Origin of the sequence: Paenibacillus sp. FSL K6-1330 (genome assembly GCF_037976825.1) — a bacterium.
Lineage (GTDB): Bacteria > Bacillota > Bacilli > Paenibacillales > Paenibacillaceae > Paenibacillus_AQ.
Window position 1 is genome coordinate 7198872 of sequence record NZ_CP150269.1, and the last position, 56497, is coordinate 7255368.

Annotated in this window: 63 protein-coding genes and 1 pseudogene (2 of these 64 only partly in view); 32 read left to right on the plus strand and 32 right to left on the minus strand. The window is 48.2% G+C overall.

The annotated features are described in order from the left end of the window. A protein-coding gene (locus NYE54_RS32775) for an amino acid deaminase/aldolase (protein WP_339268865.1) crosses the window boundary here: on the minus strand, positions 1–767 show its 5' portion. 421 nt of this gene lie to the left of the window's left edge; the window shows 767 of its 1188 coding nt (coding positions 1–767); it begins with the start codon at positions 765–767; the stop codon falls past the left edge of the window. A gap of 220 nt (positions 768–987) precedes the next feature. Then, positions 988–1761 carry an HAD family hydrolase gene (locus NYE54_RS32780; protein ID WP_339268867.1) on the minus strand — a complete coding sequence of 258 codons (774 nt, stop codon included), beginning with the start codon at positions 1759–1761 and terminating at the stop codon, positions 988–990. 102 nt (positions 1762–1863) lie between these two features. Here NYE54_RS32780 and NYE54_RS32785 point away from each other — a divergent pair, with 102 nt between their 5' ends. From NYE54_RS32785 to NYE54_RS32795, 3 genes are all read left to right on the plus strand, one after another. Beyond that, positions 1864–2562: a cyclic nucleotide-binding domain-containing protein gene (locus NYE54_RS32785; RefSeq protein WP_339268869.1), complete on the plus strand. Its 699-nt coding sequence runs from the start codon at positions 1864–1866 to the stop codon at positions 2560–2562. Between the two features lie 80 nt (positions 2563–2642). Beyond that, positions 2643–3131 carry an RNA polymerase sigma factor gene (locus tag NYE54_RS32790; RefSeq protein WP_339268870.1) on the plus strand — a complete coding sequence of 163 codons (489 nt, stop codon included), beginning with the start codon at positions 2643–2645 and terminating at the stop codon, positions 3129–3131. Then, positions 3128–3856, plus strand: a complete 729-nt coding sequence (locus NYE54_RS32795) for a zf-HC2 domain-containing protein (RefSeq protein WP_339268872.1) — start codon at positions 3128–3130, stop codon at positions 3854–3856. Before NYE54_RS32790 ends, NYE54_RS32795 begins: the two co-directional genes overlap by 4 nt. A gap of 33 nt (positions 3857–3889) precedes the next feature. Here NYE54_RS32795 and NYE54_RS32800 read toward each other — a convergent pair whose 3' ends face one another. The 5 genes from NYE54_RS32800 to NYE54_RS32820 form a co-directional block, all read right to left on the minus strand. After that, the gene (locus NYE54_RS32800) at positions 3890–4324 is read right to left on the minus strand and encodes a hypothetical protein (protein ID WP_339268873.1); all 435 of its coding nucleotides are present in this window, start codon (positions 4322–4324) and stop codon (positions 3890–3892) included. Between the two features lie 96 nt (positions 4325–4420). Next, entirely contained in the window at positions 4421–5482 is a 1062-nt protein-coding gene (locus tag NYE54_RS32805; RefSeq protein WP_339273743.1) for an LLM class flavin-dependent oxidoreductase, read from the minus strand. 262 nt (positions 5483–5744) lie between these two features. Next, a complete protein-coding gene (locus tag NYE54_RS32810) occupies positions 5745–6254 on the minus strand; it encodes an SRPBCC domain-containing protein (protein WP_339268875.1) in 510 nt (169 codons plus the stop codon). Between the two features lie 25 nt (positions 6255–6279). Continuing rightward, on the minus strand, positions 6280–6615 hold the full coding sequence (locus tag NYE54_RS32815) for a metalloregulator ArsR/SmtB family transcription factor (RefSeq protein WP_339268877.1): 336 nt from the start codon (positions 6613–6615) through the stop codon (positions 6280–6282). A 269-nt stretch (positions 6616–6884) separates the two neighbouring features. Beyond that, the gene (locus NYE54_RS32820; protein WP_339268879.1) at positions 6885–7241 is read right to left on the minus strand and encodes a nucleotide excision repair endonuclease; all 357 of its coding nucleotides are present in this window, start codon (positions 7239–7241) and stop codon (positions 6885–6887) included. 154 nt (positions 7242–7395) lie between these two features. Here NYE54_RS32820 and NYE54_RS32825 point away from each other — a divergent pair, with 154 nt between their 5' ends. Both NYE54_RS32825 and NYE54_RS32830 read left to right on the plus strand, forming a co-directional pair. Further along, positions 7396–7707, plus strand: a complete 312-nt coding sequence (locus NYE54_RS32825) for a hypothetical protein (protein ID WP_339268881.1) — start codon at positions 7396–7398, stop codon at positions 7705–7707. Positions 7708–8362: 655 nt separating this feature from the next. After that, positions 8363–9568: an MFS transporter gene (locus NYE54_RS32830; RefSeq protein ID WP_339268883.1), complete on the plus strand. Its 1206-nt coding sequence runs from the start codon at positions 8363–8365 to the stop codon at positions 9566–9568. Positions 9569–9690: 122 nt separating this feature from the next. Here NYE54_RS32830 and greA read toward each other — a convergent pair whose 3' ends face one another. After that, the gene (gene greA / locus NYE54_RS32835; protein ID WP_076323724.1) at positions 9691–10167 is read right to left on the minus strand and encodes a transcription elongation factor GreA; all 477 of its coding nucleotides are present in this window, start codon (positions 10165–10167) and stop codon (positions 9691–9693) included. A gap of 93 nt (positions 10168–10260) precedes the next feature. Between greA and NYE54_RS32840 the strand changes: the two genes are divergently transcribed. Beyond that, positions 10261–10455, plus strand: coding sequence for a hypothetical protein (locus NYE54_RS32840; RefSeq protein ID WP_339268885.1), 195 nt, complete (start codon positions 10261–10263; stop codon positions 10453–10455). 135 nt (positions 10456–10590) lie between these two features. On the opposite strand, the gene NYE54_RS32845 is transcribed toward NYE54_RS32840, so the two are convergent. The 5 genes from NYE54_RS32845 to NYE54_RS32865 form a co-directional block, all read right to left on the minus strand. After that, positions 10591–11760, minus strand: coding sequence for a mannitol-1-phosphate 5-dehydrogenase (locus tag NYE54_RS32845; protein WP_339268887.1), 1170 nt, complete (start codon positions 11758–11760; stop codon positions 10591–10593). Further along, positions 11757–12197: a PTS sugar transporter subunit IIA gene (locus tag NYE54_RS32850; RefSeq protein WP_339268889.1), complete on the minus strand. Its 441-nt coding sequence runs from the start codon at positions 12195–12197 to the stop codon at positions 11757–11759. Before NYE54_RS32850 ends, NYE54_RS32845 begins: the two co-directional genes overlap by 4 nt. Positions 12198–12213: 16 nt before the next feature. Continuing rightward, a complete protein-coding gene (locus NYE54_RS32855; RefSeq protein ID WP_339273745.1) occupies positions 12214–14283 on the minus strand; it encodes a BglG family transcription antiterminator in 2070 nt (689 codons plus the stop codon). 74 nt (positions 14284–14357) lie between these two features. Continuing rightward, positions 14358–15791, minus strand: coding sequence for a PTS mannitol transporter subunit IICB (locus NYE54_RS32860; RefSeq protein ID WP_339268891.1), 1434 nt, complete (start codon positions 15789–15791; stop codon positions 14358–14360). A 365-nt stretch (positions 15792–16156) separates the two neighbouring features. After that, entirely contained in the window at positions 16157–16849 is a 693-nt protein-coding gene (locus NYE54_RS32865; RefSeq protein WP_339268893.1) for an FHA domain-containing protein, read from the minus strand. Positions 16850–17055: 206 nt separating this feature from the next. Here NYE54_RS32865 and NYE54_RS32870 point away from each other — a divergent pair, with 206 nt between their 5' ends. The 4 genes from NYE54_RS32870 to NYE54_RS32885 all read left to right on the plus strand — a co-directional run bounded on the left by NYE54_RS32870 (position 17056) and on the right by NYE54_RS32885 (position 21711). Next, positions 17056–18042 (plus strand): glycerophosphodiester phosphodiesterase family protein, encoded by a 987-nt coding sequence (locus NYE54_RS32870; RefSeq protein WP_339268895.1) that lies wholly within the window; start codon positions 17056–17058, stop codon positions 18040–18042. Between the two features lie 226 nt (positions 18043–18268). Beyond that, positions 18269–19009, plus strand: a complete 741-nt coding sequence (locus NYE54_RS32875) for a hypothetical protein (RefSeq protein ID WP_339268896.1) — start codon at positions 18269–18271, stop codon at positions 19007–19009. A 38-nt stretch (positions 19010–19047) separates the two neighbouring features. Further along, positions 19048–20325 carry a polysaccharide deacetylase family protein gene (locus NYE54_RS32880; protein WP_339268898.1) on the plus strand — a complete coding sequence of 426 codons (1278 nt, stop codon included), beginning with the start codon at positions 19048–19050 and terminating at the stop codon, positions 20323–20325. A gap of 273 nt (positions 20326–20598) precedes the next feature. After that, the gene (locus NYE54_RS32885) at positions 20599–21711 is read left to right on the plus strand and encodes a glycosyl hydrolase family 8 (protein ID WP_339268900.1); all 1113 of its coding nucleotides are present in this window, start codon (positions 20599–20601) and stop codon (positions 21709–21711) included. 27 nt (positions 21712–21738) lie between these two features. On the opposite strand, the pseudogene NYE54_RS32890 reads toward NYE54_RS32885, so the two are convergent. From NYE54_RS32890 to NYE54_RS32900, 3 genes and pseudogenes are all read right to left on the minus strand, one after another. Next, positions 21739–22196 (minus strand): annotated as a pseudogene (locus NYE54_RS32890) (sulfite exporter TauE/SafE family protein); the annotation flags it as partial. A 136-nt stretch (positions 22197–22332) separates the two neighbouring features. Continuing rightward, the gene (locus NYE54_RS32895; protein ID WP_339268902.1) at positions 22333–22674 is read right to left on the minus strand and encodes a zinc ribbon domain-containing protein YjdM; all 342 of its coding nucleotides are present in this window, start codon (positions 22672–22674) and stop codon (positions 22333–22335) included. An 88-nt stretch (positions 22675–22762) separates the two neighbouring features. After that, on the minus strand, positions 22763–23356 hold the full coding sequence (locus NYE54_RS32900; RefSeq protein ID WP_339268903.1) for a TetR/AcrR family transcriptional regulator: 594 nt from the start codon (positions 23354–23356) through the stop codon (positions 22763–22765). A gap of 162 nt (positions 23357–23518) precedes the next feature. Between NYE54_RS32900 and NYE54_RS32905 the strand changes: the two genes are divergently transcribed. Then, positions 23519–24406, plus strand: a complete 888-nt coding sequence (locus NYE54_RS32905) for an ABC transporter ATP-binding protein (RefSeq protein WP_339268905.1) — start codon at positions 23519–23521, stop codon at positions 24404–24406. Continuing rightward, complete coding sequence (locus tag NYE54_RS32910) at positions 24403–25212, plus strand: ABC transporter permease subunit (RefSeq protein ID WP_339268907.1); 810 nt, start codon at positions 24403–24405, stop codon at positions 25210–25212. Before NYE54_RS32905 ends, NYE54_RS32910 begins: the two co-directional genes overlap by 4 nt. 112 nt (positions 25213–25324) lie before the next feature. On the opposite strand, the gene NYE54_RS32915 is transcribed toward NYE54_RS32910, so the two are convergent. The 6 genes from NYE54_RS32915 to NYE54_RS32940 all read right to left on the minus strand — a co-directional run bounded on the left by NYE54_RS32915 (position 25325) and on the right by NYE54_RS32940 (position 29689). Continuing rightward, positions 25325–25825: a cupin domain-containing protein gene (locus NYE54_RS32915; RefSeq protein ID WP_083397623.1), complete on the minus strand. Its 501-nt coding sequence runs from the start codon at positions 25823–25825 to the stop codon at positions 25325–25327. 103 nt (positions 25826–25928) lie between these two features. Continuing rightward, the gene (locus NYE54_RS32920; protein ID WP_076324065.1) at positions 25929–26435 is read right to left on the minus strand and encodes an EVE domain-containing protein; all 507 of its coding nucleotides are present in this window, start codon (positions 26433–26435) and stop codon (positions 25929–25931) included. Continuing rightward, on the minus strand, positions 26435–26977 hold the full coding sequence (locus NYE54_RS32925) for a DinB family protein (RefSeq protein ID WP_213647507.1): 543 nt from the start codon (positions 26975–26977) through the stop codon (positions 26435–26437). The genes NYE54_RS32920 and NYE54_RS32925 overlap by 1 nt, the downstream gene beginning before the upstream one ends. 63 nt (positions 26978–27040) lie before the next feature. After that, a complete protein-coding gene (locus tag NYE54_RS32930; RefSeq protein ID WP_339268909.1) occupies positions 27041–27988 on the minus strand; it encodes a YafY family protein in 948 nt (315 codons plus the stop codon). A 79-nt stretch (positions 27989–28067) separates the two neighbouring features. Beyond that, positions 28068–28817, minus strand: coding sequence for a class I SAM-dependent methyltransferase (locus tag NYE54_RS32935; protein ID WP_339268911.1), 750 nt, complete (start codon positions 28815–28817; stop codon positions 28068–28070). Between the two features lie 335 nt (positions 28818–29152). Further along, complete coding sequence (locus NYE54_RS32940; protein ID WP_339268913.1) at positions 29153–29689, minus strand: hypothetical protein; 537 nt, start codon at positions 29687–29689, stop codon at positions 29153–29155. 106 nt (positions 29690–29795) lie between these two features. Here NYE54_RS32940 and NYE54_RS32945 point away from each other — a divergent pair, with 106 nt between their 5' ends. The 4 genes from NYE54_RS32945 (at position 29796) to NYE54_RS32960 (ending at position 34768) form a co-directional block, all read left to right on the plus strand. After that, positions 29796–30710, plus strand: a complete 915-nt coding sequence (locus NYE54_RS32945) for a phosphatidate cytidylyltransferase (RefSeq protein ID WP_076323704.1) — start codon at positions 29796–29798, stop codon at positions 30708–30710. Between the two features lie 413 nt (positions 30711–31123). Then, complete coding sequence (locus tag NYE54_RS32950) at positions 31124–32476, plus strand: glycosyltransferase (protein WP_339268915.1); 1353 nt, start codon at positions 31124–31126, stop codon at positions 32474–32476. A 30-nt stretch (positions 32477–32506) separates the two neighbouring features. Continuing rightward, positions 32507–33598 (plus strand): acyltransferase family protein, encoded by a 1092-nt coding sequence (locus NYE54_RS32955; RefSeq protein ID WP_076323702.1) that lies wholly within the window; start codon positions 32507–32509, stop codon positions 33596–33598. A 6-nt stretch (positions 33599–33604) separates the two neighbouring features. Then, on the plus strand, positions 33605–34768 hold the full coding sequence (locus NYE54_RS32960) for a glycosyl hydrolase family 18 protein (RefSeq protein ID WP_339268916.1): 1164 nt from the start codon (positions 33605–33607) through the stop codon (positions 34766–34768). A gap of 139 nt (positions 34769–34907) precedes the next feature. Here the strand turns inward: NYE54_RS32960 and NYE54_RS32965 are convergent, their stop codons facing one another. After that, on the minus strand, positions 34908–36113 hold the full coding sequence (locus NYE54_RS32965; protein WP_339268918.1) for a VanZ family protein: 1206 nt from the start codon (positions 36111–36113) through the stop codon (positions 34908–34910). Between the two features lie 198 nt (positions 36114–36311). After that, on the minus strand, positions 36312–37166 hold the full coding sequence (locus NYE54_RS32970) for a LysR family transcriptional regulator (RefSeq protein ID WP_339268920.1): 855 nt from the start codon (positions 37164–37166) through the stop codon (positions 36312–36314). A gap of 155 nt (positions 37167–37321) precedes the next feature. Between NYE54_RS32970 and NYE54_RS32975 the strand changes: the two genes are divergently transcribed. From NYE54_RS32975 to NYE54_RS32985, 3 genes are all read left to right on the plus strand, one after another. Next, positions 37322–38311 carry a DMT family transporter gene (locus NYE54_RS32975; protein WP_339268922.1) on the plus strand — a complete coding sequence of 330 codons (990 nt, stop codon included), beginning with the start codon at positions 37322–37324 and terminating at the stop codon, positions 38309–38311. A 216-nt stretch (positions 38312–38527) separates the two neighbouring features. Further along, positions 38528–38923: a MerR family transcriptional regulator gene (locus NYE54_RS32980; protein ID WP_339268924.1), complete on the plus strand. Its 396-nt coding sequence runs from the start codon at positions 38528–38530 to the stop codon at positions 38921–38923. A 17-nt stretch (positions 38924–38940) separates the two neighbouring features. Further along, the gene (locus NYE54_RS32985) at positions 38941–39789 is read left to right on the plus strand and encodes an SDR family NAD(P)-dependent oxidoreductase (protein ID WP_339268926.1); all 849 of its coding nucleotides are present in this window, start codon (positions 38941–38943) and stop codon (positions 39787–39789) included. Positions 39790–39851: 62 nt separating this feature from the next. Here the strand turns inward: NYE54_RS32985 and NYE54_RS32990 are convergent, their stop codons facing one another. From NYE54_RS32990 to NYE54_RS33005, 4 genes are all read right to left on the minus strand, one after another. Further along, on the minus strand, positions 39852–40829 hold the full coding sequence (locus NYE54_RS32990; RefSeq protein ID WP_339268928.1) for an aminoglycoside phosphotransferase family protein: 978 nt from the start codon (positions 40827–40829) through the stop codon (positions 39852–39854). 255 nt (positions 40830–41084) lie between these two features. Continuing rightward, the gene (locus NYE54_RS32995) at positions 41085–42563 is read right to left on the minus strand and encodes a YdiU family protein (RefSeq protein ID WP_339268930.1); all 1479 of its coding nucleotides are present in this window, start codon (positions 42561–42563) and stop codon (positions 41085–41087) included. 296 nt (positions 42564–42859) lie between these two features. Beyond that, a complete protein-coding gene (locus NYE54_RS33000) occupies positions 42860–43600 on the minus strand; it encodes a Bax inhibitor-1/YccA family protein (protein ID WP_339268931.1) in 741 nt (246 codons plus the stop codon). Between the two features lie 78 nt (positions 43601–43678). Next, on the minus strand, positions 43679–43969 hold the full coding sequence (locus NYE54_RS33005) for a hypothetical protein (protein ID WP_339268933.1): 291 nt from the start codon (positions 43967–43969) through the stop codon (positions 43679–43681). A 160-nt stretch (positions 43970–44129) separates the two neighbouring features. Between NYE54_RS33005 and NYE54_RS33010 the strand changes: the two genes are divergently transcribed. Then, a complete protein-coding gene (locus NYE54_RS33010) occupies positions 44130–44483 on the plus strand; it encodes a helix-turn-helix transcriptional regulator (RefSeq protein ID WP_339268935.1) in 354 nt (117 codons plus the stop codon). A gap of 110 nt (positions 44484–44593) precedes the next feature. On the opposite strand, the gene NYE54_RS33015 is transcribed toward NYE54_RS33010, so the two are convergent. Together NYE54_RS33015 and NYE54_RS33020 are read right to left on the minus strand one after the other, a co-directional pair. Beyond that, complete coding sequence (locus NYE54_RS33015) at positions 44594–45466, minus strand: SMI1/KNR4 family protein (RefSeq protein WP_339268937.1); 873 nt, start codon at positions 45464–45466, stop codon at positions 44594–44596. A 202-nt stretch (positions 45467–45668) separates the two neighbouring features. Continuing rightward, positions 45669–46022 (minus strand): helix-turn-helix domain-containing protein, encoded by a 354-nt coding sequence (locus NYE54_RS33020; RefSeq protein WP_127592702.1) that lies wholly within the window; start codon positions 46020–46022, stop codon positions 45669–45671. Between the two features lie 141 nt (positions 46023–46163). On the opposite strand from NYE54_RS33020, the gene NYE54_RS33025 reads away from it, so the two are divergent. From NYE54_RS33025 to NYE54_RS33075, 11 genes are all read left to right on the plus strand, one after another. Then, the gene (locus NYE54_RS33025) at positions 46164–46544 is read left to right on the plus strand and encodes a HEPN domain-containing protein (RefSeq protein ID WP_339268939.1); all 381 of its coding nucleotides are present in this window, start codon (positions 46164–46166) and stop codon (positions 46542–46544) included. A 134-nt stretch (positions 46545–46678) separates the two neighbouring features. Next, positions 46679–47113, plus strand: a complete 435-nt coding sequence (locus NYE54_RS33030) for a VOC family protein (protein WP_339273747.1) — start codon at positions 46679–46681, stop codon at positions 47111–47113. 273 nt (positions 47114–47386) lie between these two features. Continuing rightward, entirely contained in the window at positions 47387–48832 is a 1446-nt protein-coding gene (locus tag NYE54_RS33035) for a DEAD/DEAH box helicase (RefSeq protein WP_339268941.1), read from the plus strand. A 379-nt stretch (positions 48833–49211) separates the two neighbouring features. Next, positions 49212–49748: a sigma-70 family RNA polymerase sigma factor gene (locus NYE54_RS33040; protein WP_339268943.1), complete on the plus strand. Its 537-nt coding sequence runs from the start codon at positions 49212–49214 to the stop codon at positions 49746–49748. Positions 49749–49752: 4 nt separating this feature from the next. Continuing rightward, on the plus strand, positions 49753–50733 hold the full coding sequence (locus NYE54_RS33045) for a DUF4179 domain-containing protein (protein WP_339268945.1): 981 nt from the start codon (positions 49753–49755) through the stop codon (positions 50731–50733). A gap of 250 nt (positions 50734–50983) precedes the next feature. Next, on the plus strand, positions 50984–51883 hold the full coding sequence (locus NYE54_RS33050) for a DUF4179 domain-containing protein (protein ID WP_339268947.1): 900 nt from the start codon (positions 50984–50986) through the stop codon (positions 51881–51883). A 176-nt stretch (positions 51884–52059) separates the two neighbouring features. Further along, positions 52060–52926, plus strand: coding sequence for a DUF4179 domain-containing protein (locus tag NYE54_RS33055; RefSeq protein WP_339268949.1), 867 nt, complete (start codon positions 52060–52062; stop codon positions 52924–52926). A 74-nt stretch (positions 52927–53000) separates the two neighbouring features. After that, the gene (locus NYE54_RS33060) at positions 53001–53375 is read left to right on the plus strand and encodes a hypothetical protein (RefSeq protein ID WP_339268950.1); all 375 of its coding nucleotides are present in this window, start codon (positions 53001–53003) and stop codon (positions 53373–53375) included. 104 nt (positions 53376–53479) lie between these two features. Beyond that, positions 53480–53719, plus strand: coding sequence for a hypothetical protein (locus NYE54_RS33065; RefSeq protein WP_339273760.1), 240 nt, complete (start codon positions 53480–53482; stop codon positions 53717–53719). Between the two features lie 219 nt (positions 53720–53938). Then, the gene (locus NYE54_RS33070; RefSeq protein ID WP_339268951.1) at positions 53939–54451 is read left to right on the plus strand and encodes a hypothetical protein; all 513 of its coding nucleotides are present in this window, start codon (positions 53939–53941) and stop codon (positions 54449–54451) included. Positions 54452–54493: 42 nt separating this feature from the next. Continuing rightward, positions 54494–54949 carry a hypothetical protein gene (locus NYE54_RS33075; protein WP_339268953.1) on the plus strand — a complete coding sequence of 152 codons (456 nt, stop codon included), beginning with the start codon at positions 54494–54496 and terminating at the stop codon, positions 54947–54949. A 46-nt stretch (positions 54950–54995) separates the two neighbouring features. On the opposite strand, the gene NYE54_RS33080 is transcribed toward NYE54_RS33075, so the two are convergent. Together NYE54_RS33080 and NYE54_RS33085 are read right to left on the minus strand one after the other, a co-directional pair. After that, positions 54996–55334, minus strand: coding sequence for a hypothetical protein (locus tag NYE54_RS33080; protein ID WP_339268955.1), 339 nt, complete (start codon positions 55332–55334; stop codon positions 54996–54998). Positions 55335–55424: 90 nt separating this feature from the next. Continuing rightward, on the minus strand, positions 55425–56162 hold the full coding sequence (locus NYE54_RS33085; RefSeq protein WP_339268957.1) for a hypothetical protein: 738 nt from the start codon (positions 56160–56162) through the stop codon (positions 55425–55427). 245 nt (positions 56163–56407) lie between these two features. Here NYE54_RS33085 and NYE54_RS33090 point away from each other — a divergent pair, with 245 nt between their 5' ends. Beyond that, positions 56408–56497, plus strand: the beginning of a protein-coding gene (locus NYE54_RS33090) for a DUF418 domain-containing protein (RefSeq protein ID WP_339268959.1). It continues 1047 nt past the right edge of the window; only the first 90 of its 1137 coding nucleotides appear in the window; it begins with the start codon at positions 56408–56410; the stop codon falls past the right edge of the window.

Here is a 56497-nt window from a genome sequence, read left to right on the forward strand (position 1 = left end):
CACGCTTCCTTCCGGGAGCTGTCTAAACTTCCGGTTCCCCCTGCATTGACGAAGCGGAGCTGGATATCCATGGCGTTAAGCCGCTCCACGGCTTCCTGCCTCCGCTTGGCGGCCTCAACGATGGAGCGGCTCTTCAGCCACCGGACCATCGTATTCTTTATATGCTTGCCCGATGCGTTATCCCCGACGCCTGCCACCTGCGCCTCGTATCCCATGATGCCGTCCAAGCGAAGCCAAGGGGAGTGGATAATCCGTTCTACAATGGGATACAGGCTCTCCCACGAATGGACGGGCGATCGCCACACACCGAAGTGGAGGCCGGGATAATGTACCGACATATCCAGATCAATGCATAGCGGCATCACGGTACTCTGTTGTTTGGCGAACTGTTCGATGTGCTCGACATGCTCCACGCTGTCCACCATTAAGGTAATCGAGCGGCCTTCGCTAACCAGATTCACGATGGACCGAACCGCTTCCGACTGCCACTGCGGATAGCCAAGCAGCAAATCATCGAAGCCTTGTTCTGCTAGAAATACGGCTTCCGCAGCGGTATAACACATGATCCCTTGAAACATGGGATCCGAATCCAGGATACGATGCAGCACATCCACGGAGCGGATCGACTTGCTGGCCAGCCGTACCTTCTTGCCTCCTGCAGCCCGCGCAATCGCTCGTGCATTGTCATCCAGCATGTCCAGATCCACCAAGGCAAACGGCCTCGGGATTTCCGCGAATATCTCTTTATAGTACTCGTATGTCGACATCCCTTTATCAACACCTTCCCGTTTCCCCTCACGCCTATGCCACATGATATTCTCGAAGCCTGCGGATTATCCTTCCGCACACCACCATCCACGTAAATAAAAAAAGCCCAGCCGGTGGTTGGCTGGACGAATTTATCGTATAGGAAATATAGTGCGTCTTATGTTTCTTGAACCGTGAAGTATGTTGAAACTCTATATATCCCGAAGGAACCTATCGAGCCTACACACTTGTCGCAGCATATTGACGCCCAAGCGCCTGCAGCCGTTCCGCAATCGCATGCTCGATATCGCGATCCAGCGGCAGTTGTTCCGAGGCGTAGGGTGCCAGCAGCGGATGATCACCGATCATTACCGCGTGCAGCGCATGCTGGAACATCGTGATATCATTGGCATCGTTGCCAAAGGCAACATACTCGCCCTCCTTCACGCCCAACTGCTGAAGCCCGCTCCATTTATGTATCCCCTTAGGGCTGATATCCAGTACATTTTCCCCACCATGCACGTGAACAACGACATCCAGTTCTCCCAGCCTCTCCTCCACTTCCGCCATATGGTCCGAGGTCAGCATCAATATTTTCACAACCGAAGTCAGCTCCTGGAGCGCCACGTTCTTAGCCAGCTTGTGTGGATCCAAATTTAGCAGAATCGGATGATCCACAGGACCGGTATAGGCATAGTCCCATTCTCCATCAATCAAATAGCTCACGTTATACGTTGTTAACAGCTGAAGAAGGCTCGGAAGCACCTCGCTGTCAAAGCCCGCCGTGGAGATCCGCTTTCCCCCTGCCGCCACCATCGAACCGTTGCCTCCGATCATCGGGTAGTGATGAACACGCTCATGAAGGACGGGAAGCAAATCGCGAATCGGCCGGGCGGAAGCAAAAATAACCTCATGCCCTTGCGCCACCAGCTCCTCCAATGCCTTCAACAACTCGTTCGAAACCGGCTGCCCTTTAAAACAGATCGTTCCGTCCAGATCAAATACAAATTTCATGCCCTTGCCCTCCTGTATCTTCTCATTGCTCTTATCATAGCAGTTGATCGTATAATGAGAAGGACATTTGTCCAGAAGAGAAAGGAGCAACCATAAAGACCCATGAAACTACTTGATGATGCACCCTTGCTGAGAGCCAAGCTGGAGCAATTTCAATTCGAGAGCATGCTGGATCTGAGCAAGCCTGTGCCTTTTACATTGCAGCAATACGAGCCTGGCGAGATCATTCTGCATGAAGGCTTCGCCATGAATTCCCTTTTGTTCCTCGTACAAGGAAAGATCAAGGTGACCTCCAGCATCGAAACCGGTAAATCGCTTCTTCTGCGCTTTGGCCATCCTTTTTCCATCATCGGGGATATTGAATTGATTCGAAGCGTCCCGGTCCAATCCCAGATTGAAGCCGTTAACGAATGCCTGTTCATCGGGCTGTCCTTTGACTATATTAAGCAACATGAAATAACGAACGCTCGCTTTACGTCCACCTTGCTGGATCACCTGAGCTACAAGCTTCAGACGTGCACGACCGCTTCCCGCGTCAATCTGTTGGCATCGGTGGAGAACCGGTTTGCCAGCTACCTCATGTCCACCCTGTCACCGGGGTCCAATCCTTCCTTTGGGATGGAGCTGAAGACCGACCATATCGGGGAGATTGCCAGCTTGCTTGGCACCACGCACCGACATTTGAACCGGGTGATGTTTGCCTTCGCCCAAAAGGGGGTCCTGGAGCGGAACGGACAGACCATCCGTATTCTGGACTGGAACGCCATAGAGGTGGCATCGAATGGGATTCGCTATGAGTAGATCGCCCGGCCGAAACTTTTTTCTCAAGTTCTTGTAACGAATCGGCCATGGGCCGGTCATATAGGCAAGGAGGTGAACAGGTGACGGATTTGCACCAGATCTATCATCAGTACTTTCAAGATGTGTATCGGTTCCTGCTGTCGCTTAGCAGAGATGAGCATGTTGCGGAAGAACTTACACAGGAGACGTTTTTTAAAGCGCTGAAGCATATCGATTCGTTTCAAGGTACGTGCAAGCTTAGCGTTTGGCTCTGCCAAATCGCTAAACATACATACTTCTCCTACCTAGATAAGCAAAAGCGATATGAGCCGGCCCCACAAGTCGAGCACAGCAGCGGTCTGGATATCGCATGGCAAACCGTCGATAAAGCTGAGGCTTTCCGAATCCACCAGATTCTGCACTTGATGGACGAGCCATATAAAGAGGTGTTTACGCTGCGGGTGTTCGGGGAGTTGTCTTTTGGCGAAATCAGTCAGCTGTTCGAAAAAACTGAGAGCTGGGCAAGAGTCACATTCTTTCGAGCCAAGCAAAAAATTCAAAGCCTGTACGAGGAGGAGAACCGACCGTGAGCCGAGTTTCATGTGATATTATTCAGGATTTGCTGCCCTTGTACTATGATGATGTGTGCAGCACAGACACGAAGGCCCTGGTAGACGAGCATCTTGCAGATTGCCCGGATTGCCGGGAGGTGCTGAGCCATATGAGTTCCTCTATGTCCTTGCCTGCCCAAACAATCGAGCAAAACAAACAGGAGAGTGCCGGTTTACAGCAAGTTGCCGCCCAGTGGTCGCGGACCAAGTGGAATTCGTTTATTAAAGGTTTATGGATCACTTGCCTAGCAGTTGGACTCCTGTTCCTGGTGTATGTGGGCCTGTTCAAATGGAACATTACCAGCGTGCCTACCCGTGTTATACAAGTATCCGATATCAGCCAGCTGAAGGATGGGCGCATTGTCTATCATGTGAAGATGACTGACGGCTACAACGTCAATCAAGCTAAAGGTCACTTGGATGCCAACGGAAACCTGTATTTGACACCCCAGCGCCCCATCATCAAGTCCAAAAAGTTCGCGGATATGGGATTATCCAACATGTATTATTCCAATGATATTAAAGAGCGAAATGCCTATGAGAAGAGCTTTGGCGATGGTGTTCAAATCAAGGCCCTCTACCTGGGAACGCCCGATGACCGAATTCTGATCTGGGAACAAGGTATGGAGCTGCCTGCGGCAAGCAAGTCCGTCGAGTTGCAGTTTAAGAGTGATGAGAATGAAAACAAGAGACCGCCAGGGTAGCCCATTAGGCCCCGAGCGTTCTCTTGTTGAACCTCAAACTGTCGTAACGGGTCTAAACAATAATCTCCACTCGATCCAAGCGTAGACCAAGCCGACCACCCCGAACAGAATAATCGCGGTGCTGACATAGAGCTCATATTCCTGTATGAATCGAACCTCATAGGATTCATAGAACAGGAAAGCCCCAGCCCCGGCCCACATCACGGCATACAGCAGAGCATACAGGATGAGGGAAGCTCTAACCCATCGAATCATGCCGATTAGCCACGATAACGGGAGCACGATCACCGGATATAGGATCGAGGATAAGAAGATCGGGATGATCACCAACACCAGACCCATATTACGAAGGCCATAATATTCCGTCGTTGCAATCTTATATCCTTCGATATACTCCAAGCCTACGATCGCACCGGTAAACATCCATATAAATACGAACCACAGCAGAAAATATCTGGCAACCCGCAAGATGTACACCACCTTGTCCGTTTATGTCATAAACGGTATGGTCCGAAAAAAGGTTACGTTTAATTCCATTTCATCTCAATAAAAAATGCTGTCAACTTACTCCGCAGGTTCACCAGCCGCTTCCCAGCGGTCGATTTCCTTGCGCACCCGAGGGGCGACTTCGGTTCCCAGCAGTTCAATGGCTCGCATGACTTCATCATGAGGCATCGTTCCCACCGGCACGTGCAGCATGAAGCGGGTAATGCCCACATGCTTGCGCAGGTGAATGATTTTTTGGGCGACCGTCTCCGGGTCCCCCACATAGAGCGCTCCTTCGAAGCTCCGAGCCGCATCGAATCTTGCGCGGTCGTAGTATCCCCAGCCCCGCTCCCGTCCCAATACATTCATGCTGGCTTGGGTGGATGGGAAGAACTTGTCCGCTGCCATCTCCGTATCCTCCGCAATAAATCCATGGGAATGCGAGCCGATCGGCAGCTTCGATACATCATGTCCCGCATGCGCAGCGGCTTCTTTATACAGCTTAACCAGCGGCGCGAACTGCAGGGGACTTCCGCCGATAATCGCCAGTACCAGCGGCAAACCGAGCAAGCCTGCCCGCACGACCGATTCCGAATTGCCTCCGCTGCCAATCCACACCGGCAGCGGATTCTGAACCGGGCGTGGGTAGACGCCTAAGTTATGAATCGCAGGGCGATGCACGCCCTGCCAGGTTACTTTTTCCGACTCGCGGATTTTGAGCAGCAGCTCCAGCTTCTCGTCGAACAGCTCATCATAATGGCTCAGATCATAGCCGAATAACGGGAACGATTCGATGAACGAACCTCTGCCTGCCATAATCTCGGCACGGCCGTTCGAGATGGCATCCAAGGTGGCGAAATCCTGAAACACCCGCACCGGATCAGCGGAGGACAGCACCGTCACCGCACTGGTCAGCCGAATCCACTTCGTCTGCGACGCAGCCGCAGCGAGCACAACCGCAGGCGAAGATGCCGCATAATCCTTACGGTGATGCTCGCCTACCCCATACACATCCAATCCCACCTGATCAGCCAGTACGATTTCCTCAACAACCTCACGCAGCCGCTGCGCATGGCTCATCACTTCGCCTGTCTTCACATCTGGCCAAGTCTCTACGAACGAGCTAACTCCAATCTCCATCATGATTTCCTCCTATTATGCTTTGCCGTGGGGCAGAACCGTAGGCAAAGATTATCGTTGCTTCCCGCCTAAGAGCATTCAACATCGTTATCTAGCATTCAATTATCTTTATATTGAACTTTTAGCTCGGATTTTTCAAGTTACAAGTTAACTGATAACGTGGATTCTGTGGATTCGATGCATAATGAATTCAAAAATGGCCGGCATCCATGCGGATTCCGGCCATTTCATTTTACCTTTTAACCCTGTATTTGAGCTTGGCTTATTGCTTTGCTGCCAAGTATTCCTCCAGGCGATCCCAGGTTTGGGTAATGCCTTCTTCCATTCCCATGTCCAGCACGATTTTGAGAGCCTCCGGAGATTCGTACACTGCCCGGCTGATCAGCTTGGTCTTTCCATCCTGCTCTTCGAATGACATTGTGACCGTTGTTGCGGGCATTCCCTCCGCAATATTGCCTTCTGCATCCGAGAAATAGTCGATGTAGACAATTTTCTCAGGCTCCTCAATTTCTTGGTAGACCGATTTGCCCCAGGATTCCATGCCGAAGAAATCCCCCTGATTCTTATCCAAACACTTCATGCAGTAATGCCACGAGCCGCCCGGACGGAAATCCATCTTGGATACGGTTACCTCCCATCCGCGAGGTCCCCACCACTGCTTCAGATGCTCTCCATCCGTAAATACCTTGAATACCAGCTCCCTAGGTGCATTAAACACACGTTCCAATACAAGTACTTGCCCTTCAACCCGCGTAATCATTTGGTTTGTCATTATCAATTCCTCCTCATATTAGGTGTTAATCCTGTTTCTTACCTGTTCCTTCCGATTGCAGTTTCTCTAAGTAGTTATCCAAGTTGTCGAAGCGCTCGTTCCATATGCTTCGGTAATTATGGAGCCAATGGTCCAGTTCTACAAACGGTTCCGACCGCAGCATGTAGTTCCGACGGTTCGCCTCCGCCCTTACTTCCACCAGCCCGGCATCCAGCAGCACCTTCAGATGCTTAGACGCTTGTGGCTGCCGAATGTCAAGACGTTCAGCGATTTCCCCTACCGTTAAAGGCCCTTTCAGCAGGAGATCCACAATACGAAAACGGCTCGGTTCGGCTAAAGCGTTAAATGTGGTTAGTTCCATATTGTTGTGATGACTGGTACAGACCCGCTGCTGTAGCGTTTACGGTGATTGTCTGTTCTCTCTGTCCACGTCACCATCATCACCTCTTTTTGCTGATTTAATGGTGTGCCGTACTTCCTAATCACAATATACCACGATAGGAATATTCCTGTAAAGGAATATTAAAACGAAATTTTTGATTTCCTTTATCACAACACAAAAAAGCAATAAACGCGGGGCTTTACTCGGGCCACGTCTATTGCTTCTTGTCACTTTATCCTTCGTATTCCTTACTTAAAGAACACCTTGTCTACATTATATTTGGCCTTGAATTCATTAATGATATAGGTTTCATAGATCTCTCTATGAACGGCGTCTTCAATGATACAGACCTCGATTCGTGTAACCTCATCCCGATGCTCCTTGATCGGAGAAACGCTATCTTCAAAATGCTTCTTAATCCGCGGTCTTAACTTTCTTGCTTTGCCAACAAACAGGAGTTCCTCCTTGCTGTTGTAGAACATGAAAATCCCGCCCCGATCTCTTGGAATCAGGTGAAAATCTGTAAATCCGTAAATGTGGCTCAATTCCGGAGCTGCCTGCTTGGTAATGGTGACGTCTACCTTGGGAATGGTTATATTGATCACGACTAACGCTCACTTCCTCAACTCATATATTGATCTAAATCGTATCACTAATCTGCTTATTTGCCCATGCGGGAAATTCAAAAGCACCCCTCTCTAGGCGTCCGCATAGGATGGAAACTAGGTATGACTAATAACGATGGGGGTCTTTTACAATATGAACATTCAATATCCCGGACACCAGGAACAAACCTTGTATCAAGCTGAACCCAACATGAAGCACAACATCAAATCGGTTCGCGATCAAATTCACCATCTATGCAAACAGCACGCGAATCAGTTGGTTCGTGTCGAAACGCTTGACGGCGATGTTTTTGAAGGGACCATCATGCATTGCGAAAAAGGGATTCTGTACTTGAGCATGCCCGGATACGGAAACCAGCGCGGCTTCGGCCCCAGTTATTATAACAATGTAATTCTGCCACTTGTCCTCTTCGAATTGCTTGTCATCACCTTGCTTTACATCTAGAAGAAGGGCTTACATTGTTATTCGGCAGCCTCCCGCGTACTTCCCAGCCTAATAACCCGATTAAGGAGTGAATCCATTATGGCATTTATGCCGCCGCAAGGACCCCAGGGACCGATGCAAGGGCCCTCATCCCCGCCTCCAACATCTGTCCCCCAACAGCCTATGGCCAGTACCTTCGCAGTTGATCCTGGAGCGATTAGGGGCTGTTTGTTCAGAAATACCTATATTTGGCCGACACATGGACCCGGCTTCTGGTTTTACCCGACTTTTGTTGGCCGCACCTCGGTTGCCGGCTTCCGCTGGACGGGATGGATGTGGGTATATTCAGGGCTCGACTTAAGAAGTATCGAGTCGTTCACCTGTTTCTAAAACCCTTATATTCAAAGTATGGATCAGCAGGCTCGATAAATGGCCTCGATGATCCGCCCGCTCATCAAGAGAGTGCCCCTGCGGTACTCTCGAGTTCTTGCATACTGGACAAGCTTTCCTTTAGTAGGGGCTTCCCTATTCAGGGTATCCATTTTCCCCAAAAAATAAAGTTCTTGATTATCCTCCGACAACATTAAATAATATGTAACAGTCCCTCTTTAAAACCGATAATGATGATTGGGATTATATCTTTAACAAACACAGTAGAAAGGTTGACTTGAACACCATGGATATATCGCAACACGCCACTGGGAAAAAAGGCGCCAAAGAGCCATTTCCCATCTCTATACTGTCTCTCACCGTTGGTGCTTTTGCTATTGGCATGACGGAGTTCGTCATCATGGGAATACTCCCTAATGTCGCGGATGATCTGAATGTCAGCATTGCATCGGCCGGGCAGCTGATTACGATGTACGCCCTCGGGGTAGCCGTAGGGGCACCTATTCTAACCGTTCTAACCCACCAAATTCCACAAAAAAAGCTGCTTTTGCTGCTCATGGGCCTGTTTATTCTGGGTAACGGTATTTCGGTCTTCGCTCCGAGCTATGCCGTTTTGATGGGTGCCCGCATGCTGACCGCGCTGACGCACGGTACTTTCTTCGGTGTGGGAGCCGTCATCGCTTCGAACCTGGTGCGACCGGACAAGCGTGCTGGGGCGGTGTCCATCATGATGGCCGGATTAACGATAGCCAATATCATTGGGGTTCCGATTGGCACCTTCATCGGCCAGACGATGGGCTGGCGTGCTTCATTCGCCGCGATTGCCGTTATGGGGGTGTTGGCATTGATCGGCATCCTGATCTTCATTCCGAAGCTACGGCAGGAACAAGCTTCAAGCATCGTTCAGCAAATCACAGCACTCATTAGACCACAACTCCTTCTCTTCCTGCTGATCGGGGCGTTTGGCAACGCTGGCCTGTTCGCCGTCTTCACTTATATTGCGCCGCTGCTGATTGAGATCACCGGCTTTGCGGAACCAAGCGTCACCTGGATTCTGATCCTGTTCGGTATCGGCGTAACCGTCGGTAATATCGTGGGCGGAAGGCTGGCCGACTGGAAGCTGCTGCCCTCCATTCTGGGCGTTTACTTTGCGACGGCCGTCATTCTTACCATCCTCACCGTGACCATCCATAACCCGGTCACAGCCGTGCTGACCATCGTGCTGTGGGGAGCTGCCTCTTTCGCCGTTATGCCGGGCATGCAGGTGCGCGTGATGAGTCTGGCCCAGTCCGCTCCAGCGCTAGCCTCCACGGCAACCCATTCTGCGGGCAATCTCGGAAATGCAGCGGGGGCCTTTATCGGAGGGTTGGTCATTACGCATCTAAGCTTAACAGCCCTGCCTTGGGTGGGCGCTGGACTGGTGGGACTTGCCTTCATTCTGGGCGCAGCCTGCTATATGTATGAGCGCAAGGCCGTAACGGCTAATGCTTAATCTGCTCCATTAGGTATGTAACTCTAGCCTGCCATACGGGGTTGAATCATTAGAAAAGGCGTAACCGGACATCGTGCTTCCGGTTACGCCTTCTATTTATATATTCGTTGATCCATCAGCGATTACAGAGCTTTGATCTCCAGCAGCTCATACTTGACGATACCCATCGGCGCTTCCACGTTGACTTGATCGCCAACCGCTTTGCCCATCAGTGCTTTGCCAAGCGGACTTTCGTAGGAGACTTTATTGTTCAATACGTCGGCTTCTGCCGGTCCTACGACCTGATATTCAAGCTTCTCTGCAAACTCGATGTCGTTCAGGACGACATTCGAACCAACATTCACCGTTTTCGAGCTTACATGCTTGGCGTCGACAATCCGGGCGTTGTTGAGTGTTTTTTCCAGGATGATGATGCGCGTTTCCATAAACGCTTGGTCGTTCTTGGCTGAGTGGTACTCGCTGTTCTCCTTCAAGTCACCATAGCTGATCGCGAGCTTGATCCGTTCCGCTAACTCTTTGCGTTTTACATACTTGAGGTCATCAAGTTCTTCCTGGAGTTTATCATAGCCCTCCTGGGTCAAGATCAGTTCTTCTGCCATGTTCATCACATCCACTTTTTAATTTCTTACTTCTAGTGTACTCTTTATTTCGAAAATAAGCGAAAACTTTCTGAAAATCGATGGATGGAATATTTGGGATTTAATGACAATGACGGCGTTGCCGCTACCCAGATTGAACCACTTGGACAGCTATACATGAACGATTATTTTGAACAAATCAGGATCGTTATATACCCCGAGATAAATCAAGCCGAAAAGAAAATCTACATCGCTGCCCCGGCAACCACCCTAGAGGAAGCGAACCATATTCTGAAGAACATGGAATAAAAGAGCCCGATCTCCTGCTTATGCATATAGCCCCTGATTTCTCCGCCAAGAGAACCAGGGGCTATACAAGATAGATGGAATGCCGTGGCCTATCGGGCACGTGTATCCACATGCTATTTGATTCATTCCAATAGCTTACGAACTTGCTTCGATATCAGCCTTCAACGCTTCATACTGCTCCATCAGCTCACCCATGATCGGATGCTCACCGGCAATGCCGGTATATTGGGATGCCGTGTCGCTTGCACCGATATCCCGGACCGATGCTTGGAGCTCCACACTTTCCGGATCTTCCGGAACATCGAACAACAGTGCCGCTGCCATGGATTTCGCCAAGCTCTTATACGCAAGCCCGCTTTCGAATGCCAGCATGGCTGGCGACACCAGGCGGTCGCCCGGGGACAGCTTCCGAATCGGCGAGCGGCCTACGCGGGACACCTCATCGGTCAGCGCCGGATTGCGGAACCGCTCCAGGATGGTATCGATATAGGCTCCATGCTCGGTAGGATTGAAGCCGTGTTTATGCACAAGCGCAGCTCCCGTCTCCTCGAGCACAGCGCGGACATGACTCGCCACCTCTTCATCCTTCATGGCGTCCTGGATGGTCTCGTAGCCTTTCAGAAAGCCTACATATGCTGCCGAGCAGTGTCCGGTGTTCACCGTGAACAACTTGCGTTCAATATACGGCTCCAGGCGATCCACATAGTGAATGCCTTCCACAGGGACATAGTCCTTAAACATCTGCGAGCGGTCCACCGCCCACTCATAGAACGGCTCCACCACAACCTTCAGACGGTCCTCATGCTGCTGCAGCGGCACAATCCGGTCTACGGCCGCATCCGGGAAAGCAACCCGCTGGTCGGCCTTCTGCTTCGTCTCGTCATCAAGCTTCCAGTAGACATGCTCTTTCAGCTGCGTGCTGCCACCGATGGCATTCTCGCATGCAATAATATGAAGCGGTGCAGCAGACTCCGCTTGCAGCCGAAGCTTCAGCCCCTCGGCAATGGTGCCGGCGATGAACTTCAGAATGTTCACGCCTACCGCTGTTGTCACGAGATCCGCTTCCGCTACTGCACGTGCGGCAGCTTCAGGCTCCGAGGCGCTGTTGAGTGCCGTGATGCCTTTAACGATCGTGGTCTCCTGTCCTTCGCTGGCCAAGGTTACGGGATACTCCCCGCGTGCTTTCAGCTCCGATACTAACTCTTCGTTCACGTCGATAAAGCAAACCTCATAACCGGCTTGTGACAGCAAGAGACCTATAAATCCGCGCCCGATGTTGCCTGCTCCGAAGTGGACTGCTTTCATGCGCCCATTCCTCCTTCGAAGATCGCCAGAATCTCCTCTTCGCTGGAAGCGTTCATTACCTTCTCAATGCTCTCGTCATCCGTAAAGATCATGGCCACATTCGTCAGAATCTCCATGTGGTCACCACCGGCAGCCGCGATACCAATGACTATAAACGCTGGCTCATCTCCTCCGAAATCTACGCCTTCCGGGAAGCGGACGATGGACAATCCCGTGGAAATCACCATGCCTTTAGCCTCTTTGGTGCCGTGGGGAATCGCGAGTCCTCCGCCCATATAAGTGGACGCAATCTCTTCGCGTTCCAGCATTTTATCCACGTAATCCTCGGATACATGGCCTGCCTGCACAAGCAGATTCCCCGCCATGCGGATGGCTTCGCTCTTGCTATCAGCCTTTGCGTTCAGTACGACTTTTTCTTTGGACAGTATGTTACTCATGTTGGTCTCCCTCTTTCTATGGTCTGTGATTGAAAAAATGCTGAAGCTCTTCCGCCAAATAGGAGCGGATTTCTTCCTCGCTGCCCCGCTCCATCAGCTCGATTAGCTGGGAGTGAAGCAGCATGGCGCTGATTTCACTGAGCACCTCCAAGCTCTCCTTCGGAAGCTGCTTCGGCGCCAGCATCAGCAGTATGACACCCGCCTCCGCCCCGTCCTCCAGCGGCGCTGCATGCGCCAGCCGGAACAAGGTTAGAGACGGCCAGGTAATATAGCGGCTGCGCGTATGGAACAAGGCCAGTGTCGTATCCGGAATGAGCTGGGTGCCCATCCGTTCGCGCTCAAGCAAACGCTCCTTCACCTTCTCCGCATCACGGACAGCCCCGCGCTCGACCACCTTAGCCAACGCCTCGCTCAATGTGCCCTGCAAATCATCCTGCCGATTATCCAGGTGGTACACATGAAAGCCATCCAAAAGCGATACAATCTCGTTCATCAGGGCAGCCTGCATGCGCAGACGCTCGAATGATGCGACCTTACGCTCTTCCTCGATTCGCTTATCGGCAGCCATGCCTGCGGCCGGTTTCAAGGATGTGCTCTGGATGAATTGCAGCAATGCCTCTTTATCATCCGCCGTGAGCAGCGGACTTAATCTCACATACCGATCCTTCGACAGCGGAAGATCAATGGTCGATATGATGAGATCATATTGCTCCTTCGGTATCCGGGCCGCTTCATACCACGAGACGTTGCCGAGTACCTCAATCTGCGGCATCTCCTTACTCAGTCGTGTCCCGAGAAGCCTCGAGGAGCTAAGGCCGCTGGAACATACCAGAATGGCTTTCAGATGATGTCCCAGCTGGTTCAGCCGTTCGCTGGATGCACCGAAATGCATAACCAGAAACCCGATTTCTTCATCCGGGACGGTTATGTCCAGCTTCATTTCATCAACCGAACGACGGACGATTCCGAACAGCTCCTCATAATCCTTCCGAATCGGGCTCAGCAAGGGATTACGGATCCGGGTCCCTTCCCGAATCCGTTTCATGGCAGCCCCGATATGCTCCACCAGACCTGCCCGCAGCGTGCGGTCTTCCTGGAACGGAATGCCGGTGCGCCCCTGAACCCGTTCGATCAAACGCTGGGCGATCTCCACCATCTCCACATCCGTGTGAGCCAGTTGGCTGACCTCGGACATATCCTTCGCTGATTCGAATAATTGAGCTATATATTTCATTTCAGGATCATGAAAATCAATCTTCAAGGTTTGGCCTAGGCGACTCGCGAAATCCTTTGCCTCCTCCACTGACGCTGAGGATTTACCATATCCCGTCATATCTGCCGTCTCTATGCTCCGCCCCTGCTTGATCCTGTTTACGGAAACCGATAACGCTATGACCATCGAAGTATATGCACCTTCGTTAAGACTCTCCGTCCAATCCCAGTTCATATCCCATAAACATCTCTCTACATCCAGCAGCACCGGTTTATCAATCATGGACAGCAAACGGGCGGTCACCGGCTCGCTTTGATCACGATATCCATCCCCGACAAGATCCGAATAATCCAAATATTCCTCGACAAGCCGACAAATCGCCGATCGCCTTACGACTTCCGAGCCTTCAATCTCGATACCATAGCCTCTGCGGCGAATTAGGTTAAGGTTAAACCGCTTCATTAATGGCTCCAGCTCATCCAGGTCATTACTGATGGTCGGTACAGTTACCTTTAAACTATGGGCCAAAGCAAACAGTTTGATGGGCTCATTCGCCTCAAGCAAGGCGCATAGCATGAGGATTTTGCGCTCTTCCACGGAGTAATCAGCCGGCTTTCCTGCAAGCAGGCGCTTCCGCAGCTGAGCCATCTCCCCAGGCGTCTCCTCTTCCAGCCGGATACCCGTTCCCGACTTTTTATGAAGCAGAACGCCCGTACCCTGCAATTCCTTCTCAATCTCCTCCATTTCCCGGTGAACCGTCCTGACGCTGACCCCGACCTCAGCGGCTATTTCTGCAGCCGTCATGCCCTCGTTCCTGCTCATCAGGAGCAGAAGGATTTGTCGCTGGCGGGCAGTGATGTGTCCCAGACGCATGGCCCCCTTCTTCATGAAATGAAAGACAACGCCGGCGTTACTACGCCAGCGTGTCATATGGTTTTAGGCTTATGTTAGTCTTTGAGTCGTTCCACCAGCTCATCATATCTCGGACTCTTCAGGAAGTTGTCGATGGAGATATGCTCCGCATTCGGATTCTTCGCGATGGCCCGCTCGGTGAGTGTCTTCTGGGTAATGACGATATCCGCGTCATCCGGTATTTCACTTACCGCCGAGTTCACAACCGTAATGTCGACGCCCGCTTGCTGCAGTTTCTTTCTTAATACCGAGGCGCCCATTGCGCTGGAGCCCATGCCGGCATCGCAAGCAAACACGATTTTGTTCACATTCTCTTTGTCTAGATTAGCTACAGCCGCTGAAGCTGGGGCGACTTGGTCATTCATGCCGCCGGTTTTCATTTCCTTCATCTTGGCCGATGCTTCTTCAAGATTCGGCTCTTCTTCAGTCTGTTTGCCTGTTTTGAGCAGTAATGCCGCTACAGCAAAGGAGACCACCGTTGCAACAATAACACCGGCTAGGACCGCAATCAGACCACCTTTAGGCGCCATGGCGAAGTAAGCAATGATGCTGCCCGGCGACGCAGGGCCAACTAATCCGGCTCCAAGAATCTGGAAGGTGAAGGTGCCGGCAACACCGCCTGCAATAGCAGCCAGGATCAGAACCGGCTTCATCAGAATATATGGGAAATAGATCTCATGAATACCGCCCAGGAAATGAATCACGATCGCGCCCGGTGCGGAGGATTTGGCAGAACCGCGACCGAAGAACCAATAGGCGAGAAGTATACCCAGCCCGGGACCGGGATTCGATTCCAGCATATACAGAACGGATTGACCGATACGTGCCGCTTCCTCTGTGGCGATCGGACTGAATATTCCGTGGTTGATCGCATTGTTGAGGAACAATACCTTCGCCGGCTCAATGATAATGTTGACGAGCGGCAGCAGGTTGGCATTGACCAGTACGTCAACACCTGCTGACAGCGCTTTGGTAATGCCCTGTACAAGTGGCCCAATTCCAGTGTATGCCACCAATGTCAGCGCGCCGCCGATGATGCCGAGCGAGAAGTTGTTCACTAGCATTTCAAACCCGGATTTGATTTTGCCGTCAACCAGCTTGTCGAACTGCTTCAGTACCCAAGCTGCAATAGGACCGATAATCATGGCGCCGAGGAACATTGGAATATCTGCCCCGACAATGACGCCGACCGTAGCAACCGCACCGATAACCGCACCACGCTTGCCGTGGATCATCTGTCCGCCCGTATAACCGATTAAGAGCGGGAGCAGGTACGTGATCATCGGGCCAACCAGCGCTCCTAGCTTCTCATTCGGGAACCAGCCGGTCGGGATGAACAGAGCCGTAATCAGACCCCAGGCAATAAACGCGCCGATATTCGGCATCACCATGCCGCTAAGGAGACGGCCAAGCTTCTGAACCATTACGCGAATGCCTTTGGAAGCGTTTGTATTTGTCTCGTTAGACATCGTATAGAACCTCCTAGTCATATTTGAACATAAATCTGAAATTTGTTGTGTCGCTTTCATCTGACATCTCTATGTTAAGTCAGCCCGGCAAAAGGCTCAATGAAAGGAAAAGCGGGTTTCGTCAAGAATATTGTTGACAACTTTTAAATGGATCATGTCATAATTTTGGAAATGCAGTCCTGACGTGGGTTTCTTTCGTAGAGCAAGCCTGCCCCCAGGGAAGAAATAAAGCGTTTTCAACAAAGCGCGGTGTGTATCCTCGTATACAGCATCCGCTATTCTATGCTCATCCCTTTCTGATTGTCGATTCGATATCTTAACAAAACAAGCCCTCCCGGGGTCCGGAAGTGCTTGTTCATTCATCCTTATTCTTCTTGTGTCTGCAAAATATAACCTTTTCCCCGGATGCTTTCAATGTCAAGAATGCCTCGCGTCTTCTTGCGCACCCGATAGATCAGCGCATTCAGCTCCTCGGAGCTCACATCGGGCACTTCATCCATTCCGTAGCTTCGCTCGGGCCAAACGTATACCTTGAGCTGATCTTTGGACACGAACTGGCCTTGGTGGTTGACTAGCAGCTCCATGCATTTGTACTCTTTTTCCGAAAAAGCACACACATCCTCGCCATATACCAGCTCCTGCTTGAAAGGATTCAGCCTAAGTCCGCCTGAAGCCTCGACCGCTGCCAGCTGTTTGATAAGCGGTGTAATGTCCATCGTCTCATCCATGCTGAGGATGGAGAAGGACAACACGATCAGATCTCCAGCGAGTACTATGGTATCTCCGTGCTGAAGGGAAATTTCATCATGGGGAGCCAGCCGTTCCTGATTGACGAAAGTTCCATGTTTGCTGTTCAAATCCTTAATGCTGAATTTCCCGTTTCGATACAGCAGCGCTGCATGCTGCCGGGACACAAAAATGTTATCAAACGCGATATCCGGATCAAAATGCTGGCCCTTGCGGCCAAGCACCGTTATGGGTTTGGTCAAAGCTATAACGTCTCCACGCTCATAGGGGTTCCCCCGCTCCACCATCAAAAAGGAGGATTTATCCATCATGCTCCCTCCCGTTCTTATTATGCTGCTCATTGTGTTTATCAGTTCGCTATTATGCAATTGTTATGGTCCAGCTATTGAGTGTGCGCCCAAAATCACTAAGATGTATGAAAGAAGGATTAATAAATAGAGAACTTAGATAGAGATAGAAATAGAGATAAATATAAATCTACTACTGCATATTGTATACGATTTTGGGGGATTGGATCATGCGAAAACTAAAAAGATGGAAGAACATCATACTGTTTGTTCTCGTGTTGTTTGTGTTTCTGTTTGTAAATAATACATCCCTGTTCACCAAAGACCGTGACGTAGAGCCGCTGCTGCTGGCGCATCGGGGGCTTGGCCAGACCTTCTCGATGGAAGGCATTCAAGCCGATACTTGCACCGCCTCCCGCATCTATGTGCCGGAGCATGCTTACCTTGAGAACACCATTCCGTCCATGAAAGCCGCATTCGAAGCAGGCGCCGATATCGTGGAACTGGATATCAAACCAACCAAGGATGGCCAGTTCGCCGTGTTCCATGATTGGACCCTGGAATGCCGCACTAACGTGGAGGGCTCGGTCAAGGATTATACCATGGAGCAGCTAAAAAACATAGACATCGGGTATGGCTATACGGCCGATCAGGGAGCGACTTATCCTTTTCGGGGAAAGGGCGTCGGGCTGATTCCGTCGTTAGCCGAGGTACTAGAGGCATTCCCTGACGGCTCATTCCTGATCCATATCAAAAGCACCGACACTGAAGAGGGGAAATTCCTGGCAGAGTACTTGTCCGGACTGCCGGTGAAGCGTCTCAGCCAGCTGACCGTTTACGGAGACGATGAGCCGATCCGGGCATTAAAATCGCAGCTTCCATCCCTGCGCGTCATGTCAAAGGGTACGCTGAAGAGCTGTCTCGTATCCTACGCCGGAGCCGGCTGGAGCGGCTACCTTCCATCGGTTTGCCGCAACACCCAGCTTCATATACCGGAAAAATACGCCCGTTACTTGTGGGGATGGCCGGATAAATTCCTGAACCGAATGGACAGCATAAATACGCGCGTCATCCTCGTCGCCGGGGACGGCGGATGGTCGGAGGGCTTTGACTCCGTAGCGGATTTGGAACGACTGCCAGAGGACTACAGCGGCGGGATTTGGACGAATCGGGTCGACGTGATCGCCCCGGAACTGACCTTGAAGAAGAATGAATGAGTTGAAGCATCATGTTCGTTCAATTCATGAATATGCGCGAGTTGCAAACCCGCATAAACCGGAAAATTAGCCCACTAAAAAGCCCCTGCCCCATCGCGGGGGCTTTTTTTTATTTTCACGGGGTGTAGGGCAAAGCTTTTGGGACGATTTTACCGATTACTATTAATAGGGGTCTTTTAGCCTAATTTCATAACTAGAATCATTGAAATATATAGGAGTTGATATTTTGGCCAGGGAAACAGAGAAAAAAGGAATGGCGTGGTTTAAGAGTGCCCGCTCAAATCAAAACCAGCCCGAGAAGAATATTGCCGAACAAGAGGATCTTGACGTAACGGCAGAAGAAGTGGCAGCTTACTCCGCGGAGCCTGAACTGCCCGCTGCAGAAGGAAACAAACAGCTATTCTCCAAGGATAACCAGGACAAGATCGGCCTCGATGTCATTGTTTCGATCGAGAACATGCTGAAGGAACGGCAGCTGCTGACCTATAAGAATAGGGGCCTGGAGGATCAGCTATTTACCGCCAACGAAACGATTAACCGGTATAAGCATGAGCAGATTAAGAGAGATCAGCTGGTTCAGGAGAAGAACAAGGAAATCCGCGAACTCGAGAACGTGCTGACCAATAAACAGATGACCTACGACCAGCTGCTCGAGGATTACAAGGAATACCAGCTAACATCGAACCTGGCGTACGAGAAGCTCTCCAACCAGTTGGAAACCGAAACCGCCAAGTACAACAAGCTCTATGAGGAGTCTAACAATACGCAATATCAGAGCATGCTCAAGATCAACTCGCTTGAAGAGAAGGTTCGTGAGCTGGAGATTGCCAATCAGAAGTACGCAGAGCAATACCAAAATATCCTGGATGATAAAGCCAAGCTGATGCAGACCATCAATGATTTTACCGAGAAGATGTCCTTCTCCTTCTCACCGAAAACCACGGCTTCCAATACACCACCGGAATAATCATACCCGCATAAACAGCTAGAGAAAGGGGGGCCATCATGTCACAATCCTATGGGAAAATCATAGAACTGCTGGCGATCGAGAGGGATACCGAAGCATTCGGTCTACGAATCAAGCTATCCCTTATAGAGTCTGCGGAGCTAATATGGTTAACCGATAACGAGACCATAGCAAATATAGCAACCGTGGCAGAGTTCGACGGGGTTCATAAATACCGACTATCCTTACATACCGCATGGGATGCTAACAAACAGCAATACATAGGTTCCATTACGCGTACATATCGTGATCATAGTGAGCGCTTTTCATTTGCCTGCTCCGTTCCTTTCAGGAACGAATTAGAGTCCATAAAGAAGATCCGACTTGTAGATGACTTGCATACGCTGCCCTTCTTGTCCACACATCGATCCGAAACGGATCAGTCCGAGGAGATGCAAGCCGAACAGAACATCAAGACCTATCATTTCGCGAGGAAACGGCGCCATCTTCCGCTTAAGCTGGTAAGCGCAATCATGATGAGCTTGGTTTTTGTTGTATTATTAAGTTCATTTAATTACTCGTATCCCGGTTACATTCGGCCACACCCTGCAGCAACGGCCACATCGGAAGCAGAGACCGTCATCCAATTGTTTGCCGAGAACCGGAGCGCACTCATTGGGAAAACCGTGGCAGTCTCAGCGGAGGAAGCAGCGGAGAGCAAACCGAAGGAAATCAAACCCTCTGCCTCCGTTCCACAGCTGGAGCTGGAAGAGTTCATCTCGTTCGGCTTGCCCAAAGGCTATGTAGCCCTTACATTCGATGATGGGCCATCCAAGCACTCCATCGATATTATGAACGTCTTGAAAAAACACGAGGTTGGCGGAACGTTCTTCTTTGTTGGCACCAATGTGAAAAAACATCCCGACTATGTCAGGGCCATCCATGCGAACGGATACTCCGTCGGCAGTCATTCCATGACCCATAGCCAGCTGACAAGCCTTACCTATGAACAGCAGCAGGCAGAGCTGACCCGCGTGGCCGACCTTATCGAGCCTATTACAGACGAGAAGCTGGTACTCTTCCGTCCGCCCTACGGTGCCTTTGACGATCGGACCGAGGCGTTAAGCCAACAGCAAGGTAGTAAAATGGTGCTCTGGAACCGGGATCCCGAGGATTGGCTGACCCGCGACGAGGATAAAATCCTCGATTATGTCCAGCATATCGAAGCTTCCGGCTCCATTATACTCCTGCATGAATCTCAAGCAGTAGTGGACGCCTTGCCGAAGATTATTAAGCACCTGCAGGATCAGGGGCTCACTATCGTCAGTTTGAACTAGCCAGACTATGGCTTTAAGAAAGACGACGTCTATCGACGTGCTTTCTCAGTAGACAGACCGCATTTAGCGGAAGTTTTTCTGTGAGATAAAGATGGTGAGTCTCTGAAGTTTAAGAAAAGGCCGTCCCCGTTGTTCTGTAACTTCAGACATCGGGGTGCGGCCTTTTTTATGGATAAATGAACGATGGATCCGAGAAGCTATCTTTATTCGTCTCCGGGACTTCTTAAAGGCTTTAGGAACGCAAGCGTAGAATAGTATGTTCGAGGTGAACCTATGACAACCTGGATTTCCACTCGCAAGAAAACCATTCTTGCTATCATCGTCGCTCTTGCTCTAACCGGCATTGTCTTCATAGCCTACGCTATCATCCAAAGCAAGGAGAACCCCGACGTGACAGCAGCTTTCATTGAAGAGCATATGATTAACGACAATGGTACCATCGCTACCTATCTCAAGCCCGCTTCCTCCGAGCACCCGGACAACGTTGCCGGAAGAGAGGCGTTATCCGAGTCACTTGGGCTTTGGATGCAGTACGCCGTTTTATCTGATGATCGATCACGGTTCGACGATAGCGTCCAGCTTCTCACCACCTATTTTCTCCATCAGGAGCAGGAGCCCTATATCCGGTGGAAGCTCAGGCCGGACGGTGAATCCGAGGTAACGACCAATGCGCTGGGCGATGATTTTCGAATTCTCGATGCCTTGCTGAAGGCGTTCAAGCGCTGGGGCGACGAAGAATACCTTCAATTGGCGAAGGAGATCGGCTCCACATTGCAAGCCTCGGCTCAAACCCAAGGATATTTCGTGGATTATCATGATTTTGAACGTAATGAATCGGCAGCCATGTTAAGCCTGGTCTACGCGGACATTTCGGCACTGCGCGAAATGCAGAATAACGGAATCCTGTCCCGCCAGGAGTATGAACAGTATCAGGATCTGCTCTCCCAAATGCCTTCAGACGGCGTCTTCTATCCCAAAACATATCAGATCAGTTCCGGTCAATATAAGTACGATGCATCGGTCAATCTGATTGACCAGCTGATCGTTGGCATTCATCTGGCGGAGATGGATCAGCGGCCGAAGGAGCTCATACAATTCCTCAAGGGAGAATTCCAGCAGAATCAGCAGCTGGTGGGCCGCTACAACCGGAAGACACGAAAGCCCGACGCGACATATGAGTCGCCTGGTGTCTACGGCCTGGCTATTATCCTGGCGCTAAAAACGAATGACCTCCCTTGGGCCCGGCAGCTGCATGATCGAATGATCCAATTCCGAGGCCAAGATCCTGCTTATCCGGGAGGGTATGTGTTTGATGGGAATACACATGCTTTTGATAATCTGTTTCCTCTGCTCGCGGAGACGATGTTAGAATCAACTGGGAAGTAATCCTCGTCGCTGGGACCTCTAACGTCTTTACAGGCTCTCGATGAGCATATACACGCCCGTAAAGATCAAAATGATATAGGTGAATATCTGGAATACGCGCTGGTTAATGACGTTGAATAGACGCTGTCCGATCAACAGCCCGACAAATGCCAAGGGAAGTGCAATTCCACTCGACATCCAGACCGTCTTGCTCGTTCCCGCCACGATGACCTGAATGATCAAACTCAGGGAATAGATGAACAAATAGAAGGCGAGGGTCGTCCCTCTGAGCTTTGCCTTCTGCGTGTCGGTCCCCGGGAAATAAACGAAAAAATAACGATGCCGACAGGGAGACCAACCGCACTTCCGATCACCAACCGCTTGAGGATGCCATAGTCGATATCCTTGCGTATCCTCGCAATCAGAGCAGCCGAGATGACTAGCGATAGAATCAAATTAATCTGAATGGCCTCGTTAGGCTGGAATAAGAGCAGCAGACATGGGGACGGGTCAGTTGGCGCGATTAATTTGTGCATGTTGCGCACCAGATGCTATACGGCGTGCCATGGTTAAATGAGAAAAACCCTCCACTAATGGAGGGTTTTGTTACCGTGTATCCACGATGAAATGGGATAACACATCTTATATCTTTTTAACAAATTCCGATTTCAATTTCATTGCGCCGAATCCGTCGATTTTGCAATCGATATCATGATCGCCATCGACCAAGCGTATATTTTTCACTTTCGTGCCTATTTTCAATACAGAGGAGCTGCCTTTTACTTTAAGATCTTTGATTACCGTTACGGAATCGCCGTCGGCCAAAACATTGCCGTTCGCGTCTTTAATGATCTTTGTATCTTCATCATGCTCCGCTTCGGACTCCAGTGTCCATTCATGAGCGCATTCCGGGCAAACCAGGAGGTTCCCATCCTCATATGTATATTCAGAATTACATTTCGGGCAATTTGGCAAAGTAGACATCGTTTCGTATTCCCCATTCGTTTTATACTAACTATACCCTATATTAGAAACCTATGCTGGCCAATACCAATACTTTTGTTACTGAGGATTAAGCCTTTCCGCAGACACCGTAGAAGAACATATGAACGATTCCCTCCAGGAAGCCGTCCATATCATCACTTTGCTGGGCCATAGCCAGAATCGATTCATATTGATTCATGAATAGCTGGATAAAAGCCAGGACGTGTTCCGTCGATACCTCCGGTGAAATTTCGCCGCTGTCCTTACCCTCCTCAATAATCTGAATCGTAAGCGGAATAGCTTTGTTCCTGTACTGTTCGTCCATATAACGGGCCAATTCTTCGTCATCGATTAACAACTCTTTGATCAAACCGGGCGGGAAATCATTGTAGGACTCCTTCTCCAGAAAAATAATGTGTTCGATCTTCTCCTTCAAGGAATGACCTTCGCTCATATATTCCTCGAAATCCCGGATCGCCTTATCAAAATAGTTGCGAAAAACCTCACGCAGCAGCTCCTCCTTGCTGCCAAAGTAATTATAAATCGTCACCTGCGATACCTTGGCTGCCTTGGATATATCGGCAATTCGAATCCGCTTCAGCTCCGAGGTTCGCACCAGTTCCAAGGTGGTTCTCATAATCTTCTCTTTGATCAGATTCGCTCTTTTCTCAAAACCGTTCATATCCCTTCATCCTTACTCCTAAGATTAGTTATGTAATTAGTGAAATTTAAACATAAATTAATTTCATAAAATCATTGACGATACCACAAGCCAGGTATATTATAACATATGAAATATCCGATCTATAATATTTCATTTCTTCAATTTTCCGGAGGTGGCGGTATGTTAACCGTTCAACATTTGACGAAGACATTTTCCAACGGGAGGGGCATCTTCGATGTATCTTTTTCGGTGGATCCGGGTGAGGTTTTTGGTTTTTTAGGGCCGAATGGCGCCGGAAAATCAACGACGATCCGGCACATCATGGGTTTTATGAAGCCGGATCAGGGACACGTAAAGGTAAATGGGCTGGATACCTGGAGGGAACAAGGGAAGTTTCAATCGGATGTAGGGTATCTGCCAGGAGAAATTTCCTTTATCGAAGGGATGACCGGAAAGGCCTTTCTGGATTTCATGGCCGACATGCAGGGAATTCATGACTTGTCCAAGCGGGATCGATTAATCGATCGTCTACAATTCGATGTTCAGACCCCGATTCGTAAAATGTCCAAAGGAATGAAACAAAAGGTTGGGATCGTCGCTGCCTTCATGCATGATCCCAAAGTCATTATTCTGGATGAGCCCACTTCGGGACTCGATCCACTGATGCAGAAGGTGTTTATTGAGATCGTTCTGGAGGAGAAAGCCCGCGGTACGACATTCTTGATGTCATCCCACAGCTTTCAGGAAATCGAGAGAACCTGTGACCGAGCCGCCATTATCAAGGACGGGATCATCATTGCCGTCAAGGACATCCACGAACTGCAATCCATGCAGCGGAAGCTGTTCGAGGTTAACTTCGTGCATCCAAGCGATGCCGAGGCCTTCCGGAGCTCGGGGCTGCTTATCGAATCTTATGAAGGCAATCGGGTGAGAGTAGCCGTCCAGGGCAATTACGATCAGTTTATCCAAGAGACGGGGAAATACCCCGTGCGGAGTATCGATGTCTTCACCCAGAACCTCGAGGATATCTTCATGAATTATTATGATCGGAAGGGGATATCGAAATGAATGTCACCTTATACAAACAGATGATGAAAGTAAATATGAAAAGCTTGATGAACTACGCGTTCGGTTCCGCTTTCTATATCCTCCTGATGTTCTGGTTATATCCCAGCATCGCCAAGAACACAAAAGCCATTGATGATTTAGTTGCATCGATGCCGGAGGGCGTCGGAAAAGCCTTCGGGCTTAATGGTTTCGGTACAGCAGAAGCTTTCATCTCCGGGGAATATTACGGATTAATTCTGGTTCTCATCCTGGCTATCGTCTGCGTGCAGCTGACGACCCAGCTTATGGCCAAATTGGTCGATCAGGGCTCGATGGCCTATCTGCTATCCGCCCCGACAACAAGAGGGAAAGTGGCGCTCACGCAAGTGATGGTTACGACAAGCGGGCTCTTCCTTATCTTAGCTGTTACGACGTTGGCCGGCTTCGCCGGAAGCGCTTGGCTGCTGGGGGATTCCTACGAATTCGATACCGCCCGATTCATCCAGATGAACGTAGCGGCTTTCCTGCTCTTTTTTGCCATCTCCAGCGTCTGTTTTCTCGTGTCCTCGCTGTGTAATGATGAGAAGAAGGCACGAAGCATTTCCGGGTTGATTACGTTTGGGTTCTTCAGTCTGGATTTGATCAGTAAATTCAGCGAGAAAATCGAATGGCTGCGCAACCTTACCCTCTTCTCTCTCTATCGGCCCGGTGAAATTGTTAAGGGGACTGGGGAATTCATGACAACCTCCCTAGTGCTGGCCGCCATCGGTCTGATCGCATTTGGTCTGGCCGTCGTGTTATTTCGAAAACGAGATTTGCCGCTGTAATCAAGCATCTACCGATTTACCCCATATTTGTTATTTGCAACTCAAGAGGCTCCACCATCTGTTGTAGCAGACGGGGAGCCTCTTGAGTTGCTTCTAACGGCTAATCTTTATGTTATTTCACCCATTTATGCAGAAGTGGTCCTTCCTCTCCAAAAACAGGGTCCATATCCGGGACAGGCACGCTTCGGATTTCGTTGATCGCCTGCGCCCGATCCGTCGGGTTCCGCTCCCTCATATTTGGCGTATTCCCTTCGGGATAGGCACCAATCACTTCAAAATCAGGGGTGCTGGTGAGCTTCATATGTGCAGTGCCCGCCGGCAAAACAATCACATCACCGGTAGCAAGCTCTAGCCGTTCTCCTGCATCGCCGCCCACAAGAACGGTCGCGCTTCCAGACCGCACACCCAGGACCTCATGTGTATTGCTATGATAATGATGGTAATCGTATACGCCGCCTGCCCAGCTTCCGCTCCAGTGATGCCGGTTGAAGGCAGCCTCCAAGCCGCTCGGGTCATCTGCGAATACTCCATTGTATACAATGACCGGCAGATCGGGATTATTCGGAACCTCTCCATCATCCTTCACGAAAAATGATCGGACATGTACTTCCACGATCATCCGCTCCTTTCAACTCATTGATGCACTCGTAGTACCAGTACCCGGGACGAGCCGTTTTCAAACCGAGTTGTCCAAAAATAAATGTTATGGAGAACGGTCAAAGCGAGTTAACCGTTCTTTGTGGTATCATGTCCGAGCCGCCCAGCATGGCCTCCGCAATCATCAGGAAATCCTCTCGTTTGATCTCCAAATGCCCATAACGAAAGGCATAGCCCCAATTTCGCTTCCCTCGCGTAAAGCTAAGCTGGTCCAATAGGCAGGCTATTTTGACTTCCTGACCGGGAATATACCGGATATCCCGGCGCAAGGGGACGAATGATGCCGTCATTTGATACTCGTAAACTCGATCATTCACAACCTGGCCCATGGCTGTAAAAGCTTGGAGTGCCTCCCCAGACCTCAATTCGGTGCGCGGGGAATAATAGATCAGCCAATCTCCTTCGCGCATACGCCGCAGTGGAGCCGATTTACCGTGACATAGTTGGGCGAATCCCCCTTCCATCCCCAATTTCACATGCGATTCGGATACCACTCCAATCCAATAACGGGTCCGCTCTTCTAATTGCTCCAACACATCCTGATAGTCCACGACCTGACGTTCCATCATACACGCTGCTGCTCCAAGGCTTGTTTCAACCGGTCTAGCTGCCGGACATGATGCCGATAATGCATCTCGATGAGCAAAAACCACTCTTGGGCATGCAATCCTCCGAAACTCGGATGGGGGACGGTATGCTGCAGGGATGCCTCTCCAAGCATTGGCTCGGTTTGTCTCATTCGTTGGACGACAGTATCCAAACCTTGAATCAACTGCTCTTTCGTTGCAGGCTGCTCCGGGGTATATTGGGGAGACGGCGGAACCTGAATACGGATGGGAGGGAAACTGCCCTGTCCGAATATTGCCATACCTACTTCCGTTTTTCCCGCTGAAGAGACTGCTGCATCCTCAATCGGGTTTAAACATAACTCAATATTTCGCAGATGCATGGATAACGCGGATTGAATCAAGTGCTGATACATTTGCCCGATCGACCACTCGTCCTCTGCTTGTCTGTACTTTAATTCCTCCATGCTGAAACCATCCAGCTCCTGTAGATACACCTGCACCGTCTCTTCAAACCGCTGCAATGCTTCCGTTGTATTCATATCTACCACTCCCATGAATCGTCTTTGTACCGAATATACAAAAACGCTACTGACAACGTCATGTCAGTAGCGTTTTAAAATCTTTTCCGCCTCGTCGCGGATCCGGTCACGGAGGGATTCCGGCTCAAGGACAACGACGTTCGATCCCCAGCCGAGCACCCACTGCATAATCTCCTCCGGCCGGCGAACGCGGAAGCTCATAAGCAACCCGTCCTCGCATTCTTCAAATGTCTCCATGTAATAATTTCCGGATTCCTTAACTCGATCCGCAATATCGGGACTTGCCAGAACCCGCACCCGCAGGTTACGGTCATCCGGAGGTCGATAGTCCTCCAAGTTAAAATCCGGCGGCATCTCAAAACGCTTGTCAAGGACCGTCAGATCCTTCATGCGGGACAGCCGAAAATGACGAATGCCTTGCCGGAGGTCACACCGGGCAACTAATGTCCATAAACCTTGAAGAAATGCCAGTCCGTAAGGAGCTGCAGAGCGAAAGCTCTTTCTGTCGCCTTGGGAGTCGGGCATCTTCTTCATATAATAGAATTCTATCTTACGCCCTTCCAGTATGGCTCGGCGAACCACTTCAACATAGTCCTTCTCTTCTTCTGAAGTTGTCTTGTTACCGGGAGTAATCAGCCGCATGGTCTTCCGAACACGCGAAGCATCGGCGCGCACAGGCTCCGGCAGAATAGACTCTATCTTTTTGCGGGAAGCCTGAGCCTTCAAACCATATCCTTTGTCAAAGCGTTGCTCGATGAAATCCGTTCCAATGAGCAGCGCCACGGCTTCCTCCGCCGTGAACATGACCGGTGGCAGAAAATACCCCGCCATTAACGAATACCCTTGCCCGGGAGCTCCCATCACGGGTACGCCTGCCTCGCTAAGGGCCTGAATATCCCGGTAGATGGTCCGCACGCTCGTCTCAAATATGGATGCCAAATCTTCAGCCCGCACAACCTTTCGCTGCTGCAGCTCAAGCACGATAGCCAGCATCCGGTCTGTTTTGTTCATGCTGCTGTACCTCCCGTTCCATTATTAAAGCCGGTGCTCTATTATTCTGCAAACAGCGAAACCAGTCAAGAAGATTAGCTTAAACCTCTCCCCAGTACACCTTCGTCTCATAATCAAAAAACACGCAGCCAGCCTGCTCATTCCGTTCATATATCGTCCGCAGTTCGTTCATCATCGGCTCGTAGTTTGGATGCCCTGACAGCGGAGCGTAAGAGGATGAGTGCAAACGGCCGCATAATCCCTCATAATCAAACGTCTGCCGATTGAAGAATTTCGCCTCCTTCATGTCCCCCGCCTGGAAAAAAGCAGCCAGCGTTTCGTGCGCAATATTCTTCTGATCCACTACTTTATAATCGGTGCCATAGGTAAGGAGCAGCTGCTCATACGCTTCCAGAAACGGCGTTCCCTGCGTGAGCCTGGAATTCCAGATCAGGGCAACCTTCCCGCCCGGTCTCAGGATCCGCCGGAATTCCGATTGGGCGGCATCACGGTCAAACCAATGAAAAGCCTGGGCGCTCACGATATGATCCACGGATTGATCAGGCAGTCCCGTCACTTCGGCTGAACCCGTAACCATTCGAAACCCGGGCTCGCCTCCAAGGTCCGACTCGGCAGCTTCCCGCATCGCCTGATTGGGTTCCACGGCAGTTACGCGGCTCCCCCGCTTCAGCAGCAGCTTCGTGAAGATCCCCGTCCCGGCCCCAATGTCGGCAATCTCGCCGTCCAATCCTACCGTATCATACAAATAATCCATGACCTCTTGCGGATAACTCGGGCGATACTTCGTGTACAAATCGACGCGATTCGAAAACCGTTCCTTGCTGTTCATCCTAACCACGCTCCCATCAAGATATAAGCGAAATCCAGACAACGACGATTGTAGTTTCATTAGATGAAACTTAATTTCATTTTTCAACTCCATTTTATAGCAACACTCGCTAATTAGCCAGCATTTATTGCCTAACACCTAATCAGATCGGCGGGTGCCTCATTTTGAGCACTTACAATACAGAAAACCCCGCATTCGCCTGGACAGGTGAACCGGGGTTATTTGGGATTCAATTAGAACGGACTGCCTGTCGAGCTGAGTCGTGATTGTCGTCGCCGCCACCTGCAAAATATGTTACAGCAAACAGGCTGCCGAAACCTGATGCGAAGTTGAATCTAGGGCTCATACTCGCTCAGCTTCCCCTCATAGATCAGCTGCAGGCGCTCGCTTTGGCGAAAATCGTCCGGCGTCACCAAGGCGGGCAGCTTATCCCATAGCCTGACTCCGGACCGCTGCAGAATCTCCGCCACGAATTGCGAACAAAAGTAGGAATTGCTGAATTCGATCGGTTCCTTTAGCGCGATGCCCAGGACGCCCAATATATTATAAAAATACTTTTTGTCCTTTCGGATAAAAGCCTGCAGGACCCGCTTCATTTTCGCGATGTCGCGTTCCGACACCTGAAGCTCATAGATGACGCACGTCGTGTTGGGATATTTGCTGAACGTTCCCGTCTTCAAATCCTCCTTCACGAATCCGCCGTTCAGAGGATTGTTCGGATTCTTCCTCCCGAAGCTATATAACTCCGACAACTCCCGGTTAAAGGATATCGAAGCGTGGTTGTAAGGTGCTCTCGTGTAGCCCTGAATGACTTTCGTAAAGAGCGTGCCGGTATTGGTAAGCAGTATAAAGACCGAGCGATCATCTACCATTTACGAAATTTCCCCTTATCCGTATTGAATTATTCCTTCATAATAACATATGATTCCTTTAGTAGAACAAGAATGATACCCGTGACAAGTTGGTGATGATAGGCATATGGACAGCTCGCTTTTAACCTTAATCCTGATATTCTCCGTCTTATCGGTCATCCAGCTCCTCTATTACGTGATGAGCAAGACGCAGCCGAATATCGACTATACCGAAGTCGGATTTCGCATCAAAACCTGGTGGGGCATGCTGGTCATCTTCTGCTTGGCGACACTTCTGAATCCGGTAGTTTCCCTTCTATCCCTTATGGTGCTAACCTTCTTTACGCTCAAAGAATATTTCTCGATGATCAAAACACGAAAAGCCGATCGTCGCTTATTTCTGTGGGCGTATTTAACCATACCGGTCCAATTCTATTGGATCTACATCGAATGGTACGGGATGTTTATCGTGTTTATTCCGATCTATGTATTCCTGGTGCTGCCGCTTCCGCGGCTGATCAACAAAGGCACCGTCGGATTCATGCGCAGCGTCAGCTCGACCCAATGGGGCCTGATGCTCATGGTGTTCGGTCTCAGCCACCTGGCCTATTTCCAGTTTGCCACGCCCCAGTATGGAGCAGGTCTGGTGCTGTTTCTGGTCGTCTTAACGCAGCTGAACGATGTGGTGCACACGATCGCCTCCCTCTATTTTGGTAGACGAAGAATTGTGCCTACCTCCAACCCAAATCTGACTTGGGAAGGCTTTGCCTGCGCGTTTATCATTACCACCGTAAGCTCATATCTTATCTATCCGTATCTGACGCCGCTCAGCCCGACGTTTGGCCTTCTGTCCGGCATGCTCATCAGCCTCGGCGGCTTCTTCGGCAGCTTGACGGTTTCGGTGCTGAAGCGCGATTTGTTAATCGGAGATGACGGGCGGTTCGATGCCTTGAAGAAAAGCTATCTGAGCCGGGTCGACAGCCTGACCTATACCTCACCGATTTTTTTTCATTTCATCCGTTACTTCTATGACTTTATGTAGTACCTCAGATAACCACAGGTATACAAGCCATAACCATGCGAGCTTAGGCTCAACTTGGTTATGGCTTTTGTCAGATATAGATTTCCGTGCCAAATCGCTTTAGCCTCCTAAAATATAGAAAGTTGAACCAAAACAGAGACTGCTCTCGAAAAGCATCTATGTATTCGTTTTCTTGCTCCATAGAGCGGTTTTACATTTAGGAGCCAATTACGATAGTTTATTACATAGGGTGTCATATGGGTTTATATGGAATGAAAGGTTTTAAATGGGGATGATATTATCCCTTTATACCTGGATTTTGCCCCTTGACATTGCTTGCTATAGAAAAAGCGCATACCTAATCCGAGTCCCATAGAGTAGGCGCACCATACTGGTCTTCACAAAGAGAGACAGAGAAGAGAGGAGTGAGGAGTTTGCAGTACTTTTTTTATGGACTAGCCAGCGTATTCCTTGTGTTTCAAACCCTGTATACGTTCATCCCGCTGCTATGCAGCAAGGTGAAGAAGCTGAATCCTGGTCTCGCCGAAAAATCAATCTCTGTGCTCGTCCCCGCTTACAATGAGGAGCTGACGATTCGGAATTGCATCGATGCCATGGCTGGCTTGCATTACAGCAACTATGAAATCATGATCATCAACGATGGCTCCAAGGATGGGACGTTATCCGCGCTTGACGAACTCCTGGATTTGGAGCCGGATGGCAGGATGGCAGACAGTAAACTGACTTATAAGCCAATAAAAGGATTTTATCGCTCGCATCGATACCGCCATATTTACGTTATCGATAAGGTGAATGGCGGAAAAGCGGACTCGCTGAATGCAGGCATCGATTATGCCGCTTCCGATATCGTGATCACCCTGGATGCAGACAGCATGCTGGAAGCCGACTCGCTCAATTACGTGAATCAATACTTTCACGATGACGAGATCATTGCGCTGGGCGGTACCGTCAAAATTGTACAGGGTGCCGTGCGGGACAAGAACGGTGCCATCATTGAGAAGTTTCGCGGAAAAGGGCTCATCAAGAGCCAGATCATCAATTATACGCACGGCTTCTACGTCCGCAAACTCACGCAATCGTATTTTAATTCGATCGTAGTGATTTCAGGCGCTTTTGGTGCCTTCTATAAAGACGTTCTCGTTCATGTTAACGGATTCCGCAGCACGGTGGGGGAGGATATCGACATTACGCTGAAAATCCACGAGTACATCAAAGCCAATCAATTGAAGAAAAAACTCGTCTACGCCCCTGAAGCGGTATGCTACACCGAATGCCCGGAGAATCTCCCCAACTTCTATAAGCAGCGCATTCGCTGGCAGAAGGCGTTTATTGACTGCATCCTCATCTATTGGTCCAGGCTGTCTCGGAAATTCAGCGTCAGCGTGAGCCTGTTCTTTGCGATAGACGGGTTTATGCTGGGGACGCTCTCGGCGTTTACGACGATATTTTATCTGGGGCAGACGCTGATCGTTGGCGGGAACATCCTGCATGCGATCATCTTCCTGCTGATGAGCGTGCTGCTGAATGCCGCGCAAATCATCATCGCCCTGTACTTATGCCGCAAATATGGCAGTACGTATACGTTCTCCGATTATATGAAGATGTTCTTGTTCAGCCAAGCGGAGCTGTTAACCTATCGAAATTTGCTGCTGTACATTAACATTGCGGGGACATTCAAATATTTTGACAATGATGAGGGCTGGGGCTTCGTGGAGCGTAAAGGCGTGGCCGCCATCAGCCAGAACATTGCCGCAGGATCGAATTAACTTATGGTGAAGGAGGCTGCCTGAAACAGCATGAGTCCCAATAAAAGAATTATCTATGTCGATATCCTAAGAATTCTATCCATTGTTGCCGTCATTATTCTGCACTACACAGCGGAGGTGCTAACCAGCACGAATGATTTCAATTCCTCCTCCTGGTGGATCAGCAACGGGTTCAACTCCATATCCCGCTTCGCCGTACCGGTCTTCTTCATGATCAGCGGAGCGATGATCCTGCGCACGAAGATTACATCCTACCGGGAGTTCTATACCAAGCGCGTCGTACCGCTGCTCATTCCCCTTCTGACCTGGTCGCTTATCTATGGCTTGTACAATCAATACTATCTGATGCGAAGCAAGCTGAATGCCTACGAGTTCGTTGTTGACTTCGGGTATCGGCTGCTGACCGACCGGAATTATGTGCATCTGTGGTTCCTGTACGCCATTATTGCCATCTATATGACGGTGCCGCTGATGAGCAAATTCATCAAATCCTGCAGCGAGAAGGATCTGCGGTATTATCTGCTCCTCTGGTTCATCGTCAGTATCGCCTATCGCTTCATCTCGGATGCCGTATTCCGTGCAACGGATCAATACATCAACATTCCGATCATGAACATCCCGTTCTTCATGGGCTTTCTCGGCTATTTTATCCTGGGGTACTATCTATTCCATTTTGAACTACCGCTCAAGGCAAAAAACATACTATACAATCTGGGCATCATCTCGTTTTTTATCACGCCGGTAGCCACCTATTTTGTCTCGCTGCGCAGCGGTGTCCTGGATGAGATGTTCTACGGCAACTATTCCGTCACCACCTTCTTCATGGCTGTCGGGTTGTTTATCTTCTTTAAGGAGAAGGAGGCCAAGATCAGCGATCAAGTGAACCATAAAATCCAGAAATTGATCAGCTCGGTCTCCCGGGCCAGCTTCAGCATCTATCTGATTCACCTGCTGGTCGAAATGATGTTATCCGGCCGAACCGAGGTCGAGGCCACGTTTCTGGAGGCCTCCCTCAGTCTGATCGTGAATATCTCCATCATCTTCGCCATCAGCTACATCACCGTCAAGGTACTGAACCTAAGCAAAACGGCAACCTACATTCTATTCGGCGGGCGGGGTTAAAGGACGATGAGAATCACGATATATACGAAAATATTCATTGTGGTGCTGCTTGCGGGCATGGGTCTCTATTTCTATCAGATCTCCGCGGCGGAAGAGCGGAAAATCACGGCGGTATACGTGGAGGCCTGGCAGGATTACCGAAACATCAAGCTATCGGAGAAAGGCGTGGACATTGCGTTTATCGCTTTTGCGAAGATCAAGGGAACGGAGCTCTACTTCCATGAAGACAGCACGACCAACAACCAGATCAAAGAAAACATCAAGCAGTTGAAGGCAGCCAATCCGAAGACCCAAATGGTGCTGGCTGTAGGTGGTTACGGTGCAGATGGCTTCTCCGACGCTTCGCTGGACGGCAACCGGTACCTCTTCACCGAGAGCATCATCAACCTGGTCAAGGAACTGGATTTAGACGGCGTGGATATCGACTGGGAGTATCCGGCGTTCCATGCCTGGAACACGCAGAAGGCCCGCCCGGAAGATACGAAGAATTTCACCAGCCTGATGAAGGAACTACGGGAGAAGCTGTACAGGCTGCCTCACAAGAACAAGAACTATCTGCTGACGTTCGCCTCTGGAACCCAGGACTGGTATTTCCAAAATGTCGAGGTCAAAAAAGTGGAGAAATACGTGGATTACATCAACGTCATGTCCTATGACCTGACAGGCAAGTGGTCTGACACCACAGGCTTTAACTCCAATCTGTATGTGGACAGCCAAGGGAAATCCAAACACTCCATTGATGGAATTATCTCGATGTATCTGGACCATGATATCGACAGCAAGAAACTGCTGCTCGGCGTGCCCGCTTATTCGTACGGCTGGAAAAACGTGAAAGAGGCCAAGGGTGCTAAAGACGGCCTCTTCGCTCCTGGGACGCCCATCGATATCGACAAGGTGAACCTCAATTATAAGCAGATCGAGAAAGCCTACCTGAACAAAAATGGCTTCAAGCGTTATTACGACAACAAAGCCAAGGCTGCCTACCTCTATGACGGCCATACCTTCATCAGTTACGAGGATCAGGAGGCCCTGAAGGAGAAGGTAAGCTACATCAAAAGCAAGAATCTTGCGGGCGCGATGGTCTGGCAGTATTCGCAGGACGCGGAGGACGGCATCGTGAAGTATCTGACGGAGCATTTGAATGAGAGGCAGCAAGCCGCCAAACGATAATATAAGGCATACAGTACCTTTTCTCAAAAAAAGCCGATGATCCTCGCAGTCGAGTGCGGGTCATCGGCTTTTTATATTCTTGTCAGCCCCTGCATGTGCTTGTTGCGGCCGATTCATCAGTATTCTATATTTTCGTTTATCACATTTCACCAGTGATTCTTACAGCCTCTATGTGACTATAACGATTAAAATAAAGATCTTTGTCCTTTTTGATCCATCTGATCACGATATGACAGAAGAGAAAGAACCATAACAGAGCTGTAAGAAAAACCACTCCAATTACAAATAGGTTGGCTAGAAGATCTTCACCCATTTGATTAGAAAATATCTTCGATAATGCTGAGAGCAATAAAGGCATATAAACAATGATGTAGCGTCGGCTCAAGCTTCCTAACCAGTTCCCCTTTTCCGGAAGTAACCTCATGCGAACGATCTTAGACCCCACCGTATGTCCTTTCCAAATCACAGGGATAACTACCATAACCACAAAGAAAACAATGGCAAAGATGATCTCGTCAACAAGTACTCCTGGTCTCTTCAGCAACCCGAATATAAAGCTGGTTATCACTCTGGCAATAATAATATTTAGAAGAACCTCCATGAGTTGGGCACCAAAAGTTGCTTTTCTCTGATTGTTAAAGAAGTGGCTTTGCTCACTAAGGGTTTCCCTCGATGGAATTAACACCAAAAACATGGGAGCGAGTATAAAGCCTAGTACAGTCCCCACCGTATTTGTCATCAAGTCATCTACATCAAATATACGATAGGGGCATTCAAAAAAGCCAAACAAAGCGGTTCGTTGGGTTATTTCAAAGAAAAGCGAAACACTAAATCCAATAAGAGCAGCATGAAACCATTTAGCTTTCCCCTTAAAAAAGTACCTCAGAAAGACACCTAAAGGAAACAAAAGCAAAACATTAAAAAACATTTGATAAAAGGCCCGCGTCGTTAACAAGTCGATATAACTTGAAGGCACCGCCCAATGAAATCCGCTTTCACGTTGAATATCCCGTATAAATTGAAAAGGACGATTTTGAATAAAAATCGCGCCGGGATCAATCGAAGCACAATTATTCCGAGCACTGGGTATTGGAAAAATCACTAAGAAAAATGCACTTAATCCATAAAAGATAAAGCTTAAGATAAGTAATGTTCTCCAAAAGCTAAAGTACCCATGTTTACGGTACTGATAAACGGCCCATGGAAGCGTCAAAATGAAAGCTAATAAAAAACAAATGGCTATCGCAACGAAAATAGGCAATACATATGCTTGCATTTCATTCTCCCTTTCTAATAAACAAGCCGAGGAATATAATAACAGGAAATTTGAATGAATTTCAATCATTATATTCTTCCCAAATAATGATCCGTCATCCCAGTAAAGATAATAATAGAATGTCTCTTTCCGCTCTGTTATAGATGTTGGGTAAGGTCTCTAACCATACGATGAAAGCCCATGGGTTGAAATCCATGGGCTTCCTAAATTCTTTATTTCCATATGCACCCGGCCCTCCCTCCTAGTGTTGCAGAGTGGGAGCGGGTCCTATTTAGTTCGAGCAACAATTTCATCCATAAAGCATTGTAATGTGCTCGTTACGTATGAATCTTTTCGCCGAATAAAAATAGTTGTGATTTCATGGTAAGGTTCAGGTAAGCTATGGCAGAATACGGCACCATTGGCAACCAGATCGGTAATGGATGATTCCGGGATAATCGTGATTCCTATTCCTGCAGCTACGCTGCCTATAATCGTCCCGAACGTTCCAAACTCCATGATCTGTTTAGGGATGATTCCCTCCACCTTCATCCAGCTTTCCAGTCTTTCACGATATCCGCAACCTTTATTGTATAGCAATAGAGGCCTTTTTGTTATTTCCTCCATAGAAAAGGTTTTTCCTTTGGTTACAAGCACTAACTTTTCCTGAATAACTTCAACCTGTTCAATTAATGGATGCCTAATGGGCCCTGTGACAAAGGCTCCGTCCAGCTTCATATCAATCACCTGTTGTAACAAAAAATCGGTAACCCCCGCTTTTAACGATAATTCAACATGGGGGTACTTACTATGATAAGAGGATAGAATATCCGGAAGAGCCATCACTGTCTCCACAATACCAATTTCCAGGATACCGGAGGGGTTCGATGTATCTTGAAACGTACGTTTCAGTTCTTCCATTCCGGACAAGATCGCCCTCGATTGTTCTAACAACCGCTTTCCTTCCGGGTTTAAGATCATCCCTCGCTTATGCCGATAGAACAATGGCGTCCGAAGCTCTTTCTCAAGCAGCTTAATTCTGGCCGTCACATTGGATTGAACGTAGTTTAGCTCCAATGCGGCTTTACTGACACTTCCATACGTAGCAACAGCCTGAAAAATTTTCAAATCATTAAACTCCAATCTACCCCCCCCCCTGCTCTCTGGTACGTATTCACACCTGCGAAGTATCATTATAAATGATCATAAACTTTATTTTCAATCATTTTACTAAAGCCTTTCGCCCTCCTATGATGAGTTATACACAAACAAAGAGTTGGCAGGGAGAGAGACATTACATGCTAAAGAAACAAATCGCCATCGGGTCCATGCTATGCCTGATCGCAAGTATGTCATGGGGGGCTATGTTTCCTGTTGCACACATCGCGCTGCAGCAAATTGATCCATTCTATTTTTCGTTTATCCGTTATTTCGTCGTTGCCGTCATCCTCAGCGTGTTGCTGTGGATGAAAGAGGGGAGAGCCTCCTTTCGTCTGGAGGGAAGAGGCAAGACATTGTTGTTCTTGGGAACGATGGCATTTACGGTCTACAATATGTGCATTTTCCTTGGACAGCAGCTCATGGGTGAGGCAGGTGCTGTCGCAGCCTCCATTATGGAGTCGCTCATGCCGATGATATCCATTATGATCTTGTGGATCACGTCCAGAAAAACGCCGAATAAATACATGCTTAGAAGTGTAGCTATCGCGTTTGTCGGTGCTGTACTCGTTATCACCAACGGGAAACTTACCTTTTTTAAAATGGCTGGACAACATCTTGTTCCTTTATTTCTGATTTTTGTTGGGGTATTGGGATGGGTGGTGTATTCGATGGGTGGAAGCCGATTCAAGAATTGGTCGATCCTGCGTTATTCTACACTAACCTGCTTGCTAGGAAGCGCTATGTCCTTCGTTATCGTTACGCTTGGGTCCGTCTTTGATTTGATTCCTGTTCCAACATGGAACACGATTCTCTCGATTAAATATGAAATGTCTTTCATGATTTTATTGCCCGGGCTAGCAGCCTTGCTCTGCTGGAATCAAGGGATCAAATGGTTATCGCCGGTTAACGGCATATTATTTATTAATTTTGTTCCCATTACCACATTCGTTATTATGGCTCTTCAAGGCTACCAAATCAGCAATTATGAATTTTATGGAACGCTGCTCATTATCTTTGCCCTTGTACGAAACAATGCGTACCATAGGAAAACCATACGCGTTAATGATAACAGAGCTTATTCTGTTGCCCATGAGCCTAAAGATGAGATCATGGAGACTGCCCAGTAGATATAGGACAGCTCAGGCACTATAGCATATTAAGCCTGTTCCGGGGAATGCGCAATCCGCACCAGAATCTCAACGGCTTCCTTGATATCAAAATTCATAATCCCTCAGCTCCCTTTCCATCCATTCCATATGAATAAAAATCGATATTGACTTGGTGTTAACACCAAGTTGTACGATATTATGGCAACGGATTCCCTGTTGAAAAGAGGTGAACTTATGGGAGACACATTCTCCATCAAACAAGTGTCTGAACGAACCGGATTGACCGAGGATGCCATTCGCTATTACGAAAAAATCGGGCTCCTCCCTCCTCCCGAAAGGAAAGATAACGGCCATCGTGTCTATCACCTGGAGGATGCCGAGACTATGGAATTGATCATATGCCTGAAGAAGACAGGAATGTCGCTGGAGGATATGAAAGCCTATGTGCATCTTCCCTTTAAGGAAAATATTCAGTCCGTTCCGGAGCTGAACGCCATGCTCCAGAATTACCGTCAGAAAATTACCGTTCAAATTTCGGACCTGCAGCGCATTCTGCGGTTCATCGATGACAAGTTGATCCATAATCAGTCCCTGCTTAATCCCGATAGGACGACCAGCGAAGAATCTTAAGTATAGGAGAATTACACATGACACATAAAAGAAATAATCGAGTCGCCTTGATCACGGGCGCAAGCTCTGGCATTGGCTTGGAGCTAACCAAGCGATTGTTATCCGAAGGCTGGCAGGTCCTCGCTTTGATCCGTTCTGCCTTTCCATCCGACGATTCCCTTGTACAAGAGGGCCTTAGATCACAGCAGCTGAGAGTATACACGGCCGATTTGTCGGATTTCACGGATCTCCAAACCTCGCTGGATCAGATCAAGAAACACGAGGATCATATCGACCTGCTGTTTAATAACGCAGGTGTCTCCTTTGGCGAATTATCCTACTCCAAACAAGGGCGCGAGATGCATTTTGAAGTAAACTCCGTGGTGCCTTATATCATCTTGATGGAAATGAAAGAGCTTCTAGAGAAGGGCAACCTTAAGACGGTAATTAATACATCCTCCAATGCGTTGTTGTATCTCAAACAGTTTGATTACAATGCATTGGCTTCCCCTACCGTGTTCAAAAAGCTGGTTGGACCTTATGCCGCGAGTAAATTAGCCCTATCGTTGTGGACTCAGGAGATCGCCACTGCCATACAGAAAGATGGCATTATGATCCGGAGTGTCTGTCCGGGAGCAAATAAAACAACCATTACTAAAAACGCGGGGATGCCAAGATTGATGATCCCGATCCGTAACATCTTCTTCTCCCATCCCAGTGAAGGAGCTTCGCGTCTGTATGAAGCAGCGCTAGGCAGTTCCCCACAATCGACGGGAGTCTTTCTCAACAAGGGTAAAGCAACGCCTTTGAAATTTCCGAGCCAAAGTACGGAGGTGCTTAGTACGATAGAGCGGATCTATAAGCAGGAGTTTGCAGCCATATCTTAACCCCATGCAGCAGAGTTGATGATGTTTTCAGCCCAACCTATAAAGGCCTGTTATCTGGTCAGTTACCATTCCTCGATGAAACGGAGGGTGTTTCGAGCGTGGTAATCAGCCAAATTTGAAGCAAATGCTTGATCCGGGAATCCACGGTGAAGCAGCTTCAGGCCGCCCGAGGTTAATGAGATATAGTGATGCAGACGGTAAAACAACATCCGATTCAGATCAAGCCCGTTTTGTTGCAAATACCGGTAATGCTTCCCGAATCGTAGCTCAAGAAACGTATGCTCATGCTCGATATCAAAGAATTGCGCACCTTCAATATCAATCAGATAAGGCTCTAAACGGTCTGTAACCAGGATATGGTCAGGGCCCAACTCACCGTGGATAAATCCATACCGCTGACGGGAATCTATCCTGGACTCAAGCTCATGCAATATAGCGAGCAGCCTGTCGTGATTCTTCCGGATACTCTTGTTATGCAGGACGATGTAGGACAGTTGTTCCTTAGCATTTTCCAACTGCACAAGATGGCATCGCTCCCGTTGATTCCCGCTTTGATCAGGCTTGCCATAGTTCTGTCTGTGGTTTGCATGCATGCGTTCGATCATGTTACCCACCCGTTCAAAGACCTCATCCCGAACCCGTTGATCCGGGTGCTGAAAGTAGGCCTCCGCCTTCTGTCCCTCAATATATTCGACTAATGCATAGTCAAACGGGTATCGCTCCCGTTCCGTGTGAAGATCATATAGAGCAGGCGTAGAAATACCATGATCCCTTAACCATCTGTTATTGATGTTGAACGAATGGCCGCCAAAGGATCGTTCATGCACACTCTCGTTTGCTATTTCTTCCTGAAAATAATTCTTCGTCAAATCCCACACATACATCACGCATGAGAATCCATTTTGGCACTGGATCTTATAGACGACCTTTTGCGCCCCGCCATGCATCCTCGTGACATCCGCCACAACATAACCGGTACCCAAAACCTTCCCGACATACTCCTGTACATCTGTTTCATTGAGGTGACAAGTCCAACTCATGAAACCACGCTCCATTTCATTTGTTTTTGCCGGCTCCCCCACTCTATGGCATTTCCGTGCAAAAATATAGACTGTTTCTTTCCGTTCTGCTATGATGTTGAATAAGGTCTCGAAAAAAATAGCCATACGATTTATAGCCCTTGGACACCGGTCCAGGGGCTTTTTTGATGCTTCTCGACTCATGAATGATGAAAAAGGCCAAGCAAGGTAATTCTTGCTTGGCCCCGTTGAGGTTCTCGGAGCATTCCCGTACCCTTACGTCCCGCAAAAGGTTCGGTATGGACGGGACAGCTCGGGAACGATAGCATATTCCGCCTGTTCCGGAGTATGCGCGTATGGATTGGACAGCGCATGGAGCAGCTGCTCCATAACACTATAGTCCCCTTCCAGCTCCGCTGCTTCCAGCGCTTCCTCCACCCGATGGTTCCGCGGAATGACCGCCGGATTGCTGCTGCGCATTAAGTGATGGGATTGTTCCTTCGATTCCTGCTGGCTGCCAAGTCTCGCCTGCCAGCGCTCATACCAGGAAGCCAATTCCGGCGTGCCGTTTAGAGGTGTATCCTCCAGCTTGTCAAACGTTAACGCACGGAAGGTATTGGTATAGTCCGCCTGATGATCTTTCATCATCTTAAGGAGATCTTCGATCAGGGATTCGTCATCCTCCTCTTCATGGAAGATTCCCAGCTTGGCTCTCATGCCTGCAAGCCACTGCTCGTGATACAGATCGGTAAAGGTTCCGATCGCACCCTCGGCCAGATTGACGGCCTGCTCCTCTTCTTCATGCAGCAGAGGCAGCAGGGATTCGGCCAATCTTGCGAGATTCCAAGCCGCAATATACGGCTGGTTGCCATAAGCATAGCGGCCTTGAGAATCGATGGAGCTGAATACCGTATTCGGGTCAAAGGTATCCATGAAGGCACAAGGGCCATAATCAATTGTTTCGCCGCTGAGGGTCATATTATCGGTATTCATCACACCATGGATAAAACCGACGAGCTGCCACTTGGCGATTAGAGCGGCCTGACGCTTGATGACCTCCTGAAGCAAGACCAGATAACGGTTGGCGCCGCCACTAAAGTCAGCCTCCGGGTAATGCCGCTGCAGGGTGTAGTCTGCCAGAATCCGCAGATCCTCGGTTGTGCCCGCTCCCCTTACGTATTGAAACGTCCCCACTCTCATATGACTCGAGGCCACGCGGGTCAGAATCGCACCCGGCAGCTCCCTCTCCCGTGTGACCGGCTGACCGGTGGATATCACCGCCAGGCTGCGGGTGGTCGGAATCCCCAACGCATGCATGGCCTCGCTGATGATATATTCGCGCAGCATCGGACCCAGAGCCGCCCGACCATCGCCTCCACGGGAGTACGGCGTCCGGCCCGAGCCCTTAAGCTGAATATCCATACGCTCACCTTGCGGCGTGATTTGTTCACCCAACAGGATCGCACGGCCGTCGCCCAGCATCGTAAAATACCCGAATTGGTGCCCGGCATAAGCCTGTGCGAGTGGTGATGCCCCCTCAGGTATCTCGTTGCCCGCGAGCATCGCCACGCCCTCTGCGCTTTGCAGGGCCTTGGCATTTAAACCTAAAGATGCCGCCAACGGCTCATTGAGGATTACCAGCTCCGGTGAGCGTACAGGGGTGGGATCTTGTTTGGTAAAAAAGGACTCCGGCAGTTCGGCATAACTATTGTCAAAATTCCATCCTATATCAATCATGGCTTTCTTATTAGTCATGGGATCTCCTTCTTTAAGCAGGTTGATGATGACAGTATCTACTTATTATTTAAACACAAGTCGCTCTTTGTAGGGTTTACTGAAGGAAATTTATTATTCTGCTGGTTTAAAGCTACGTTTCATACCATAAGTAAAACGTCTATCGACGTACTCTCAAAGCAGAAGGACTGCGTTTTGCGGTAGTTTTTCTTGCGATATCAGGCAGCAGATCCTCCGAAGTTTATACTTTCTGATATCTTAAAAAAATCGCTGTCGATAATGCCTCGACAGCGATGTTGACCATACCAATCCAGATATTAATCCCGGTTCGCCAGCTTCGCCAGCAACCGGATAATTTCGATGTACAACCATACGAGCGTAACCAACAAACCGAAAGAGCCGTACCATTCCATATATTTGGGTGCACCTTGCTGTGCTCCCTCTTCGATAAAGTTGAAATCGAGTATGAAATTCAGGGCAGCAATGATGATGATGACAACCGAAATTCCGATGCCGATCGGGGTGCTGTCATGCAGGTAAGGCACCGCCACACCGAACATGCCCAGAACGAAGCTAAACAGGTATACAAGCGCAACGCCGATGGTTGCTGCAATGATCCCCTTTTTGAAGCCTGCGGTTGCCCGGATCAGACCTGTTTTATAAGCGAGCAGCATACCGAGGAATATGCACATCGTCAGTAAAGCCGCTTGCAAAGTGATTCCGTAATACAAATCTTCGTAATGAGCGGATAATGCACCGAGGACGAATCCTTCCACAATCGCGTAGATCGGCGCCAAATAAGGTGCTGCCTTCGGCACAAAGCTGATGATCAGCGCAAGAACGAGGCCGCCTATTGCTCCCCCGATCAACAACGGCAATACATCATACCCGTTAAAATACATCACCCATGAAATGACCGCCGCCCCGATCAGCAGCGCGAGCAGCATGAACGATTTGTTCACCGTTCCGCCAATCGTCATCGTTTCCTGGCCGTTATAATACCCACTTCTCTCAAATGTTTCTTCGTTTAGTGTCGGATTCCCACTGCGCCCTATCAATTAAATGCCTCCCTAACTTTCTTTTTTGTATCCATTTTAGCACAGGTTGGAATATTTTAGGATGCAAAAAATATTGCATCACGGATGAATTGGAAATGGGACTAATTCAATGGGAAGCTCTATTATGAAGCCGATAATATCCATAGATCTGAAAGTCACGACGATCTTCTTCTGCACTCCACACCATTGAAGGCTCCCAACGATGTTATTCATCAGACGATAAATCTCCTCACGAAGCCTTTTATTGACCTCCTCAACTTCACGCTGAATAGCTGTAAGCAATACATAATCGATTACTAAGCGCTCCCCGTAGAAGTATGCCTGATTCTCATCATCCAAAGATTCTAATAAAACATTCAGATATTGCATTCTTTGTGCACCTTATCCTTTAGCTAAAGTTAAAGTTGGAGACACTTGGATGTATAACTTCATTTTAGTGTATATAAGCACTATTTTCAATTAAATATCGAATATTATATTCTGTTTGTTCCCATACTACTTCTTTAATCTGGAATAGAGGTGGTTAAAGATGCTCCTGAAAATGATAGGTGAACGAATCAAGCAGCTTAGAAAAAAACAGGGAATGACACAGGAGGAACTGGCAGAGAAGGCTGGGATTAACGCCTCTTACATAGGAACGGTAGAACGTGGGGAACGAAATATATCCATTGAAACACTGGAAAAGATCATCGAGGGACTGGGAGTATCGTCAGCAGCTATGTTCCAGTTCCACGAGACAGAGAGTCTGGATACCGCAAGTGAGAAGGCAGAGGTCCTAGAATCCATCAGCTCGCTTCTTTATTCTCGTACATTGGCTGAAAGCAAGCTGCTCTTTCGTGTACTTAAAGACATCGTGGATACTATGGATCATCGGGAGAACTAATATCACCCCCATCTTACATATACAAAGAAAAAGCATCTCCCACTCAGGAGATGCTTTATTCGTTTTACGAATCTTTTAGGACTGCGAAATATAGATAACTCTTGCTTATATTATTTTTCCAAGCCGCCAATGAAAGCCTCAAAGTTCGAAGCAAGTCGGGTTGTTTTGTAATCATTAGCCTTGTCCACATGGATAACCTCTGGCTCCCCGTCATTTCCGGATGAGCGGTAATCCAGCATCACGACCTCGGACTGGGAAGGACAATCGCAAATGACCACGCCAATCTCAGGGTATCCACCATTCTCGATCATATAGCGGCTGCCCAGGCTCCCGCACAATGATTTTTTCTTATCTCGTCCAATGCCCAAAATACCGGTGATTTCAATATAATCCTGCGCTCCATCCCCGATAGGGAACTTCCGGTTCCGGGGAATCCCGCCATTATGTAGTTTCATTGCTTGAATATACGATGCCGGAAGTTTGAAGACCAGTGCTTCCTCCACGGATTCAATCAATTCATCCGTAGGCGGAGCCGAAACGTATTGGTCTGCCTCAAGGGCACTATCATCCCAGAAATTCAGCACATCAGGGTCCGTATAAGACACCGCAGTGGACTCCTTAACAGGTTTCGGAGCGGTCTTGTTCCGAATCCACTCCAGAAACTCTAACGTATCCTCATCGCCGGGATCCAGATGATCGGCCACTTCAAATGCTTTCCGGGCATCTTCATACCGATCCAAGTAATAATAAGCGAGCCCTATGCGGTAATGCCACAAAGGATCATCCTTACCCTCTTCTTGAATGGATAGGAATTGCTCAACCGCCTCTTCATAACGTTCAAGATTATTCAACGCTCTGCCCAAATGGCTGATCAGCTCATAATCCCGCTCATCCTCAGGGATCTCCATAATCGCATCTACGATTTCTTCGAACTCATCCTCTTCGTGCCACTCTTCCAGCTGCTCCAAAAGCTCCTCACTCATCGTTCATGCCTCCCACTCTAATCATCCTTTCTGAGATTATACCATTCCAGCATGGCCCTCTCCAGCATGGAAGACTGGAGCACTTGCAATACAGATAAACTTAATGATGTTTATGAATTTGTTCAAAGGCAGTGTTACGGGAAGAGTACGCATTATAATAGTTCAGCCCACATTAACCGCCAGCATGGAGTCGACAAATAATCTATGTAGATGCGTTACCTCTTAAAATTTCCCTCAGCACATTTTTAGCCAAACGCAGCTTCTCATCATTGGCTTCATGAAGTAATCCAACAATATCTTGAATATCGCTCTCCGTAGAGGTAACCAAGAACTCTTCATCCACATATGCAAATAGCTGAATCAAACTGACATCAAGAGCCCCAGCAATCTTATACAAATTTAATAACGATACATTCTTTTCACCACGTTCAATCTGTCCTATATATGAAAAATGAAATCCACCCTTCTCACCAAGTGCTTCTTGCGACAAGCCCTTCTCCTTGCGTAGAGCACGTATCCGTGTTCCTACAAGCTTTAATATTTCCTTATCTATCACGGCATTCACCTCTTCATGTCAAAAGTGTAGACAAGTTTCATCGAGGCAAACACCAAACAATAAATATTATTGTTTAAATTGATATCTATAAGTATTAAAATGTATATGACACTTCCCTTTTTCCGTTAGGAGGCAGCCGTTATGGAGAATAGTTTGCATCATATAATAAAAGATTATTGTCAACTTGCTAAATATCATATGAAATTAGCTCATATCATGAGAAATCACAATCGGTTCATGACGTCCCTCATCCTTTGTCATTCTGCTCTCATGGCCATGATCCGAGTTCTATTTATTTATGAGAACAGAACACTACCCAGCTCAGAGCTGACACTGGTTGATCTCTTGCAACTATTACATACGGACCATAACCCCGGGCTTGAAATCGTGGTGTTTGTTGGCAAGTTAAATTTTATAATTTATGAGGATCAAGAGAGTTTAGAGGTCGTGAAGGAAGAAGATATGGATCGGCTGATAAAAAGAACAGAAGAGGTTTTAAGGGAATTATGTAGGAGAATGTGATACGGTTCCTTATCAGCATCCCGAATAATCCTTCTGCCCAGAAAAAACCAAAACACTGACATAATGCCGTCAGTCATCGCAGTTCATAATGGCTATAAAACCAACCATAACGGGTTATAGGAGGAAAATAAATGATGAGCACACACCCAACATTGCGAGGATTTGCGACCATCAGTTACTGGGCGGACGATATGGAAGCGGCAAAGGCTTGGTATTCGGATCTGCTGGGTATAACACCTTATTTCGAACGTTCGGGGCCCGATGGTCAACTGGCCTATGCTGAATTTCGGATTGGGGACTACCAGCACGAGCTGGGTCTCATCGATCGCCGTTTTGCCCCTGCAGAACCAACATCCGGCCCCGGCGGTGCGATCATGTACTGGCATGTCGATGATGTAGAAGCCACCCTCAGCCAATTGAAATCCATGGGTGCTGTAGAGTACGAACCTCTCGTACATCGGGGAGAAGGATTCATCACAGCATCCGTCACGGACCCATTCGGCAACGTGCTCGGAATTATGTACAATGCTCATTATCTGGAGATAGTGAATTCACGAAGCCGGGGGTGACCCAAAAACATGGAATTCGATAATACGGTACACGTGAAGACTCGGCAGGATTGGCGGAAGTGGTTAAGCGATCACCCGATATGAAGACCGAATCTTTTATACGTTGTGTATTCATCAACCGATTTACGGTTATAGTTATCTAAGGGCTTTTTTCGTTCATGAATGTACCGATCCATATCATTGGATTCAGATTATAATGGATGAGTATATGATAGTTGTACGGTGGAAGTCTGTATATATAGGTATTCGAATATAACGTAGAAGAGGTTAAAGATGAGTGAGAAGCATTTTACAGATTATCCTTTAAGTGAAGAGATTGTGAGAGCGCTCCATAGTTTGGGCTATGAGACACCAACAGAGGTTCAGACAAAAGTCATTCCTGTTGTGCTTAAGAAGAAGGATCTTGTTGTTAAATCGCAAACCGGCAGCGGCAAAACAGCTGCCTATGGAATTCCGCTCTGCGAGCTAGTGGATTGGAACGAGAATAAGCCGCAGGCATTAATCTTAGCGCCAACCCGCGAACTTGCGTTACAAGTCAACGAAGACATTACGAATATTGGGCGCTTTAAGCGGATCAAGGCGACCCCTCTTTTTGGGAAGCATCCTTTTCATATCCAAAAGGCCGAGTTAAAACAAAGAACGCATATCGTTGTAGGTACACCTGGGCGTGTGCTGGACCATATTGAACGCGGCACGCTATCGCTAGAGCGGATGGCCTATCTCGTTATTGATGAAGCCGATGAGATGCTGAATATGGGCTTTATTGAGCAAGTTCAGTCGATCATTCAAGCCCTGCCTCGTGACAGGGTTACCCTGTTATTCTCCGCTACGTTTCCTGAGGATGTGGCCAAGCTGGCACGCAAATATATGGACAATCCTGCCCAAATAGAGATCGAGGCGAGCGGTATTACGACGGCAACGATTGAACACGCTCTTATTCAGGTGAAGGAGGCGGACAAGCTGGCATTGCTTCAGGATCTACTCATTGTTGAGAGTCCTGACAGCTGCATTGTTTTCTGCCGTACACAGGAGCATGTGGACAACCTATTCAGAGAAATGGCTAATCTCGGTTACTCATGTGATCGTATTCATGGTGGGATGGAGCAGGAAGAGCGATTCGAGGTCATGCATGCGTTCAGAAGGGGACAATTCCGTTACTTGATTGCGACCGATGTAGCCGCCAGAGGTATCGATATCTCGAATATTACCCATGTTATCAATTACGATATTCCACTTGAAAAAGAAAGCTATGTTCATCGCACGGGACGTACAGGTCGTGCAGGCAAGACGGGTAAAGCGATTACCCTCGTCACGCCGAAGGATCTCAAACGATTAGCCGAGATTGAGACGTATATTGGATTCGCGATTCCGAAAATAAAAGCTCCCTCCGAACAGGAAGTGGATCGCCATAGAGAAGATTTTGAACAGAAACTAAAGTTTAAGCCTGAACCGAAAAAAGATAAGCGCGAGCAATTAAACAAGCAAATTATGAAGCTTAACTTCAATGGCGGCAAGAAGAAAAAGCTAAGAGCCGTAGACTTTGTTGGGACGATTGCTAAGCTTGACGGGGTAACTGCAGACGATATTGGGATTATTACGATCCTCGATTTTGTGACCGATGTTGAGATTCTGAACGGCAAAGGACCGCTTGTGCTTGAAATGATGCAAAACACGACGGTCAAAGGCAAACTGCTAAAGGTGCGCAAAGGGAATAAATAAAAAGTTGAATTTGACATAACAAGGGTGATCTTAGCAATGTGCTGAGGTCACCCTTCTGTATTGGACTCGTGTAATCATTTAAATTGATTGTTAATAACTTGTGAAGAATGCAATGAACAAGAGCATGAGCCATATAAAAAAGGTCGCTCCACAAATGATAATTTCAATAAAATGAATCAGCATCAGCTTATGCTCGCCCTGTTTTGCCTGGCGAATCCCGAAAAAATCATTATGCTGAATGATATAGATAAACCCATGAGAACGCAAATCCAAGGTGTTCCATGTTTTTTATGGCCGTTTTTCACACTGATAGGTTTATGCCTTTTCATTCGTATTACATAGTAGATTTAAGACAGAAGCGTAAAGGAGGGCAGCGTTTGTGAGAATTACAGAAGCCAACGTTGTACAACAAATTAAAAAACGCAATGAGAAGGCCATTGCATTCATCATTCAAACATACGGGGGCTTGCTCTCAGCGATCATTAAACGCCACGTGCACTACAATCAGCAAGAATACGAGGAATGTCTAGATGATGTGCTGTTAGCCATTTGGCAGCATATCGATGCATTCGATGAAGAGAAGAATACATTTAAGCAGTGGATTGCCGCCATTGCAAAGTATCGTGCAATTGACTACCAGCGAAGAATAATCAAAACACAGCAGAAATATATAAACGCTGAAATAACGGATGATATGTACAGAAAGCAGCCTCAATCTCAACAACAAGACGTAACAGAAGTGTTAGCCCATCTTTCTACTACAGATCGGACTATTTTTGAAAAATACTATTTAGAAGGTGTCTCAACAAGCGAAATGGCGCAGCAAATGAACGTGAAGGAATCCTGGATTCATAACAAACTTTCGCGGGGGCGTAAAAAGCTGAGACAGATCGTAATTTCTAAAAACGAGGTGTAAATCCATGTCCATCTATAAAAAATTAAACGATATGCAGCTTGATGTGTCCAAGTATGAGGAAGAGCAGTTAACAGAGCTTGAACAAAAACGGTGGGAAAAACGTGTAAAAACAAAGCTTCACAAACGTAAAAAAAGCAAATCAAAAAAATGGATCGTGGGTACGGTCGCTGCCTCCGTCTTGGCAATAGGCTTGAGCGTTCCTTTTGGAGGAGTTTCCCTTGCTAAGGTACCTTTTGTGGGAGGACTCATCGAACATTTTATTGATAACAACAACTCTCTTGATTATTCAACCTACAAAACGGCTATTGGAGAAACGGCTGAGAATAAATACGGCAAGATGACTTTAAATGAAGTGCTGGTCGATACAGACAGTCTCCTCATCAGCTCGACATTTGAGCCGGCCAAGGATGTCTCTTTCAACTATCAGACCCATTTATTTCCGACTGTCCTGGTCAATGGGCAAAATCTTACCGTAACCAGGGGCACACAGTCGATTGAAGTGAATGACGATATGTATACCATTTACGGGGACATAAAATTTAGCGAACTACCAACCGAGGGGCCGCTTCAAATCAAAATAACGTATGATACGATCAATAAGAATAAAACTGAAAAAGCAATTGAAGATCCGTGGGTATTTGACATCAAGGCATCAACGGATCAAATCATGAAAGATACAAAAACCGTTCAATTAGACAAAACCATCACACTCTATAATGGAGAAAAAGTAAAGCTTAACAAAGTAATCACCTCGCCTGTTTCGACCGTACTTTATTATGATCTGACAAAGGAATCGGAAAATACACACTTCAAACTCGTTTCGGCTAGTGGTAAGGAGTTTGGAGCTAGAGTATCGTATGCTCACAATATCGGAGAAACGTCTTACGGCCGTTTTGATCCGATTGATTTAGAGAAAGAGAAGTATCTACTTGTCCCTATTAATAGTAATCACGAGGAAGTAGGACCTCACGTTCCAATTAACTGATCATGCAGAAAACCACTAAACCTTAATGTTTAGTGGTTTTTTGATAAATAGATCTTATTATTTATAGACACTCTGATAGGTTTATGCCTTTTCATTCGTATTACTTAATAGGTTCGAACCAATAACGCTTGGGAGGGTAGAATGAGCAATACACACTAAAGACCGTGTTATACAACAAAGAGAGAGAGCAACCAGATATGAAAAAGATTCAGTTGATATAATTCAATTCTAAAAAATGAGGTGTACATCTATGTCCAGTAATAAACAAAACAAATCAAAAAAATGGTTAGTCGGTGCAGTCGCTGCATCCGTTCTGGCAGTAGGGATCACGGTTTCCTCCGGAGGAGTTTCGTATGCAAAAGAGCCATTTGCAGCGGGAACGGTCGAACAGTTTATTGATCAAAACAAACCGCTTGATTATTCGGCTTATAAAACTGTAATCGGGAAAACAGTCGAAAATAAATACGGCAAGATGACCTTAAATGAAGTGCTGGTCGATGCAGACAGACTCCTCATCAGCTCCACTTTTGAGCCTGCCAAAGGTGTTTCTTTTGATCATCGTACACATCTATATCCAAAAGTCCTGATCAATGGTCAAGATCTTACGGTAACCAGGGGAACACAATCCATTGAAGTGAATGATGATATGTATACCATTTACGGGGATATTAAGTTTAGTGAGCTGCCAACCGAAGGTCCGCTTCAAATCAAAATTTCCTATGATACGATCAGCAAGAGTTTCAAAGATAATGTGGCGATAGAAGATCCATGGGTATTTGACATCAAAGCATCAACAGACCAAATCATGAAAGATACGAAAACCGTTCAATTAGACAAAACGATCACACTCCATAATGGAGAGAAAGTTAAGCTTAACAAAATGGTTACCTCCCCTGTTTCAACCGTACTTTATTATGATCTGACACAGGGCTCGGAAAATACACACTTCAAACTTGTTTCAGCTAGCGGTGAGGAATTGGAAGCTAGAGTAACATATGCTCACGATCGTGGAGAAACGTCTTACAGCCGTTTTGACCCGATTGATTTAGAAAAAGGGAAGTATTCTCTTGTCCCTATTAGCCACGAGATTAATAGTAATCAAGATGTTAATAGTCACAAGGAAATTGGATCTCCTGTTCCAATTAACTAATCATGCAGAAAACCACTAAACCTAGCGTTTAGTGGTTTTTTGATATAAATCCCCTTGTGCTGATAGGTTTATACCTTTTCGTTCGTATTACATAGTAGGTTCGAACCAGTAACGATTCAGTTGTTATCAAGATTTCACATGGCCGCAAAAAATTCCAACAAATGAGGTATTAGACGATGTCCAATAATAAAAAAAGCAAAACGAAGAAATGGATCACAGGTATAATCGCTACCTCTGTTCTGGCAGCAGGCATCACAGTTCCTTTTGGTGAGGTCTCGCATGCAAAGGCACCAATTGGCACCGTTGAACAGTTTGTTGATCCAAATAAACTACTTGATTTATCAACCTATAAAACTCAGGTTGGAAAAACAGTCCAGAATAAATACGGCAAGCTGACTTTAAATGAAGTGCTGGTCGATGTGAACGGACTCATAATAAGTTCAACATACGAGCCGGCCAAGGGGATTAAATTTGATGAAAAATCCCAACTCACTCCACGTGTCCTGATCAACGGGAAAGACCTTCAAAAAACAAGAGGGTCTCAAACGATTAAAGTAAATAACAACAAATATACGATTTACGGAGATATAAAATTTAGTGAGCTGCCGGATAAAGGACCTCTTCAAATCAAAATAACGTACGACACGTTCTATAACCTTAACAAAAAGAAGGTTACAATTAAAAATCCATGGGTATTCAATGTAAAGGCATCAACAAACCATATCCAGAAGGATACAAAAGTCGTTCAATTAAACAAAACCGTAACACTTCATAACGGAAAAAAGGTAAACCTTAATAAAATGATCGTCTCTCCTGTTTCGACGTTACTTTATTATGATCTAACGAAAGGCACGGAAAAAACCTTCTTCAAACTACTATCGGCTAGTGGAGAGGAAGTTAGATCTAGAGCAAGTTATGCTTTCAATATTAAAGAAAAATCCTATAACCGTTTTGGCCCGATTGATCTAGGGAAAGAAAAGTACATGCTTGTCCCGGTCAATGAGGATGATGAGGAAATCGGATTCCCTGTTTCAATTAATTAATCATGCAGAAAACCACTAACCTAGCGTTTAGTGGTTTTTTTGATAAATAGATCGGACTGACGTGGTTAAACCGCATGAATGGATGGCCACTTCAGCTCAACGCCAGCATTCACAAGAATCCGCTGCAGCGCCTCCAAATGTTCCGGTGTATTTCGGACGTCTCTTGGCTTAATCTGATGCTCAGTGCAGTAAGCTGCAGCTCCGTGCGGATCCGGACGGGATACCAGGAAGGTGGCCAACCGGCGGAGGCCGATGTAACCGGTGGCGATTCCGGAGCTGCAGGCCGGTCGAGCAGCTGCGTGCGGATCCGGACGAGCTACCAGGGAGGTGGCCAGCCAGCGGAGGCCGATGTAACCGATGACGGTCCGGCAGCTGCAGGCCAGTCGAGCAGCTGCATGCGGATCCGGAAGAGTACCAGGAGGGCGGCCAGCTGGCAGCGGCCGATCTAACCGATGGCAGTCCTGCAGATGGATGCCGGCCCGAGTAATAAACTCCGTGCGGATCCGGACGGGATACCAGGAAGGTGGCCAGCCGGCGGAGGCCGATGTAACCGATGGCGGCCCTGCAGCTGCATGCCGGCCCGAGCAACTCCATGCAGATCCGGACGGGACACAAGGAAGGTTGCTCGCCGGCAGCAGCGGATGTAATTGATGGCGGTCCTGCAGCTGCAGCCAGCCCGAGCAGATCCGCGCGGATCCGGACGAGCTACCAGGGAGGTGGCCAGCCGGCGGAGGCCGATGTAACCGATCCAGCGGCGATTGCTTCCTGCAAAGCCGGAATGTCTCCTTTGTAGATGTGCATGGCTATTTCCGGCAGCTCTTCGAATTTACCGATATCTTTCAGAACGATCATCTATTTTCCTCCCTGCGAAAATCCTGTGTACGTATGCTTCTTCCTTAATTCAATAATTGGAATGAATTTTCCTTTTTTCACATGAATTGTAAGGCAGGAATGCCTCCGGCAAGCGTTGAATATGGCATAAACGATCAAATCAAAGGAGTTGTTCAAAGCAATGAGTGCGTACGACATGCATATCGGCAAACTAATCAGTGGGCGACGGGATTTGGAAGGCAGCGGGCTTTACATACTCTGTACCCCCGATAAGACCATAGTCGAGCTGGATTCCATCCAGACGAATGACGTAAATCTAGTAAGCTCCAAAGACCTGGAGGATGCGCTGTACGAGTTTTGCCAATCAGCTATGGACAACTACGTCTCAGAAGGGAACAACCAGGATATCTATGCTTTTTCCATTTACACCGATACGTATCACGGCAGTTACGTCATATACATCAACAATCTCGAAGGTCTGGACCAAAGCGTGGAGCTTGCCCTCGAATATGAACGGAAGCGGCATCCGGAACGAGGGGATGACCGGATCCGAGAGCAGCTTTATTATGAATTGAAATACGCGGAAGCCGACTATCCGTTTAGGTACGAAACCTTGCCGGAGCGGCTCGGGACATGGCTTCGCATGTATGCCTGCATCATGTTGGAGGAGCCCGGCTATCTCGATATCGAGTAGCGTTATCTGTTTGAGAAAGAGCTCTTCGACTCGCAGCTATTCTTGATTGCCATCGATGTGATCCATCGCCTGCAGCACGACTTTCAGCGGCTCCGTCGGACTGATGATTTCATCGCCTATGTCTCGGCGGCGGACCGCGTCGGGGGAGATTCCCTGACGACCAGTCAGCTGCTCCGGCGATGTGTCAGCGAAGAGCTGCTGTACAAGGCCATGCCTGACGTCAAAGAGAAAGACGAAGCCTTTCGGGCGGCCATAAATGCGGTACAGCAAAAGTCCCTCCGGGAGCAGGTTATGCACTGGGTTACCGTCATCGAGCAGGGAGAGTTCGGCAAGGGCAGCCCGTACAGCTTCTGGAAAACCGACTATGAAGCGTATGAGCAGTTGATCGAACTCGGCGAAACGGCTGTCCCTTACATCCGAGAACATTTGAACAACAAGCTCAAGGAGGATACGCGGCTGATCCTGGAGACGGTACTTCGAGATTTGGGACAGCTCTAGCTTGCCGCTTGATCAGTTCCTACCGCATGAACAGCTCCTTAGGCGCTTACAAAGGATATGGCGGGGCTTTTCCTGCTGCTATGTTATCGGGATGAACGTCTGCAGGTTCATGGCCATTCATGCGGAGATACATATATTCCACTTCTTCTAGCGATATTTGCAGCGTTCGGCTGATCTCATAGAGGTCGATGTCTTGTGATAGAAGCTCCCGTGCCTGATAGATTTTTCCATTTAGCCAACCGTTTTCGAGCATCCATACCTTCATCCGGTCCAGCAGCAGATTCTGGTTTGCCGCATCTGCATGCTTTTTATATTTAGCAACGGATTCTGACAGATAGTCGTAGAGATAAATACCCAGTGCCTCGCGCTGCTCGTGTTTGGACATTCGTTGATACTGCTCAAAGCTTAGGCTGATATCCAAATCAAGCGTATAATACCTACTATCAAAACGTCTGGATGTTTTCCGGCCTATGTGTTATGAAATCCTTTCGCACCCTTTCGACAAGAGCCATGCCTCCATAACGGCAAACGCCTGCCCTCCATCCTGTTCATAGAAGATGGCTACCTCTTGCTGATAAGCATAATTGAATCGTACATATCCGCCCAGTTCTCGGTAGAACAAAAGGCAAACATAGGGCGTTTCAATAGACAGATCAGAAGGAAAGGCCGCTTGACACATTCCCGCCAACTCAGGTAATGACAGCCCATCCTGCACCGGAGGCAAGCGTAAGAAGAGATGACTCCGCGTACCCGTCCACGGTTCATAATAAACGGCTTCCTCTTGGCTGCGCCCATACACCTGACGAAATATTTCATCCAGCACCACCGCGTACGTCCTTTCATCGTCCTGCTCCCGTGCCTGCAGCGAAATCGCCTTTATACGCTCCTCATGCCGGGGCAACCATAACAACCCGGCCACCTTCGGATGCACCGCCAGAAAATCACCGTCCACCGTTGTGCCTATAGAGATGCACTCAGCAATCTCTTGCTCTGTAATCGGGCTGTCTTCATCGTGCTCCCATAACCCGTACTCGGCAAAAGGCTGAAGTACCTCCGTATCCGGTAACTGGACATTCATCCACCCTCTGTAAGTCCCTTCGCCGAATCGCTGCAAAAACCGCAGGTAGCCAGGCGGATAAACAGCGGCATCCTCCCTGACAAACTCCTGATTTTGACCATCTGATAGAAGTCTTGGTTCAGATACGATGTACATGATCACTCCTCCTATTTTTGAGTAGATTCACTTCCGTCTACGAACCTCAATTGGCAGTACTCCTAACCATTATTCCACAATTTTCAAGTGGTGACGATAGCCCCATCGTCGCTTGCCCAACTCCCTTCTTCCAAATGTTATGACACGTGTCATATGGATCTCTTTACAGGTGTGAATGTTGCATCAAACGGATCGCATCTACAATAAAAACACGAGAGAATCAACAAGGAGAGAGGGAATCGGAGATGGAACAACGAAAAGACAGAATCCGCCTGCTGGACATTTTGCGGGGCTTTGCGATTCTGGGAACGCTTGGGACGAATATTTGGATCTTC

Bases quoted from the DNA above. Each gene is read 5' to 3' on its own strand.
- greA (WP_076323724.1), bottom strand. From the start codon at position 10,167: ATGGCAGAAGAACTGATCTTGACCCAGGAGGGCTATGATAAACTCCAG.
- NYE54_RS32810 (WP_339268875.1), bottom strand. From the start codon at position 6,254: ATGACAAACCAAATGATTACGCGGGTTGAAGGGCAAGTACTTGTATTG.
- NYE54_RS32865 (WP_339268893.1), bottom strand. From the start codon at position 16,849: ATGATGGATAAATCCTCCTTTTTGATGGTGGAGCGGGGGAACCCCTAT.
- NYE54_RS32880 (WP_339268898.1), top strand. From the start codon at position 19,048: ATGTCACAATCCTATGGGAAAATCATAGAACTGCTGGCGATCGAGAGG.
- NYE54_RS33025 (WP_339268939.1), top strand. From the start codon at position 46,164: ATGGAGAATAGTTTGCATCATATAATAAAAGATTATTGTCAACTTGCT.
- NYE54_RS32815 (WP_339268877.1), bottom strand. From the start codon at position 6,615: ATGGAACTAACCACATTTAACGCTTTAGCCGAACCGAGCCGTTTTCGT.
- NYE54_RS32830 (WP_339268883.1), top strand. From the start codon at position 8,363: ATGGATATATCGCAACACGCCACTGGGAAAAAAGGCGCCAAAGAGCCA.
- NYE54_RS32885 (WP_339268900.1), top strand. From the start codon at position 20,599: ATGACAACCTGGATTTCCACTCGCAAGAAAACCATTCTTGCTATCATC.
- NYE54_RS32920 (WP_076324065.1), bottom strand. From the start codon at position 26,435: ATGGAACGTCAGGTCGTGGACTATCAGGATGTGTTGGAGCAATTAGAA.
- NYE54_RS32870 (WP_339268895.1), top strand. From the start codon at position 17,056: ATGCGAAAACTAAAAAGATGGAAGAACATCATACTGTTTGTTCTCGTG.
- NYE54_RS32845 (WP_339268887.1), bottom strand. From the start codon at position 11,760: ATGAAAGCAGTCCACTTCGGAGCAGGCAACATCGGGCGCGGATTTATA.
- NYE54_RS33010 (WP_339268935.1), top strand. From the start codon at position 44,130: ATGCTCCTGAAAATGATAGGTGAACGAATCAAGCAGCTTAGAAAAAAA.
- NYE54_RS32945 (WP_076323704.1), top strand. From the start codon at position 29,796: ATGGACAGCTCGCTTTTAACCTTAATCCTGATATTCTCCGTCTTATCG.
- NYE54_RS33055 (WP_339268949.1), top strand. From the start codon at position 52,060: ATGTCCAATAATAAAAAAAGCAAAACGAAGAAATGGATCACAGGTATA.
- NYE54_RS32965 (WP_339268918.1), bottom strand. From the start codon at position 36,113: ATGATTGAAATTCATTCAAATTTCCTGTTATTATATTCCTCGGCTTGT.
- NYE54_RS32995 (WP_339268930.1), bottom strand. From the start codon at position 42,563: ATGACTAATAAGAAAGCCATGATTGATATAGGATGGAATTTTGACAAT.
- NYE54_RS33005 (WP_339268933.1), bottom strand. From the start codon at position 43,969: ATGCAATATCTGAATGTTTTATTAGAATCTTTGGATGATGAGAATCAG.
- NYE54_RS32990 (WP_339268928.1), bottom strand. From the start codon at position 40,829: ATGAGTTGGACTTGTCACCTCAATGAAACAGATGTACAGGAGTATGTC.
- NYE54_RS32985 (WP_339268926.1), top strand. From the start codon at position 38,941: ATGACACATAAAAGAAATAATCGAGTCGCCTTGATCACGGGCGCAAGC.
- NYE54_RS32850 (WP_339268889.1), bottom strand. From the start codon at position 12,197: ATGAGTAACATACTGTCCAAAGAAAAAGTCGTACTGAACGCAAAGGCT.
- NYE54_RS33015 (WP_339268937.1), bottom strand. From the start codon at position 45,466: ATGAGTGAGGAGCTTTTGGAGCAGCTGGAAGAGTGGCACGAAGAGGAT.
- NYE54_RS32955 (WP_076323702.1), top strand. From the start codon at position 32,507: ATGAGTCCCAATAAAAGAATTATCTATGTCGATATCCTAAGAATTCTA.
- NYE54_RS33070 (WP_339268951.1), top strand. From the start codon at position 53,939: ATGAGTGCGTACGACATGCATATCGGCAAACTAATCAGTGGGCGACGG.
- NYE54_RS32960 (WP_339268916.1), top strand. From the start codon at position 33,605: ATGAGAATCACGATATATACGAAAATATTCATTGTGGTGCTGCTTGCG.
- NYE54_RS33065 (WP_339273760.1), top strand. From the start codon at position 53,480: ATGGCGGCCCTGCAGCTGCATGCCGGCCCGAGCAACTCCATGCAGATC.
- NYE54_RS33045 (WP_339268945.1), top strand. From the start codon at position 49,753: ATGTCCATCTATAAAAAATTAAACGATATGCAGCTTGATGTGTCCAAG.
- NYE54_RS33030 (WP_339273747.1), top strand. From the start codon at position 46,679: ATGAGCACACACCCAACATTGCGAGGATTTGCGACCATCAGTTACTGG.
- NYE54_RS32785 (WP_339268869.1), top strand. From the start codon at position 1,864: ATGAAACTACTTGATGATGCACCCTTGCTGAGAGCCAAGCTGGAGCAA.
- NYE54_RS32860 (WP_339268891.1), bottom strand. From the start codon at position 15,791: ATGTCTAACGAGACAAATACAAACGCTTCCAAAGGCATTCGCGTAATG.
- NYE54_RS32900 (WP_339268903.1), bottom strand. From the start codon at position 23,356: ATGAACGGTTTTGAGAAAAGAGCGAATCTGATCAAAGAGAAGATTATG.
- NYE54_RS33035 (WP_339268941.1), top strand. From the start codon at position 47,387: ATGAGTGAGAAGCATTTTACAGATTATCCTTTAAGTGAAGAGATTGTG.
- NYE54_RS32895 (WP_339268902.1), bottom strand. From the start codon at position 22,674: ATGTCTACTTTGCCAAATTGCCCGAAATGTAATTCTGAATATACATAT.
- NYE54_RS32940 (WP_339268913.1), bottom strand. From the start codon at position 29,689: ATGGTAGATGATCGCTCGGTCTTTATACTGCTTACCAATACCGGCACG.
- NYE54_RS32905 (WP_339268905.1), top strand. From the start codon at position 23,519: ATGTTAACCGTTCAACATTTGACGAAGACATTTTCCAACGGGAGGGGC.
- NYE54_RS32975 (WP_339268922.1), top strand. From the start codon at position 37,322: ATGCTAAAGAAACAAATCGCCATCGGGTCCATGCTATGCCTGATCGCA.
- NYE54_RS32780 (WP_339268867.1), bottom strand. From the start codon at position 1,761: ATGAAATTTGTATTTGATCTGGACGGAACGATCTGTTTTAAAGGGCAG.
- NYE54_RS33050 (WP_339268947.1), top strand. From the start codon at position 50,984: ATGTCCAGTAATAAACAAAACAAATCAAAAAAATGGTTAGTCGGTGCA.
- NYE54_RS32910 (WP_339268907.1), top strand. From the start codon at position 24,403: ATGAATGTCACCTTATACAAACAGATGATGAAAGTAAATATGAAAAGC.
- NYE54_RS33085 (WP_339268957.1), bottom strand. From the start codon at position 56,162: ATGTACATCGTATCTGAACCAAGACTTCTATCAGATGGTCAAAATCAG.
- NYE54_RS32935 (WP_339268911.1), bottom strand. From the start codon at position 28,817: ATGAACAGCAAGGAACGGTTTTCGAATCGCGTCGATTTGTACACGAAG.
- NYE54_RS32825 (WP_339268881.1), top strand. From the start codon at position 7,396: ATGAACATTCAATATCCCGGACACCAGGAACAAACCTTGTATCAAGCT.
- NYE54_RS33080 (WP_339268955.1), bottom strand. From the start codon at position 55,334: ATGTCCAAACACGAGCAGCGCGAGGCACTGGGTATTTATCTCTACGAC.
- NYE54_RS32805 (WP_339273743.1), bottom strand. From the start codon at position 5,482: ATGGAGATTGGAGTTAGCTCGTTCGTAGAGACTTGGCCAGATGTGAAG.
- NYE54_RS32980 (WP_339268924.1), top strand. From the start codon at position 38,528: ATGGGAGACACATTCTCCATCAAACAAGTGTCTGAACGAACCGGATTG.
- NYE54_RS32855 (WP_339273745.1), bottom strand. From the start codon at position 14,283: ATGCGTCTGGGACACATCACTGCCCGCCAGCGACAAATCCTTCTGCTC.
- NYE54_RS33060 (WP_339268950.1), top strand. From the start codon at position 53,001: ATGAATGGATGGCCACTTCAGCTCAACGCCAGCATTCACAAGAATCCG.
- NYE54_RS32925 (WP_213647507.1), bottom strand. From the start codon at position 26,977: ATGAATACAACGGAAGCATTGCAGCGGTTTGAAGAGACGGTGCAGGTG.
- NYE54_RS32930 (WP_339268909.1), bottom strand. From the start codon at position 27,988: ATGAACAAAACAGACCGGATGCTGGCTATCGTGCTTGAGCTGCAGCAG.